The organism is Modestobacter sp. L9-4 (genome assembly GCF_019112525.1).
GTDB lineage: Bacteria > Actinomycetota > Actinomycetes > Mycobacteriales > Geodermatophilaceae > Modestobacter.
In genome coordinates this window covers 4051566-4108486 of the sequence record NZ_CP077800.1, presented here as the reverse complement: position 1 = coordinate 4108486, position 56921 = coordinate 4051566, and the positions used below count along the sequence as shown (strand labels likewise).

The 56921-nt window shown below is 74.6% G+C and carries 56 protein-coding genes and 1 pseudogene (2 of these 57 cut by a window edge); 9 read left to right on the top strand and 48 right to left on the bottom strand.

The annotated features are described in order from the left end of the window. The 7 genes from hisG to rpe form a co-directional block, all read right to left on the bottom strand. Positions 1–230 carry the 5' portion of an ATP phosphoribosyltransferase gene (gene hisG / locus KUM42_RS19500; RefSeq protein WP_237494168.1) on the bottom strand. The gene continues 637 nt to the left of window position 1, outside the view, so 230 of the gene's 867 nt are visible here — the first part of the coding sequence; the start codon lies at positions 228–230; its stop codon lies off the left edge, out of view. An 87-nt stretch (positions 231–317) separates the two neighbouring features. Then, entirely contained in the window at positions 318–581 is a 264-nt protein-coding gene (locus tag KUM42_RS19495) for a phosphoribosyl-ATP diphosphatase (protein ID WP_237494167.1), read from the bottom strand. Next, a complete protein-coding gene (gene ribH / locus KUM42_RS19490) occupies positions 578–1087 on the bottom strand; it encodes a 6,7-dimethyl-8-ribityllumazine synthase (protein ID WP_237494166.1) in 510 nt (169 codons plus the stop codon). The genes KUM42_RS19495 and ribH overlap by 4 nt, the downstream gene beginning before the upstream one ends. Before the next feature lie 67 nt (positions 1088–1154). Beyond that, entirely contained in the window at positions 1155–2444 is a 1290-nt protein-coding gene (locus KUM42_RS19485; protein WP_237494165.1) for a bifunctional 3,4-dihydroxy-2-butanone-4-phosphate synthase/GTP cyclohydrolase II, read from the bottom strand. Then, a complete protein-coding gene (locus KUM42_RS19480) occupies positions 2441–3058 on the bottom strand; it encodes a riboflavin synthase (RefSeq protein WP_237494164.1) in 618 nt (205 codons plus the stop codon). The genes KUM42_RS19485 and KUM42_RS19480 overlap by 4 nt, the downstream gene beginning before the upstream one ends. A 1-nt stretch (position 3059) precedes the next feature. After that, a complete protein-coding gene (gene ribD, locus KUM42_RS19475) occupies positions 3060–4112 on the bottom strand; it encodes a bifunctional diaminohydroxyphosphoribosylaminopyrimidine deaminase/5-amino-6-(5-phosphoribosylamino)uracil reductase RibD (protein ID WP_237494163.1) in 1053 nt (350 codons plus the stop codon). Then, entirely contained in the window at positions 4109–4774 is a 666-nt protein-coding gene (rpe, locus tag KUM42_RS19470) for a ribulose-phosphate 3-epimerase (protein ID WP_255557522.1), read from the bottom strand. The genes ribD and rpe overlap by 4 nt, the downstream gene beginning before the upstream one ends. Before the next feature lie 126 nt (positions 4775–4900). On the opposite strand from rpe, the gene KUM42_RS19465 reads away from it, so the two are divergent. From KUM42_RS19465 to KUM42_RS20470, 3 genes and pseudogenes are all read left to right on the top strand, one after another. Next, positions 4901–5380 (top strand): hypothetical protein, encoded by a 480-nt coding sequence (locus tag KUM42_RS19465; protein WP_237494162.1) that lies wholly within the window; start codon positions 4901–4903, stop codon positions 5378–5380. 1267 nt (positions 5381–6647) lie between these two features. After that, the gene (locus KUM42_RS19460; protein ID WP_237494161.1) at positions 6648–6848 is read left to right on the top strand and encodes a hypothetical protein; all 201 of its coding nucleotides are present in this window, start codon (positions 6648–6650) and stop codon (positions 6846–6848) included. A 68-nt stretch (positions 6849–6916) separates the two neighbouring features. Continuing rightward, positions 6917–7777: pseudogene (locus KUM42_RS20470) on the top strand (S8 family serine peptidase); the annotation flags it as partial. A 164-nt stretch (positions 7778–7941) separates the two neighbouring features. Here the strand turns inward: KUM42_RS20470 and KUM42_RS19455 are convergent. The 4 genes from KUM42_RS19455 to def form a co-directional block, all read right to left on the bottom strand. Further along, positions 7942–8331 (bottom strand): VOC family protein, encoded by a 390-nt coding sequence (locus tag KUM42_RS19455; protein ID WP_237494160.1) that lies wholly within the window; start codon positions 8329–8331, stop codon positions 7942–7944. Positions 8332–8485: 154 nt separating this feature from the next. After that, complete coding sequence (locus KUM42_RS19450) at positions 8486–9901, bottom strand: RsmB/NOP family class I SAM-dependent RNA methyltransferase (protein ID WP_237494159.1); 1416 nt, start codon at positions 9899–9901, stop codon at positions 8486–8488. Continuing rightward, positions 9898–10911 (bottom strand): methionyl-tRNA formyltransferase, encoded by a 1014-nt coding sequence (gene fmt, locus KUM42_RS19445; protein WP_237494158.1) that lies wholly within the window; start codon positions 10909–10911, stop codon positions 9898–9900. Before fmt ends, KUM42_RS19450 begins: the two co-directional genes overlap by 4 nt. After that, complete coding sequence (gene def, locus KUM42_RS19440) at positions 10836–11393, bottom strand: peptide deformylase (RefSeq protein ID WP_237494157.1); 558 nt, start codon at positions 11391–11393, stop codon at positions 10836–10838. The genes fmt and def overlap by 76 nt, the downstream gene beginning before the upstream one ends. Positions 11394–11455: 62 nt before the next feature. Between def and KUM42_RS19435 the strand changes: the two genes are divergently transcribed. Then, complete coding sequence (locus tag KUM42_RS19435; protein WP_237494156.1) at positions 11456–11950, top strand: hypothetical protein; 495 nt, start codon at positions 11456–11458, stop codon at positions 11948–11950. A 10-nt stretch (positions 11951–11960) separates the two neighbouring features. Here KUM42_RS19435 and KUM42_RS19430 read toward each other — a convergent pair whose 3' ends face one another. The 15 genes from KUM42_RS19430 to pyrR form a co-directional block, all read right to left on the bottom strand. Further along, a complete protein-coding gene (locus tag KUM42_RS19430; RefSeq protein WP_237494155.1) occupies positions 11961–12680 on the bottom strand; it encodes a hypothetical protein in 720 nt (239 codons plus the stop codon). 138 nt (positions 12681–12818) lie between these two features. Further along, a complete protein-coding gene (locus KUM42_RS19425; RefSeq protein WP_237494154.1) occupies positions 12819–14765 on the bottom strand; it encodes a primosomal protein N' in 1947 nt (648 codons plus the stop codon). Positions 14766–14812: 47 nt separating this feature from the next. Continuing rightward, a complete protein-coding gene (gene metK, locus KUM42_RS19420; RefSeq protein ID WP_237494153.1) occupies positions 14813–16036 on the bottom strand; it encodes a methionine adenosyltransferase in 1224 nt (407 codons plus the stop codon). A gap of 140 nt (positions 16037–16176) precedes the next feature. Next, positions 16177–17397 carry a bifunctional phosphopantothenoylcysteine decarboxylase/phosphopantothenate--cysteine ligase CoaBC gene (gene coaBC / locus KUM42_RS19415; protein WP_237494152.1) on the bottom strand — a complete coding sequence of 407 codons (1221 nt, stop codon included), beginning with the start codon at positions 17395–17397 and terminating at the stop codon, positions 16177–16179. Between the two features lie 90 nt (positions 17398–17487). Next, positions 17488–17751 (bottom strand): DNA-directed RNA polymerase subunit omega, encoded by a 264-nt coding sequence (gene rpoZ, locus KUM42_RS19410; protein ID WP_014741310.1) that lies wholly within the window; start codon positions 17749–17751, stop codon positions 17488–17490. A gap of 83 nt (positions 17752–17834) precedes the next feature. After that, the gene (gene gmk, locus KUM42_RS19405) at positions 17835–18413 is read right to left on the bottom strand and encodes a guanylate kinase (RefSeq protein ID WP_237494151.1); all 579 of its coding nucleotides are present in this window, start codon (positions 18411–18413) and stop codon (positions 17835–17837) included. Positions 18414–18461: 48 nt separating this feature from the next. Then, the gene (gene mihF / locus KUM42_RS19400; protein ID WP_237494150.1) at positions 18462–18818 is read right to left on the bottom strand and encodes an integration host factor, actinobacterial type; all 357 of its coding nucleotides are present in this window, start codon (positions 18816–18818) and stop codon (positions 18462–18464) included. Positions 18819–19034: 216 nt separating this feature from the next. Next, the gene (locus tag KUM42_RS19395) at positions 19035–20075 is read right to left on the bottom strand and encodes a hypothetical protein (protein ID WP_237494149.1); all 1041 of its coding nucleotides are present in this window, start codon (positions 20073–20075) and stop codon (positions 19035–19037) included. Further along, positions 20072–20926, bottom strand: coding sequence for an orotidine-5'-phosphate decarboxylase (pyrF, locus tag KUM42_RS19390; protein ID WP_237494148.1), 855 nt, complete (start codon positions 20924–20926; stop codon positions 20072–20074). Before pyrF ends, KUM42_RS19395 begins: the two co-directional genes overlap by 4 nt. Further along, positions 20923–22275, bottom strand: coding sequence for a dihydroorotate oxidase (locus tag KUM42_RS19385; protein WP_237494147.1), 1353 nt, complete (start codon positions 22273–22275; stop codon positions 20923–20925). The genes pyrF and KUM42_RS19385 overlap by 4 nt, the downstream gene beginning before the upstream one ends. After that, positions 22272–25583: a carbamoyl-phosphate synthase large subunit gene (gene carB, locus KUM42_RS19380; RefSeq protein ID WP_237494146.1), complete on the bottom strand. Its 3312-nt coding sequence runs from the start codon at positions 25581–25583 to the stop codon at positions 22272–22274. The genes KUM42_RS19385 and carB overlap by 4 nt, the downstream gene beginning before the upstream one ends. Then, positions 25583–26743: a glutamine-hydrolyzing carbamoyl-phosphate synthase small subunit gene (gene carA, locus KUM42_RS19375; RefSeq protein WP_237494145.1), complete on the bottom strand. Its 1161-nt coding sequence runs from the start codon at positions 26741–26743 to the stop codon at positions 25583–25585. The genes carB and carA overlap by 1 nt, the downstream gene beginning before the upstream one ends. A 76-nt stretch (positions 26744–26819) precedes the next feature. After that, complete coding sequence (locus KUM42_RS19370; protein ID WP_237494144.1) at positions 26820–28100, bottom strand: dihydroorotase; 1281 nt, start codon at positions 28098–28100, stop codon at positions 26820–26822. Then, positions 28097–29017: an aspartate carbamoyltransferase catalytic subunit gene (locus KUM42_RS19365; RefSeq protein WP_237494143.1), complete on the bottom strand. Its 921-nt coding sequence runs from the start codon at positions 29015–29017 to the stop codon at positions 28097–28099. Before KUM42_RS19365 ends, KUM42_RS19370 begins: the two co-directional genes overlap by 4 nt. Beyond that, a complete protein-coding gene (gene pyrR, locus KUM42_RS19360) occupies positions 29014–29583 on the bottom strand; it encodes a bifunctional pyr operon transcriptional regulator/uracil phosphoribosyltransferase PyrR (RefSeq protein ID WP_304610719.1) in 570 nt (189 codons plus the stop codon). The genes KUM42_RS19365 and pyrR overlap by 4 nt, the downstream gene beginning before the upstream one ends. Positions 29584–29833: 250 nt before the next feature. Here pyrR and KUM42_RS19355 point away from each other — a divergent pair, with 250 nt between their 5' ends. Further along, positions 29834–30373 (top strand): transcriptional regulator, encoded by a 540-nt coding sequence (locus KUM42_RS19355; protein WP_237494142.1) that lies wholly within the window; start codon positions 29834–29836, stop codon positions 30371–30373. Between the two features lie 733 nt (positions 30374–31106). Here the strand turns inward: KUM42_RS19355 and nusB are convergent. From nusB to KUM42_RS19275, 16 genes are all read right to left on the bottom strand, one after another. After that, the gene (nusB, locus tag KUM42_RS19350) at positions 31107–31511 is read right to left on the bottom strand and encodes a transcription antitermination factor NusB (RefSeq protein WP_237494141.1); all 405 of its coding nucleotides are present in this window, start codon (positions 31509–31511) and stop codon (positions 31107–31109) included. Positions 31512–31515: 4 nt separating this feature from the next. Beyond that, a complete protein-coding gene (gene efp / locus KUM42_RS19345; protein WP_237494140.1) occupies positions 31516–32076 on the bottom strand; it encodes an elongation factor P in 561 nt (186 codons plus the stop codon). Continuing rightward, positions 32077–33174, bottom strand: coding sequence for a Xaa-Pro peptidase family protein (locus tag KUM42_RS19340; protein ID WP_237494139.1), 1098 nt, complete (start codon positions 33172–33174; stop codon positions 32077–32079). It lies immediately after the preceding gene. Further along, complete coding sequence (aroQ, locus tag KUM42_RS19335; protein ID WP_237494138.1) at positions 33171–33605, bottom strand: type II 3-dehydroquinate dehydratase; 435 nt, start codon at positions 33603–33605, stop codon at positions 33171–33173. Before aroQ ends, KUM42_RS19340 begins: the two co-directional genes overlap by 4 nt. Then, positions 33602–34660, bottom strand: a complete 1059-nt coding sequence (gene aroB / locus KUM42_RS19330) for a 3-dehydroquinate synthase (protein ID WP_237494137.1) — start codon at positions 34658–34660, stop codon at positions 33602–33604. Before aroB ends, aroQ begins: the two co-directional genes overlap by 4 nt. Next, a complete protein-coding gene (locus tag KUM42_RS19325; protein ID WP_237494136.1) occupies positions 34657–35175 on the bottom strand; it encodes a shikimate kinase in 519 nt (172 codons plus the stop codon). Before KUM42_RS19325 ends, aroB begins: the two co-directional genes overlap by 4 nt. Further along, positions 35172–36350, bottom strand: coding sequence for a chorismate synthase (gene aroC / locus KUM42_RS19320; protein WP_237494135.1), 1179 nt, complete (start codon positions 36348–36350; stop codon positions 35172–35174). The genes KUM42_RS19325 and aroC overlap by 4 nt, the downstream gene beginning before the upstream one ends. A gap of 15 nt (positions 36351–36365) precedes the next feature. Continuing rightward, positions 36366–36995, bottom strand: coding sequence for an A24 family peptidase (locus tag KUM42_RS19315; RefSeq protein ID WP_237494134.1), 630 nt, complete (start codon positions 36993–36995; stop codon positions 36366–36368). Between the two features lie 7 nt (positions 36996–37002). Beyond that, entirely contained in the window at positions 37003–37794 is a 792-nt protein-coding gene (locus tag KUM42_RS19310) for a shikimate dehydrogenase (protein WP_237494133.1), read from the bottom strand. A 39-nt stretch (positions 37795–37833) separates the two neighbouring features. Further along, entirely contained in the window at positions 37834–39927 is a 2094-nt protein-coding gene (mltG, locus tag KUM42_RS19305) for an endolytic transglycosylase MltG (RefSeq protein WP_237494132.1), read from the bottom strand. Beyond that, positions 39924–40421: a Holliday junction resolvase RuvX gene (gene ruvX / locus KUM42_RS19300; protein WP_237494131.1), complete on the bottom strand. Its 498-nt coding sequence runs from the start codon at positions 40419–40421 to the stop codon at positions 39924–39926. The genes mltG and ruvX overlap by 4 nt, the downstream gene beginning before the upstream one ends. After that, positions 40411–40785, bottom strand: coding sequence for a hypothetical protein (locus tag KUM42_RS19295; protein ID WP_237494130.1), 375 nt, complete (start codon positions 40783–40785; stop codon positions 40411–40413). The genes ruvX and KUM42_RS19295 overlap by 11 nt, the downstream gene beginning before the upstream one ends. Beyond that, positions 40782–43460, bottom strand: a complete 2679-nt coding sequence (gene alaS / locus KUM42_RS19290) for an alanine--tRNA ligase (RefSeq protein ID WP_237494129.1) — start codon at positions 43458–43460, stop codon at positions 40782–40784. The genes KUM42_RS19295 and alaS overlap by 4 nt, the downstream gene beginning before the upstream one ends. A gap of 66 nt (positions 43461–43526) precedes the next feature. Then, positions 43527–43817 (bottom strand): hypothetical protein, encoded by a 291-nt coding sequence (locus KUM42_RS19285; RefSeq protein WP_237494128.1) that lies wholly within the window; start codon positions 43815–43817, stop codon positions 43527–43529. Then, positions 43817–44242: a DUF948 domain-containing protein gene (locus KUM42_RS19280; RefSeq protein WP_237494127.1), complete on the bottom strand. Its 426-nt coding sequence runs from the start codon at positions 44240–44242 to the stop codon at positions 43817–43819. Before KUM42_RS19280 ends, KUM42_RS19285 begins: the two co-directional genes overlap by 1 nt. A gap of 106 nt (positions 44243–44348) precedes the next feature. Beyond that, positions 44349–45710, bottom strand: a complete 1362-nt coding sequence (locus tag KUM42_RS19275) for a replication-associated recombination protein A (RefSeq protein ID WP_237494126.1) — start codon at positions 45708–45710, stop codon at positions 44349–44351. 64 nt (positions 45711–45774) lie between these two features. On the opposite strand from KUM42_RS19275, the gene KUM42_RS19270 reads away from it, so the two are divergent. Then, on the top strand, positions 45775–46650 hold the full coding sequence (locus tag KUM42_RS19270; RefSeq protein WP_237494125.1) for an aldo/keto reductase: 876 nt from the start codon (positions 45775–45777) through the stop codon (positions 46648–46650). 470 nt (positions 46651–47120) lie between these two features. Continuing rightward, positions 47121–47684: a DUF559 domain-containing protein gene (locus tag KUM42_RS19265; protein ID WP_237494124.1), complete on the top strand. Its 564-nt coding sequence runs from the start codon at positions 47121–47123 to the stop codon at positions 47682–47684. 86 nt (positions 47685–47770) lie between these two features. Here KUM42_RS19265 and aspS read toward each other — a convergent pair whose 3' ends face one another. Genes aspS through KUM42_RS19245 form a run of 4 tightly spaced genes read right to left on the bottom strand, consistent with a single transcriptional unit; the run spans position 47771 to position 52550 of the window. Then, positions 47771–49519: an aspartate--tRNA ligase gene (gene aspS / locus KUM42_RS19260; RefSeq protein ID WP_237494123.1), complete on the bottom strand. Its 1749-nt coding sequence runs from the start codon at positions 49517–49519 to the stop codon at positions 47771–47773. A gap of 25 nt (positions 49520–49544) precedes the next feature. Further along, the gene (locus tag KUM42_RS19255) at positions 49545–50570 is read right to left on the bottom strand and encodes an aldo/keto reductase (protein ID WP_237494122.1); all 1026 of its coding nucleotides are present in this window, start codon (positions 50568–50570) and stop codon (positions 49545–49547) included. Continuing rightward, entirely contained in the window at positions 50567–51829 is a 1263-nt protein-coding gene (gene hisS / locus KUM42_RS19250; protein ID WP_237494121.1) for a histidine--tRNA ligase, read from the bottom strand. Before hisS ends, KUM42_RS19255 begins: the two co-directional genes overlap by 4 nt. Positions 51830–51866: 37 nt before the next feature. Next, positions 51867–52550 (bottom strand): MBL fold metallo-hydrolase, encoded by a 684-nt coding sequence (locus tag KUM42_RS19245; protein ID WP_237494120.1) that lies wholly within the window; start codon positions 52548–52550, stop codon positions 51867–51869. 149 nt (positions 52551–52699) lie between these two features. On the opposite strand from KUM42_RS19245, the gene KUM42_RS19240 reads away from it, so the two are divergent. Together KUM42_RS19240 and KUM42_RS19235 are read left to right on the top strand one after the other, a co-directional pair. Continuing rightward, entirely contained in the window at positions 52700–53527 is an 828-nt protein-coding gene (locus KUM42_RS19240) for a peptidylprolyl isomerase (RefSeq protein WP_237494119.1), read from the top strand. Between the two features lie 72 nt (positions 53528–53599). Beyond that, the gene (locus KUM42_RS19235) at positions 53600–54241 is read left to right on the top strand and encodes a methyltransferase domain-containing protein (protein ID WP_237494118.1); all 642 of its coding nucleotides are present in this window, start codon (positions 53600–53602) and stop codon (positions 54239–54241) included. Positions 54242–54427: 186 nt separating this feature from the next. Here KUM42_RS19235 and KUM42_RS19230 read toward each other — a convergent pair whose 3' ends face one another. After that, a complete protein-coding gene (locus KUM42_RS19230; RefSeq protein ID WP_304610718.1) occupies positions 54428–56827 on the bottom strand; it encodes a bifunctional (p)ppGpp synthetase/guanosine-3',5'-bis(diphosphate) 3'-pyrophosphohydrolase in 2400 nt (799 codons plus the stop codon). A 92-nt stretch (positions 56828–56919) separates the two neighbouring features. After that, positions 56920–56921 carry a 2-nt sliver of an adenine phosphoribosyltransferase gene (locus KUM42_RS19225; protein ID WP_304610774.1) on the bottom strand. It continues 562 nt past the right edge of the window, so only 2 of the gene's 564 nt are visible here; the start codon falls outside the window, past its right edge — the gene reads right to left on this strand; only part of the stop codon is in view: it crosses the right edge, with 2 bases visible at positions 56920–56921.

Sequence of the window (56921 nt, the reverse complement as noted above, 5' to 3'; positions counted from 1 at the left end):
GGGGTGGTCTCCAGCAGCATGTCGCGGCCGGTGATGCCCACGTCGAGCGTGCCCGCGGCGACGTAGATCGCGATGTCGCGGGGCCGCAGGTAGAAGAACTCGGTGTCGTTCTCCGGGTCGTAGACCGCGAGGTCCTTGAGGCTGCGCCGCTGCCGGTACCCGCTCTCGCTGAGCATCGCCTGGGCGGGCTCGCTCAGGACCCCCTTGTTCGGGACGGCGACGCGCAGCACAGCAAGCTCCTTGAGGTCAGTCGGCCCTCCTGCAGGGGCCCGCCGCGAGCTTGCTCGTGGTGGGGGGCAGGAGGGTCCTTCCACAGTTCACAGGTGAGCGTAGACGTCGGCCAGGGACAGACCCCGGGCCAGCATCAGCACCTGCACCCGGTAGAGGAGCTGGCTGATCTCCTCCGCCGTGCGCTGCTCGTCCTCGAACTCGGCGGCCATCCAGGACTCGGCCGCCTCCTCGACGACCTTCTTGCCGGCCGCGTGCACGCCGTCGGTGACGGCGGTGACGGTGCCGGAGGCCGGGTCGCCGGTGGCGACCTTGTCGCTCAGCTCGGCGAAGAGCTCGTCGAAGGTCTTCACGCCGGGGTGACCCCGAAGCCGGTGCCCTGCTTGGGCGTGCGCAGGTCGCGCAGCACGAGCGCGGTCTGCAGTGCGGCCGCGGCGGCCTCCCAGCCCTTGTCCTCGCCGGAGTCGTCCATGCCGGCGCGGTCGCGGGCCTGGCGCTCGCCCTCGGTGGTGAGCACGCCGTTGCCGACGGGCTTGCCGGAGTCCAGCGCCACCCGGGTCAGCCCGGCGGTGAAGGAGTCGCAGACGTACTCGAAGTGCGGCGTCCCGCCGCGGACGACGACGCCCAGGGCGACGACGGCGTCGTGGGTGGCGGCCAGCGCCTGGGCGACCACGGGCAGCTCGAGCGCGCCCGGGACCCGGACGACGGTGGGCGAGACGACGCCGGAGGCCTCGGCGCACGCGAGCGCCCGGGCCAGCAGGGAGTCGGCGATCTCGCCGTGCCAGGTGCCGGCGACGATGCCGAGGGTCAGGCCCGCCGCGTCGATCGGCTCCTGCCCCGGTGCTCCGGACCCGCTCATCAGTGTTCCTCCGTGCTCGTGGTCGACAGTGCTGCCGGCACAGTCTGCCGACTGCGGCCGGGCGCGCTCACAGGGGCTGCTCCTCGGCGCGCCGCACGGGAACCGCGAGCTCCTCGGCGAGGTCGGGACCCTCGGGCTCGGCGATCTCCAGCAGGTGGCCCATCCGGTCGCGCTTGGTGCGCAGGTAGCCGATGTTGTCGGCCGTGACGTGCGTGGGCAGCCCGACCCGGCCGGTGATCTTCAGGCCGTAGCCCTCCAGCCCGGCGCGCTTGGTCGGGTTGTTGGTGAGCAGCCGCATGGTGCGGATGCCCAGGTCGACCAGGATCTGCGCGCCGGTGCCGTAGTCGCGGGCGTCGGCGGGCAGGCCCAGGCCGAGGTTGGCGTCGATGGTGTCCGCGCCGGCGTCCTGGAGCTGGTAGGCCTGCAGCTTGTGCAGCAGGCCGATGCCCCGGCCCTCGTGCCCGCGGATGTAGAGGACGACGCCACGGCCCTCGACCGCGACGGCGGACAGTGCGGCGTCCAGCTGGGGCCCGCAGTCGCAGCGCAGCGACCCGAAGACGTCGCCGGTGAGGCACTCGGAGTGCACCCGCACCAGCACGTCCTCGCCGTCGGCGATGTCGCCGTAGACGAAGGCCACGTGCTCGCGCTCGTCGTAGGAGCTGCGGTAGCCGACCGCGGTGAACTCCCCGGCGCGCAGCGGCACCCGCGCCTCGGCGACCCGCTCGATGAGCTTGTCGAAGCGCTTGCGGTAGGCGATGAGGTCGGCGATGGAGACCATCACCAGGTCGTGGGCGTCGGCGAACTCGCGCAGCTCGGCACCCCGGGCCATGCCGGTGGGGTCCTGCTCGCTGACGACCTCGCACAGCGCACCGGCCGGCCGGAGCCCCGCCAGCACGGCCAGGTCGACGGCGGCCTCGGTGTGGCCGGGGCGCCGCAGCACGCCGCCGTCCCGGGCGCGCAGCGGGACGACGTGGCCGGGCCGGGCCAGGTCGCCCGACGTGGTCTCGGCGGCGGCCAGGGTGCGGATGGTGTGCGCCCGGTCGACGGCGGAGATGCCGGTGGTGACGCCCTCACGGGCGTCGACGGTGACGGTGTAGGCGGTGCCGCGCCGGTCCTGGTTGACCCGGAACATCGGCGGGAGGTCGAGCCGGTCGGCGTCGGCCTCGCTGACGGCGACGCAGATGTAGCCCGAGGTGTAGCGCACGGTGAAGGCGACGACCTCGGGGGTGGCCAGCTCGGCGGCGAAGATGAGGTCGCCCTCGTTCTCGCGGTCCTCGTCGTCGATGACGACGACGGGCCGGCCGCCCTTGATCGCGGCGATGGCGTCCTCGATGGTGTCCAGCCGGACCTCGCTCATCGACGTGCCCCCAGCAGCCGCTCGACGTACTTGGCGATGACGTCCACCTCCAGGTTGACCGGGCTGCCCGGCGTGCGGGCGCCCAGGGTGGTCTCGCGCAGGGTGGTGGGGATCAGGCTCACCTCGAACCACGGCTCGGGCTCGTCGGCCAGCGCGCTGACCGTGAGGGAGACACCGTCGACGGTGATGGAGCCCTTCTCCACGACGTAGCGGGCCAGCTCGACCGGGACGGCGATGCGCACGACCTCCCACTGGTCGCCGGGCGTGCGCGACACGACGGTGCCGACGCCGTCCACGTGGCCCTGCACGATGTGCCCGCCGAGGCGGGTCTCGGCGGTGACGGCGCGCTCGAGGTTGACCGCGTCGCCGACGCCGGTGGCGCCCAGGCTGGACCGCCGCAGCGTCTCGGCCATGACGTCGGTGCTCCACACGCTGCTGCCGTCGGCGTCGCCCTGCACGCCGGTCACGGTCAGGCACACGCCGTTGACCGAGATCGAGTCGCCGAGGGCCACGCCCTCCAGGGTCCTGCGGGCCCGGATGCGCAGCACGGCGCTGTCCGCGCCGTCCTCCCGCACCTCCAGGGTGCCGAGCTCTTCCACGATGCCGGTGAACACGTCAGCTCCCTCCGCCGGTCGTCGGCCCACCAGTGTGCCGGGTGGGCCGCAACCGGATCTGCACGTCCCCGCCCAGCTGGGTGAGGTCGGTGATCGTCAGGTGCAGCGCGTCGGTGATCGTGGCGATTCCCAGTGACCCGACCATGGGAGCACCGTCACCGAGCAGCAGCGGCGCCTGGTGCAGCACCACCTCGTCGACGAGGCCGGCGGCCAGGAAGGCCGCGGCCAGGGTGGGGCCGCCCTCCAGCAGCAGCCGGCGCACGCCGAGGTCGAACAGCTCGGCCAGCAGCGTCCCCGGATCGGCCGCGGTGCTGACGTGCGTGGCGGCCGCGTCGTCGTGCACCCGGGCGGTGGCCGGCACGCGGCCGCGGCGGTCCAGGACCACCCGCAGCGGCTGCCGGTCGGCGTTGCGCCCCTCGACGTCCCGGACGGTGAGCTGCGGGTCGTCGGCCAGCACGGTGCCCGACCCGACCAGGACGGCGTCGCAGGTGGCGCGCAGCCGGTGCACCTCGGCGCGGGCGGCCGGCCCGGTGATCCAGCGGCTGGTGGTGTCTGCGGCGGCGACCCGGCCGTCGAGGGTGGTGGCGACCTTCCACACGACCTGCGGGCGGTGCTCACGGACGCCGGTCAACCAGCCGGCCAGCGCGCCGTCCTCGGCGGCCTGCTGCTCGGCGCCCAGCTCGACGTCGACCCCGGCCGCCCGCAGCCGCGTCGCGCCGCCGGTGGCCAGCTGCGTGGGCTCGGGGACGGCGACGACGACGCGGCGCACCCCCGCGGCGATCAGGGCGTCGGCACACGGGCCGGTGCGGCCGGTGTGCGCGCAGGGCTCGAGGGTGACCACCGCGGTGCCCCCGCGCGCCCGTTCTCCGGCCTGGAGGAGGGCGTGCACCTCGGCGTGCGGGCCGCCGACCGGCGAGGTGGCGCCCTCGCCGACGACCGCGCCGTCGGCGTCGAGCACGACGGCCCCGACCGGCGGGTTGGGGCTCGTGGTGCCCAGCACCCGCTCCCCCAGCTCGCGGGCGCGGGTCATCGCCGCCAGCTCGGCTGCGTTCACCGGGCCGCGGCCGCCTTCGCCCGCAGCGCCCGGATCGCCGCGGCGGGGTCGTCGGCGCCGTAGACCGCGGACCCGGCGACGAAGACGTCGGCCCCGGCGGCCGCGGCCTCCTCGATGGTGTCGGCGTTGATCCCGCCGTCGACCTCGACGAAGAGCTGCAGGTGGCCGGTGTCGACGAGGCGGCGGGCCTCCCGGACCTTGCTCATCGTCTCGGGCATGAACGACTGCCCGCCGAAGCCGGGCTCCACGGTCATCACCAGCAGGGTGTCGAAGTCCGGCAGCACGTCGAGGTAGGCCTCCAGCGGCGTCCCCGGCTTGATCGCCAGGCCGGCCAGGGCGCCGGCGGCCCGCAGGTCACGGGCGACGGCGCGGGGGTCGGTGCAGGCCTCGGCGTGCACCGTGACGTTGCGGGCGCCGGCCTCGGCGTACCCGGGGGCCCAGCGCTCGGGGTCGGTGATCATCAGGTGGCAGTCCAGCGGCACGGGGCTCACCGCCTGGATGGCCTGGACGACGGGCAGCCCGAGGGTCAGGTTGGGCACGAAGTGGGCGTCCATGACGTCGACGTGCACCCAGTCGGCGTCGGTGATCCGCTGCACCTCGTCGGCGAGCCGCGCGAAGTCGGCGGACAGCAGGCTGGGCGCGATCATCGGTTGCTGAGCCACGCGGTGATCGTAGGGTCCCGGTCCCGGCCACCTGATCGGGCGACCGGAGGGCGCCGCAGGTGACCGACGGTGACCGGTGCCCCACGATGACCCCGTGACCTGCGCCCGCGCCATCCGGTCCGACCGATGAGCCACTCGGCCCGGAGTCTCCTGACCCTGCTGGCCGCCGACGCGGTCGTCCTCTGGGCCATGAGCGAGCTCATGGGCAGCTCGGGGCTCATCGCAATGGGTGGGGTCCTCGGGACGACGCTCTTCCTGTGGCGGCAGGGTCACGGGACGCGGGCCCTGCGCCGGGAGACCGCCATGACGGCTCGCGCGCTGGCCGACCACCGGGACCCCGGCCCGCAGGACCGCGCCGCCGTGGACGCGCGCGCCCAGCAGCTGCTGGCCGCGCCCCGGTCCGACGAGTGGCTGCCGGCGGTGCTGCTGCTCGCCCTCGCGGCAGCCTGTGTCGTGGTGGCCGTGGTCCGCGGGGACGTGACCGTCGCGCTGCCCGCCGTCCTCCTGCTGCCCGCCGCCGTCACTGCCTGGGTGGTGGTGCACCGCCGCCTCCTCGCAGCGGCCTGGTGGAGCGAGGCCCCGCCCTACGAGCAGGAGCGGGCATGACCACCGCACCGGAGACCGACTGGGCCGTCGAGCACCGGGCCCGGCGGGCCGACCTGCTCAGCCTCATCGTCCTGAGCGCCTGGTTCGCGTCGGTGGCCGCGCTGACCGGCCGCTTCGTCGTCGCCGGCGCCGCTGGGTGGTGGGTGGTGGGCGGCGTACTGGTCCTCATGGCCGTCCTGCTGGTGCTGCAGCGACAGGTGCCGCGCCTGCACAGGAACGCCGAGCTCGGGCACCGCGTGCAGTTCGCGCTGCGACACCATGTCGACCCCGGCCCGGCGCCCGCGAGAAGGCCGACACCGGCGCCCGCCGGCTGGCCCGGCTGCGCTGGGTCGTCTGGCTCTCACCCGTGGTCGCGCTCGCCGTGCTGGCCGGCGGCCGGTGGGATGAGCCGGCCATCGCCGTCCCGGCGGCGCTGGTGTTCCTCGCCGTGGTCACCGCCGGTGTCGTCCACGTGCACCGTCAGGTCCGACAGGCCCGACGCTGGGTCGCCGACCCACCGGGGCCCGCACGCGAGGTCGCCCCGCCGTCGCGGCTCGAGTCGTGGACGACCGGACGACGCGCCTGGATCGTCGTGGGGTCTACCTGCTGCTCGCCGTGCTCGCCGGCCTGGTGGCCGGGATCCTGAGCTGACAGGACGTCGCCGCACGAGCAGTGGCCGCCCACCGCCACCCGGACCGGCGCACCGCGCGGTGTCCGACGAGCGCGCCCGACGACCCGCCGTACGCGCTGGGACCGGCGTGACCGGCGCTGTCTCGGCGTCCGTCATGTCCGGCAGCGTCACCGCTGCCGGCGTCCTGCGATTGCTCCACGTCGCCGTCCCGGGCTGATCGCCGACGCCGTCGACCCGGGACGGATGTGGGCCAGGTCACCCACCCGGCGTGGCGGACCGGTCCTGCTCTGCGTGGCGAGGCGCCGACCAGGTACTTCCTGTGACCGACTTGTGACGGTGCGTTGTGCGACCTAGCGTCCTCCGGCACCGGGACCCGCTCCTGCGAGCCCCGGCCCTGCCCCGCTGGACGAGGAGCCTCATGCCCCGCACCACTCGCCGGTCCACCACGCGCACGGTGGCCACCGGCCTGGCCCTGGCCACCGCTCTGGGCCTCGCCGCCCTCACCCCGTCCGCTGCCCTCGCCGCCCCGCCGGCGGCCGGTCCGGCCCCGGATACGTCCAGGGCGCGCTGCAGAACTACGCGGTCAACGTCAACGCCGCCAACCGCGGCCAGACGCTCAAGGTCGAGCGGGCCGTCGCGGCCGCCGGAGGCAGCGTCGTGGAGTCCTACGCCGAGATCGGCGTCGTCATCGCCCAGTCCGACAACGCCAACTTCGCCTCCGCCTTGCGCCGGGAGAAGACCGTGGAGTCCGTCGGCGCCACCCGCACCGCCGCCGTGGCCGTCACCGACCCGACCTACGGCGTCAGCGACCCGCTGGCAAAGGGCGAGTCCGGCAAGGGAAGCCCGGCGCCCGGGTGACCCGCACGCCGAGCGTCGAGGACATCACGACCGCCGCGGTCGACCCGCGCGAGACCGAGCAGTGGGACATGCAGGCCATCGGCGCCGACCGGGCCCACCTGGTCACCGACGGCAGCCGCGACGTGCTGGTCGCCGTCCTGGACTCCGGCATCCAGGGTGACCACCCCGACCTGGCCGCCAACATCGACACCGCCGCCTCGGCCAGCTGCCTGTCCGGCTCGCCGGACTCCAGCTACGCCTCCTGGCAGCCCACCACCAGCGACCACGGCACCCACGTGGCCGGCACGATCGCCGCGGCCCGCAACGGGATCGGCATCGTCGGGTGGCCCGGGCGTGCGGTTGTCCTCGGTCAAGGTCGTCGACGACGCCGGGTTCATCTACCCGAGTCGGCCATCTGCGGTTTCATGTACGCGGTGGCCACCGGCGCCGACGTCACCAACAACAGCTACTACATCGACCCGTGGCAGTTCTGGTGCGACGACGACGCCGACCAGCGTGCCGTCAAGACCGCCGTCGACCGGGCGGTGCAGTACTCGCAGGGCCACGGCGTGGTGAACGTGGCGGCGGCCGGCAACTCCAACGTCGACCTGGCTCACAAGACCACCGACGCCACCAGCCCGGACGACACCACCCCGGTCACCCGGCCGCTCAACGCAGGCTGCGAGGACATCCCGGCCGAGCTGGACGGCGTCGTCACCGTCTCCTCCACCACCCAGGCCGGCGCCCGGTCGTCGTTCTCCAACTACGGCGAGGGCGTCATCGACGTCGCCGCCCCGGGCTCACGGATCCTGTCCACCGTCCCCGGCGGCGGTTACGGCCTGAAGTCGGGCACCTCGATGGCCTCCCCGCACGTTGCCGGCGTGGTGGCGCTGCTGAAGTCCGCGCACCCGGAGCTGTCCGGCACCGCGCTGACCGACCTGCTGTACGCCCAGGCGGACGACGTCCCCTGCCCGACCGGGACGACGACCTGCACCGGCCCGTGGCGGACAACGGGTACTTCGGCGAGGGCCTGGTCGACGCGCTGGAGGCCGTGCGCTGACCTGACCAGCCCGCGACGGGGCGTGCCGCAGACCTGCGGCACGCCCGTCGTGCGTCAGCGCGGGGTCAGCTCGGCCTGGCTCCGCAGCAGGCAGAACTCGTTGCCCTCGGGGTCGGCGAGCAGGAACCAGCCGCTGCCGTCGGGACGGCGCCGGTCCTCCACCACGACCGCGCCCAGCTCGAGCAGCCGCAGCAGCTCCTGGTCACGCGGGACGTCCACCGGCCGGAGGTCCAGGTGCAGCCGGTTCTTCACCGACTTCGCCTCGGGCACGTCGATGAACAGCAGCCGCTGCGACCCGTCCGGGGAGGCGATCATGCACTCCTCGTCGCCGGGCTCGTTCGGGTCGTCGGGGTCCTCGGCCCACCCGAGCACGGCCGCCCAGAAGAGCGACTGCGCGTGGGCGTCCCGGCTGTCGACGGTGACGTGCGAGAGGAAGGCGGCCATGGCCAGGCAGCGTCCCCGCCCACCGTCCCGGCGTCCAGCCGATTGCACCGGCGTCGACGCAGCGAGATCTGCGTTCTCGTGGTCGTCCGGGCCAGGAGGCCACGAGAACGCAGATCTCACGCGGAGGACGGTCCCGGAGAACCGCCCGCAGGGCTCAGCGGGTGCGGCGGAGCAGGGCCAGGAACATCGCGTCGGTGCCGTGCCGGTGCGGCCACAGCTGCCCGTAGTCCCCGCGGGCGATGCCGGGCACCTCGGGGAACAGCGGCGCGACCGGCAGCACCTCGACGTCGTCGCGACCGGCCACCGCGTCGACGATGGCGACCGTCTCGGCGGTGTGCGGGGAGCAGGTCACGTAGGCGACCACTCCCCCGGGCCGCACCGAGGCCAAGGCGCTGTCCAGCAGCCGCGTCTGCAGCTCCGCCAGCGGCGCGACGTCCTCGGGCACCCGGCGCCAGCGCACCTCGGGACGGCGGCGCAGCGCACCCAGCCCGGTGCACGGTGCGTCGAGCAGCACCCGGTCGAAGGAACCGGCCGGCCAGTCGGGTGCGGTCGCGTCGGTGACCCGCACGTCGACGTCGTCCTCGCCGGCGAGCGCGCCGCGGACCAGCTCGGCCCGGTGCTCGGCGCGGTCGGCGGCGGTGAGGTGCACCCCGGCCGGGCGGACCGCGGCCAGCAGCCCGGCCTTGCCGCCGGGGCCCGCGCACATGTCCAGCCAGGCCGCGTCCGGGCCGTCGAGGGGGGCGCGGGTGAGCGCGAGGGCGGCCAGCTGGCTGCCCTCGTCCTGCACCGCGGCCGCGCCGGACCGCACGCTGCGCACCTTGCCGGGGTCGCCCCCGGGCAGCCGGACGGCGTAGGGCGACCAGGGACCCGCCTCGCCGCCGGACTCGGTGACGAGCTCGTCGCGGTCGACGTGCCGGGCCACCAGGTGCACCTCGGGCGCGAGGTCGTCGGCCAGCAGCGCGGCCTCGACCTCGGCGTCCTCGCCCAGGGCGTCGCGCCAGGCGTCGACGATCCAGCGCGGGTGGTCGGTGGCCAGCGCCAGCCGGTCGGTGTCGTCGGCGGGGGCGAGAGCGGCGACCCAGGCGTCCCGGTCACCGCCCGCGGCGACCTTGCGGAGCACGGCGTTGACCAGGCCGGAGGCGCCGGTGCCGACGATCGCCCGGGTGAGCGCCACGGTGGTGTCCACCGCGGCGTGCGCCGGGACCCGCAGGTCGACGATCTGGTAGGTGCCCAGCCGCAGCAGGTCGAGCACCTTGCGGTCCAGCTCGGGCAACGGCCGGGAGACCAGCGTGGTCAGGATCGCGTCGAGCGTGCCGGTGGCGCGCAGCGTGCCGTAGGCGAGCTGGGTGGCGAAGGCGGCGTCGCGCGGCTCGAGCTGGCGCTCGCGCAGCAGCTGCGGCAGCAGCAGGTTGGCGTAGGCGTCGCGGCTGGAGACGCCGTCGAGCACGTCGTAGGCGGTCAGCCGGGCGCCGTCCAGCACCGGGCGGTGCCGCCGCGACTGCGGGCGCTGGTTGCCGGTGCCGGGGTCGTTGCGGCGCTTGTGCCCGGCGCGGCGGTCGGGGCCGGTCACGCGCCCCCCTGCTCACCGAGGCGCTCGCCGGGCTCGAGCCGGGCGCCGCGCGCCCAGTCCGCCGCCGGGAGCATCTTCTTGCCCGCCGGCTGCACCTCGGTGAGCCGGACGGCGCCGTGCGCGGTGCCGACCAGCACGCCGGCGGGGCCGACCGACAGCTCGCCCGCCTCCAGGGCCGGCGGGGACTGCTGCGGCTCGACCGGGGCCAGCCGCAGCCGGTTGCCCCGGAAGGTGGTCCAGGCGCCCGGTGCGGGGGTGACCCCGCGGACCCGGCGGTCGACGACGTGCGCCGGCAGCGCCCAGTCGACCCGGGCGTCCTCGGTCTCGATCCGCGGCGCCAGGCTGATGCCCTCGGCCGGCTGGGGCTCCGCGCGCAGCGACCCGTCGGCGATCCCGTCGAGGGTGGCCACGAGCAGCCCGGCACCGCTGACGGCGAGCCGGCCGAGCAGGTCCCCGGACGTGTCGCGGGGGCCGATCGGCTCGGTCACCACCCCGAAGACCGGGCCGGTGTCCAGCCCCGCCTCCAGCTGGAAGGTGGCGGCGCCGGTGACCTCGTCACCGGCCATCAGCGCGTGCTGCACCGGTGCGGCGCCGCGCCAGGCGGGCAGCAGCGAGAAGTGCAGGTTCACCCAGCCGTGCACCGGGACGTCGAGCGCCGCCGGCGGCACGAGCGCGCCGTAGGCGACCACGGGAGCGCAGTCGACGGCCAGGTCGGCCAGCTGGGCGAGGAACTCGGGGTCCCGCGGCGAGCGGGGCTGCAGCACGGGGATGCCGGCGGCGTCGGCGCGCTCGGCGACCGGCGACCGGCTGGTGCGGCGCCCGCGGCCGGCGGGGGCGTCGGGCCGGGTGAGGACGGCGACGACCTCGTGCGCGGAGCCCAGCAGCGCCTCGAGGGAGACGACGGCCGGGGCCGGGGTGCCGGCGAACAGGAGCCTCAGTGGGGGCTCACCTTCACGACGGGGGCCGGCAGCGGCGAGCCGTCGGGCACGTAGGACTGGTGCCCCTGCCACTCGGCACCGGCCAGCACGTCCAGCGCGGCGGCTCGGGCCTCGGCGTCCAGGCGGTCGACGAACAGGACGCCGTCGAGGTGGTCGGTCTCGTGCTGGATGGCGCGGGCGAGCTTGTGCGAGCCCTCGACGCGCAGCGGCTCACCGTGCATGTCCCAACCGGTGGCCGCGACGGTGAGGTAGCGGTCGCAGTCGAACCGGTAGCCGGGGATCGACAGGCACCCCTCGGCGTCCCGCTCGACGTCCTCGCCCACGGGGACGACGTCGGGGTTGACGATGTGGCCCACCTCGCCGTCGACGTACCAGGTGAACACCCGCAGGCCCACGCCGATCTGGGGCGCGGCCAGGCCGGCGCCGCCGGCGGCGTGCATGGTGTCGGTCAGGTCGGCGACGAGCTGGTGCAGCTCCTTGTCGAAGTCGACGACGGGGGCGGCGGGGGTGCGCAGCACCGGGTCGCCCATGATCCGGATCGGGGTGACGCTCACCGGGTGAGTCTAGGTGGCGCTCAGGCGGGCGGCCGCACGGCGACCTCGCTACCGTGCTGGGGGTGATCCCGGTGACGTCCCACCACGTCCGTGCGGTCCTGCGCTGCGCCACCGACGGGGTGACCGTCGGGCTGGCCGAGGCCGCCCTCGACCACCCGGCCCGGTCCCGCGCCCGCCGGCGGCTGTACCTGGCCGTGGTGGGGGCCTTCGCCGCCGACGGCCTGGTGCAGGAGCTGCCCTGGGTGCGCCTGGCCCTGGAGGGCGCCACCCCCGACGCACCGGCCGCGGAGGACCTCGACGTCCTGGTCCGGCAGGGGGTGCTCGCCTGCGGGTGGGGTGTGCTGGTGACCGTCGTCGACGGACCGCTGGCCTCCACGCTGCGCCGGCGCGGGGTGCGCCGGCCGCACCTGGTGCTGGGCGTCGTCGCCGGGCTGTGCACCGCGGTCAGCACGCTGCCCGGCTGGTGGCGGCAGGCCGGGGAGCGCGCGGCGGTCGAGCAGGCCACCGCCCGGCTGGACGAGGAGCTCGCGGAGCTGCTCGACCAGCCGGCCGGCTGAGGCCCGCGGGTCAGCTGCTGAGCGTCACCGAGGCGCGGTCGGCCTCGACGTGCTGGCCCTGCGCGGCCAGCTGGGCCGCACCCTCGGCGTCGTCGACACCGACCGTGGCTGGGAAGCCGCCGTCGTGGGCGGTGACGGTGCCGGTGAAGTCGACCCGGTCACCCTGGCGCACCTGGTAGGGCGACTCACCGGCCTGGCCGGCGAGCTGGACCCACACCCGCTGGTCGTCGGAGCTGCCGACCCAGAAGCCCTCGTCGGCGGGCACGGAGAGCACCTGGACGGCGGTGCCGGTGACCTGCTGGCCGCTGACCTGCCCGAGGACGGGAGTGGGGTCGGCGGGCGCAGCCGGGTCCAGGACGGCGGTGCCGTCGGCGGCCACGAGGCTGCTCGGCTGCCCGGCGGCCGCGGCACCTGCCGCACCACCGGCCGCACCGCTCGCCGAGCTGCTGGCCGAGCTGGTGGCGGAGCTGCTGGCCGAGCTGCTCGCGCGCGGCGAGGAGCTGGACGCGGACGTGCCCGCCGCGGCCGACGTGCTGGTGGGGCTCGCCGAGGCGGCCGCGCCCGGCTGCGGGTCGTCGTCGCCGCCGCACTGGCTCAGCAGCAGCAGGAGGGCGATCAGCGCGGCCGCGACGACCAGCCCCAGCCACAGGCCCTTCCGGCTCTTCTTCTCCGGGCCGACGCTGGTGGCGCCGCGGGTGGTGCCGGCGGCGGGCTGTCGTGGGTCGCTCATGGGTGCTCCAGACGTGAGGACGCCGCCCGACAGAGGGCCGGACGGCGAGGGAGTGGCGCGGCGGCCCAGGAACCGGACCGCCGTCAGCCACTCCTCGCTACCCGGCCGTTTACAACGTAAACAGCGCTGGTCGGAGGCTCAGGCGAGCTCGAGCGGGTCCAGCTGCACGCGCACGTGCTCCAGCGCCTTGCGTGCGCTGCGCACCCCCTGGACGTCGTGCAGCGCGCGGGCCAGCGCGACGCCCTCGCCGCGCCGGATCCGCACCAGGTACCGCTCCCGCTCGCCCTCCTGACCCGGCCGCGGCGGCTCGGGGACCGGCCCGAGGACGTCGGCGCCCTCGGGCAGCCGCAGTGCGTCGAGGAACTCCGCGAGCGCGGCCGGGGACGCCGACAGCGAGGCCATCCGGGTGACGGGCGGGAAGCCCAGCTCGCGGCGGTCGGCGAGCTCGCGGGTGGCCAGCCCGGCGGGGTCCCAGCGCACCAGCGCCTGCACCACCGGGTGCGCGGCGTCGGCGGAGACGACGACCCGGCCACCGGCCCGCACGAGCGCCGCGGCGTTCATCCAGCGCCGCATCGTCTCCTCCCCCGCGCGCAGGTCGGCCCGGCCGAGCAGCGCCCAGGAGTCCAGCAGCAGCGCGGCGCCGTAGCCGCCCTCGGCGACCGGCTCGGCGCCCGGGGTGGCGACGACGATCGCCGGGTCACCGGACACGGTCGCCAGCACGCCGGAGCTGCGGCCGGACACCCGCACCGCCGCCCCCGGGAAGGCCCGGCCCAGCTCCTCGGCCGTGCGGGAGGCGCCGATGACGGCGGCGCGCAGCTTCGTGCCGTGGCAGTGCGGGCAGTCGAAGGTCGCCGCCGGCCGCGCACACCACCGGCAGGCGGCGATCCGGACGCCGTTGGCCCCGGGCTGCGGGGCGATGCCCAGCGGCCCGGCGCAGTGGGCGCACCGCGCGGGGGCGCGGCAGCGGTCGCAGACCAGCGAGGGCACGTAGCCCGACCGCGGCACCTGGATGAGCACCGGGGTGCCGGCCTGCAGGGCCTTCCGGGCGACGTCGAACCCCAGGGTGGGCAGCCGGGCCGAGCGGGCGGCGGGGTCGCGGGCCAGCTCGAAGTCGCTGCCCAGCGCCTCCACCCGCGGGGCGGCGGTGCGCAGGGTCGCCCGGTCGGCGACCAGCTCGTGCGCCCAGCCGGACTCGACCAGCAGCGCGGCCTCGGCGGTGCGCGCGGTGCCGGCGACGACGGCGGCGCAGGAGGCCAGGTGCGCGCGGTGCACCAGCACGTCGCGGGCGTGCGGGTACGGGGCGCGGGGCTCGGCGTGCAGGTCGTCGCCGTCGTCCCAGATGACCACCAGGCCGAGGTCCCGCACCGGGGCGAACACCGCGCCGCGGGTGCCCAGCACCACCTGCGCCGTCCCACGGGAGGCGGACAGGAACCGGCTGTAGCGGGTGTCGGGCGAGGAGTCCGCGCGCAGCACCGCCACCGAGCCCGCGGGCAGCAGCGCCTCGGCCGCGGCGGCGAGCCGGTCGAGGTCCTTGCCGTCGGGGACGACGACCAGTGCACCGCGACCACCCGACAGCGCGGCCTGGCACAGCTCGGCCAGCCGGGTGGGCCAGTCCTCGCCGGGCAGCGCCGTCCACACCGCGCGCGCCGGGTGGCCCTGGGCGACGGCCTCCAGCAGCAGCGCACCCGTCGGGTACCGGGCGAACCCGGCCGGGTCGGGGGCCGGCGGGGGCGGCGGCGGGTCCTGCCGCGGCCGCTTCTCCGGCGCACCCCGGCGGGGCGGCAGGGCCAGCCGCAGCACGTCGGTCATCGACCCGGCGTAGCGGTCGGCGACCGAGCGGGTCAGCTCGGCGACCTCGGGGGTGAGCACCGGCTCGGGCGAGACGACCTTGGCCAGCGGGGCGAGCTTGCCGGTGTGGTCGGTGCTCCCGGCCAGCTCGAGCACCACGCCGTCGACGAGCTTGCCGGCGAACCGCACCCGCACCCGGCAGCCGGCCACGACGTGGTCGGCCAGCTCCTCGGGCACGGCGTAGTCGAAGGGCCGGTCCAGGTGGGCCAGCGGCACATCGACGACGACCCGGGCCACCCGCTGTGCGCGGGTGCCCGGGTCGTCGAGGGTGGCGTCGCTCAGGTTCAGACCCCGGTGGCGGCGCGGAGGGCGTCGACGCGGTCCAGCCGCTCCCACGGCAGCTCGACGTCGGTGCGCCCGAAGTGGCCGTAGGCGGCGGTCGGGGCGTAGATCGGGCGCAGCAGGTCCAGGTCGCGGACGATCGCGCCGGGGCGCAGGTCGAACACCGCGGTGATGGCCTTCTCCAGCACGTCCTCGGGGACGGCGTTGGTGCCGAAGGTCTCCACGAACAGGCCGACCGGGTGCGCGGCGCCGATCGCGTAGGCGACCTGCACCTCGCAGCGGCGGGCCAGGCCCGCGGCCACGACGTTCTTGGCCACCCAGCGCATGGCGTAGGCGCCCGAGCGGTCGACCTTGGACGGGTCCTTGCCGGAGAAGGCGCCGCCGCCGTGCCGGGCCATGCCGCCGTAGGTGTCGACGATGATCTTGCGGCCGGTCAGGCCGGCGTCGCCCATCGGGCCGCCGATCACGAACTTGCCGGTGGGGTTCACCAGCAGCCGGTGGCCGGTGGTGGGCAGGCCCAGCTCGGCGAGCGCGGGGACGACCACCAGCTCCTCGATGTCGGGGGCCAGCAGGGTGTCGATCGAGATGTCCTCGGCGTGCTGGGAGGACACGACCACGGTGTCCACGGCGACCGGGCGGTCGTCCTCGTAGACGACGGTGACCTGTGTCTTGCCGTCGGGCCGCAGGTAGGGCACCGAGCCGTCCTTGCGCACCGCGGACAGCCGGCGGGACAGCCGGTGCGCCAGCGCGATGGGCAGCGGCATCAGCTCGGGGGTCTCGTCAGTGGCGTAGCCGAACATCAGGCCCTGGTCACCGGCACCCTGGCGCTCGATCATGTCGTCGGCCACCGCGGCCCGGTGCTCGGCACCGGTCAGCTCGGCCCGGCGGGCCTCGTAGGCGGTGTCGACGCCCTGGGCGATGTCCGGGGACTGCGCGCCGATGGAGACGCTGACGCCGCAGGAGGCGCCGTCGAAGCCCTTGCGCGAGGAGTCGTAGCCGATGCCCAGGATGGTCTTGCGGACGATGTCGGCGATGTCGACGTAGCCGGAGGTGGTCACCTCACCGGCGATGTGCACCTGGCCGGTGGTGATCATCGTCTCCACGGCCACCCGGCTGCGGGGGTCCTGGGCCAGCATCGCGTCCAGGATCGCGTCGCTGATCTGGTCGGCGATCTTGTCCGGGTGGCCCTCGGTCACCGACTCGGACGTGAAGAGACGGCGTGGCACTGGGTTCTCCCTGCAGTCGGCTGCCGAGCGCGTGCATCGCGGTCGGGAGGGCCTCCGGCGGTGGTCGGGAGCCCCGGCGGCCGAGGGTACCGGCGGGCGCCGACAGTGGTGGTCGGCGGCGGTCCGCAGCGGCGGTCGGGTCAGCCCCGCGGGGTGAGGCCGGTCACCACCCGGTCCCAGATGGCCGCGGCCACGACGTCCTTGCCCGCGGCCGGGACGGCGGTGGCCGTGCCGTCGGCGTCCAGCAGCGTCACCTCGTTGTCCGGGCGGCCGAAGACCCGGCCTGCGGACACGTCGTTGACCACCAGGAGGTCCACGCCCTTGCGGGCGAGCTTGGCGCGGGCGTGGGTGAGCACGTCGCCCTCGTCGTCCCCGGTCTCGGCGGCGAAGCCGACCACCCGCTGACCGGCCGGGCGGGCGGCGACCAGCTCGACCAGGACGTCGGGGTTGCGGACCAGCTGCAGCTCCGACGGCTCGGTGGCCCCGCCCTTCTTGAGCTTGGTGCCGGCGACGGTGACCGGCCGGAAGTCCGCGACGGCGGCGGCCATCACCACGACGTCGGCGCCGGCCGCCTCGGCGTGCACGGCCGTGCGCAGCTCCTCGGTCGACCCCACCCCGACGACCCGGACGCCGAAGGGCGCCGGGGCCTCGACGTTGGCCGCGACCAGCACGACGTCGGCGCCGCGGGCGGCGGCGACCCGGGCCAGCGCCCAGCCCTGCCGCCCGGAGGAGCGGTTGCCCAGGAAGCGCACCGGGTCCAGTGCCTCGCGGGTGCCCCCGGCGGTGATCACGACCCGTCGGCCGGTGAGGTCCTGGGCCAGGGCGCCCGGGCCGGTGGCGAGCACCAGCTCGGCCAGCGCGGCGACGTCGGCGGGCTCGGGCAGCCGGCCGGGACCGGAGTCCGGGCCGGTGAGCCGGCCCACGGCCGGGGGCAGCACGACCGCCCCGCGTCGGCGGAGGGTGGCGGCGTTGTCCTGGGTGGCCGGGTGCAGCCACATCTCGGTGTGCATGGCCGGCACGAACACCACGGGGCAGTGCGCGGTGAGCAGCGTGGCGGTGAGCAGGTCGTCGGCCCGGCCGGCAGCGGCGCGGGCGAGCAGGTCGGCGGTGGCGGGGTTGACCAGCACCAGGTCGGCGGCCTGGCCGATGCGCACGTGGGCGACCTCGGGGACGTCGTCCCACACCTCGGTGGAGACCGGGTTGCCGCTGAGCGCCTCGAAGGTGGCCGCACCGACGAAGCGCAGCGCCGAGGCGGTCGGGACGACCCGCACCTCGTGGCCGCGCTCGGTGAGGGCCCGGAGCAGCAGGGCGGACTTGTAGGCCGCGACGCCGCCGCCGACGCCGAGCACGATCTTGCTCATGCGGTCATCCTCCGCCAGACACGACGAGGTCCCCGGCACCAGGTGCCGGGGACCTCATCAGTACGGGTGGTGCTGTGCAGCTGTACCGGTTCAGTTCTCGCCGGCGGTGTGGGTCAGCAGGCCCTCGTTGATCTCCCGCAGCGCGATCGACAGCGGCTTCTCCTGGGGAGCGGTGTCGACCAGCGGGCCGACGTACTCCAGCAGGCCCTCGGAGAGCTGGCTGTAGTAGGCGTTGATCTGGCGCGCGCGCTTGGCGGCGTAGATGACCAGGCCGTACTTGCTGCTGGTGCGCTCGAGCAGCTCGTCGATCGGCGGGTTGGTGATGCCCTCAGGGGCGGGTGCGACTCCGGACACGGGCGGGCGTGCTCCTCAACTCGGTGTGCGGGCGGGCGGCGGATGTGCTCCGCACGGTCGCCTCGGGTGTGTCTCCGACGCGGTCAGGGACCAGCGGGCGGAGGCGCAGTCAGCAAGCCTACCAACTCGTCCGCCGCTCTGGCCACGTCGTCGTTGACGACCACCACGTCGAACTCGCCGGAGGCGTCCAGTTCGGCCTGCGCGAGGGCCAGCCGACGCTCCTGGACCTCGGGGTGCTCGGTGCCGCGGCCGGCCAGCCGGCTGACCAGCGCCGCCCACGACGGCGGGGCCAGAAAGACCAGCTGGGCCTCCGGCGCGCGCTCGCGCACCTGCCGGGCGCCCTGCAGCTCGATCTCCAGCAGCGCCGGCGAACCCGCCCGCAGCTGCTCCTCGACCGGACCCCGGGGCGTGCCGTAGCGGTTGCCCGCGTACGAGGCCCACTCCAGCAGGTTGTCCGTGGCCATCAGGTCGTCGAAGGACTCGTCGTCGACGAACCAGTAGTGCTCGCCGTCGACCTCGCCCGGACGCGGCTTGCGCGTGGTGACCGACACCGACACCCAGACCTCGGGGTGCCGGCGCCGGACCTCCGCGACGACCGTGCCCTTGCCCACCCCGGAGGGGCCGGAGAGCACGGTCAGCCGCGCACGGTTCCCGTCAGCCATGTGTCGTCGATCGGGTCCGGGGCGGCCGGAGGCCACCGCGGGGTCCGGTCAGAGTGCGCCCTCGGCCGGGATCTGGTCGGGCTGGACCTGCTCGCCGGCGAACTCGGACTCCAGCGCCTTGCGCTGGTTGGCGCCCAGGCCACGGACACGGCGGGTCGGGGAGATCTCCAGCCGCTCCATGATCTTGGCCGCGCGGGCCTTGCCGACGCCCGGGAGGGACTCCAGGACGGCGGAGACGCGCATCTTGCCGATGACCTCGTCGGTCTCGCCCTGCTTGAGGACGTCACCGACCGTGGTGCCCTTGGCCTTGAGCTTCTCGCGGAGCTCGGCGCGGGCCTTGCGGGCCGCGGCGGCCTTCTCCAGGGCAGCGGCGCGCTGTTCGGGGGACAACTCGGGAAGGGGCACGGTGCAACCCAATCGTGTTCGCGCCGGCCCTGCGGCCGGCGGGGTGTTCGAGGTCTGGGTCAACCTGCAGGCGGCCCTGCTGTTGAGCCTGGCCGCCAACCTAGTCACCCTGAACCGGCTGGTCACGCTGGACCCCGTGCGCATCCGGGCAGACCGGTGTGCTTAGCCGGACGCGCGGCGGACCGAACGGTCCCGTAACGGCCTCGTCACCCCTGGTCAGTGCGCTGGTCGCCGCCCCGTCACCTGCCGGACACCGGCCCCCAGCAGCGCTCCGGCGACGAGGACGACGACCAGGGCGACCCCCAGCCACGGCCCGGCCGGCGGGGTGGGCGCCGCGCCCTCGAGGGCCGGCCGGGCCGTGCGGGACGACCACAGCAGGACGCCCCCGAGGACGGCGAGGCCGACGGCCGCCCCGAGAGCCGTTCCCGGCGCCGTCCGGGACCGGACCGGTCCGTCCCCGCCCAGGAGCCACGCGACCGCTCCTGCCGCCAGCAGGACGCCGCCGGCGACGAGGGCACGACCGACGCCGGCCAGCCAGGCAGCGTCGACCAGCTGGTCGTACTGCTCCGGCGACAGGAACACGAGCTCGGGGTCGGCGGCCGGGGGCCTGCGGGCCAGCAGGAGGCCCGGCACGGCCAGGAGCACACCGGCTCCCACGGCCACCCAGCCCGCGGCACGACCCGGTCCCCGCACGCCCGGGCCGGCCGGGGCACCCGTCGCCGCTGCCGCCACGGCAGCCGCCAGCACCGCCCCGAGCACCGCGGTGCCGAGCCCGGCCAGCTGCACGCCGCTGACCCGGACCGGGGAGGTCACGGGCGGACAGCCGACGCCGACGCCGCAGGACAGCGGTTGGTACGTGCCCCCGTAGGTGACCACGGCGGGTGCCTCCCCGGTCAGCACGAGGACCGCCCCACCGACGACCAGCAGTCCGGCCAGCGCACCGAGGGCCACGACGGCGGGCCTGGTCCGGACGCCCCACCGGCGCCCCAGCAGACGCCCGGCCCAGCCGCCGAGCACCAGCAGGCCCACGACGAGCAGGCCCACCCCCAGTAGGTGCCCGCCGGTCCACAGCAGCGGCCAGTGGTCGTCGAGGGAGGCCAGCAGGTCGCTGTCGTAGGCGATGTCCACGCCGGCCGGGGCGTAGGCGAAGGAGCCGGCGTCGGGCGCGGTGGCCTGCGCCTGGGCGAAGACCACGGCCCCCGCGGCGCACAGCAGCGCGCCCAGTGCCGGCAACGACCAGGGCGGCGGGCGCCTCATGCGCTCAGCTCGGCCGTCCACCGGTCGGCGGCGGCGCGCAGGGCGGCGGCGTCCGCGCCGGCCCGCAGCACGTCGCGGGACACCGAGGGGACGACGGCCCGGTCGCCGAACAGCCGTCGCAGGTCGGCCACCGACCCGCCCTGGGCACCGAGCCCGGGGGCGAGCACCGGCCCGCGCAGTCCGGACAGGTCGACGTCCAGCTCGGCCAGCGTCGCGCCGACGACGACACCGTGCGAACCGGTGGACGGCCCCCAGCGGCCCTGCTGGTCGGCGTCCGCCGGGTCGCCCCCGGCCCGGTCCGGGCTGTTCCACCGGCCGACGGTGTCGACCACGGTCTGGGCCACGCTGCGCTCCCCCACCAGCGCCGACTGGAAGGTCGCGGCGTCGGGGTTGGAGGTGCGGGCGAGCACGAACAGCCCGCCGCCGAACTCGTCGGCGGTCCGGCGGGCCGGCTCCAGCGAGTCCGGCCCGAGGTAGGGGCTGACGGTCAGCGCGTCGACGGCCAGCGGGTGGTCCGGGCGCAGGTAGTCCGCGTACCCGGCCATGGTCGAGCCGATGTCGCCGCGCTTGGCGTCCAGCAGCACCAGCGCACCGGCCGCCCGCGCGGCTGGGACGGCGTCCTCGAGCACGGCCAGCCCGGCCGAGCCGTGCCGCTCGTAGAAGGCCAGCTGCGGCTTGAGGACGGCGACGTGCCCGGCCAGGGCGTCGACGACGAGGTCGGTGAACCGGCGCAGACCCTCGGCGTCGTCGGTGAGGCCCCACTCCAGCAGCAGCTCGCGGTGCGGGTCGATGCCGACGCACAGCGGCCCGCGGTCGGCGACGGCCGCGGCGAGCCGGGCACCGAACGTCATGCCAGCTCCTCGACGCAGGCCCGGGCCAGGAAGGGGTCGGCGAACGCCCCGGTGGCGGTCTGCACCCCGGCCGCGCCCAGCTCCAGCAGTGCGGCGGCACTGGCCGGGTCGGTGACCCCGCCCATGGCCAGCACGTCGAAGCGGTGGCCGCCGGTGGCGCGCAGCTGCAGCAGCCGGGCGGTGAACTCCAGGGCCAGGTCGCGCACCGCGACCCCGGACACCCCGGCCAGCGGGCGGCCCGGGAAGGTGGGCGACCCGTCGGCGCGCTGCACCGCGCACTGCACGGTGTTGATCGCCGCGATCCCGTCCAGGTGCGGCGCGATCCGCGGCACCAGCCCGGCCAGCGCGGGCCCGTCGAGCCAGGAGAGCTTGGCGACCAGCCCGGTGGTCGAGGACAGCGCGCGCCGGGTGGTCTCGACGATCGCGGTGGTCAGCTCGGGGTCCAGGCAGATCGGCGGCCGCACGCCGCCGCCGGAGCCCAGGGTGTTCGGGCAGGAGAGGTTGAGCTCCACCACGGGCGCGCCGGCGGCCTCGGCCAGCAGCGCGGTGCGGGCGAAGTCGTCGGCGATCGCCTGCAGCTGCGCGGTGCCGTCCCCGTCGTCCTCGCCCATCACGCTGACCAGCAGCAGCTGGTCCTCGGCCAGGCAGCGGACGGCGGCTGCGACGTCCTCGGTCCAGACCGCGGGGTCGGGTGAGGGGACGCCGAAGGAGTTGGTGCTGGTGACCGCGGGGTCGCCGGGGGTCACCCAGTCCGAGGGCTCGGCGTGCACCACCGGCGGCGCACCGGGCCCGAACGGCTCCCGCGCCCCGGGGACGAACGCCCAGTTCGGGAAGGCGTTGGCGGCGTGCTCACGGCTGCGGACGGTCTTGTAGGTGAGCAGGTTGAAGCCGTTGCCGGCCAGGTACTGCACCCACGCCGCGGTGCCGGTCATCGGGCAGGCCGGCACCCCGATCGGGAAGCCGACCCGCCGGCCCAGCACCTCAAAGCTGCCGGCCGCGCGCGGGCGCACCGGCAGCCGCGGCCCGGGCGGGCCGACCCGGGCACCGGCGACGTCGTCGGTCAGCGCGTAGGCGGGGTACCGGACGCCAGAGCGGGCCAGCAGCCGGTGCTGCCCGGTGGTGGCCAGCACGCGGACCAGCGCGGGCAGGTCGCCGTCCTCCAGCGCGCCCGCGTCCAGCCGGGTGGTCACCTCGGCCGCCCATGACGGCACGGCGAGGTCCGCCACGCCGTCCAGGCGGGCGACGGCGGCGGCGGCCAGGCCGCGGAGGACGGAGCCGGTCAGCCCGGTGGCGCGCAGCTCGCGCTGCAGCTCCGCCGTCCCCCCGGCCTGGACGCCGCCGCCGGTCACCCGAGCGCCTTGGCGGCCTGCGCGTCGGCCAGCACCTGGTGCAGCTCCTGCAGGCTGCGCACGCCGAGGTCGCCACGCTGCAGCGCCTCCACGCCCTGCACGGTGGCCGCCATGCCCTGCACGGTGGTGATGCACGGGATGCCCATGCCCACCGCGGCGGCGCGGATCTCGTAGCCGTCCAGCCGCGGCCCGCCGTTGCCCGGGGTGCCGAACGGGGTGTTGACCACCAGGTCGACCTCGCCGGCCTGGATGCGCTCCACGCAGTTGCCCGGCCCGTCGGAGAACTTGCCGACGACCTCGCAGGCCACGCCGTTGCGGCGCAGCACCTGGGCGGTGCCCTCGGTGGCCAGGACGCGGAAGCCGAGGTCGGCCAGCCGCTTGACCGGGAAGACCGCCGACCGCTTGTCGCGGTTGGCCAGCGAGACGAACACCGTCCCGGAGGTGGGCAGGTCGCCGTAGGCGGCGGCCTGGGACTTGGCGAACGCGGTGCCGAACTCCGCGTCGATGCCCATCACCTCACCGGTGGACTTCATCTCCGGACCGAGGATCGTGTCGACGCCCTGGCCCTCGACGGTGCGGAAGCGGTGGAAGGGCAGCACGGCCTCCTTCACCGAGATCGGCCCGTCGACGGGCAGGTCGGTGCCGTCACCGGTGGCCGGCAGCACCCCGGCGGTGCGCAGCGAGGCGATCGTCTCCCCCACCGCGATCCGGGCCGCGGCCTTGGCCAGCTGCACGGCGGTCGCCTTGGACACGAACGGCACCGTGCGGCTGGCGCGGGGGTTGGCCTCCAGCACGTACAGGACGTCGTCCTTGAGCGCGTACTGCACGTTCATCAGCCCGCGCACACCGATCCGGGCGGCGAGCGCCTCGGTGGCGGCCCGGATGCCGCGCAGGTCCGCACCGCCCAGGGTGATCGGGGGCAGCGCGCACGCCGAGTCACCGGAGTGGATGCCGGCCTCCTCGATGTGCTCCATGACCCCGCCCAGGTACAGGTCGGTGCCGTCGTAGAGCGCGTCGACGTCGATCTCGATGGCGTCCTCGAGGAACCGGTCGACCAGCACCGGGTGGTCGGTGCTGACGTCGGTGGCCTTGCGGATGTAGGACTCCAGCGTGGCGTCGTCGTAGACGATCTCCATGCCGCGCCCGCCGAGCACGTAGGACGGGCGCACCAGCACCGGGTAGCCGATGGTGGCGGCGATGTCCTGCGCCTGGGCGAACGTCGTGGCCATGCCGTGCTTGGGCGCGAGCAGCCCGGTGTCGGACAGCACCCGGGAGAACTCCCCGCGGTCCTCGGCGGCGTCGATGGCCTCCGGCGAGGTGCCCAGCACCGGGACGCCGGCGTCCTTGAGCCGCTGCGCCAGGGCCAGCGGGGTCTGCCCGCCGAGGGTGCAGATGACCCCGGCGACCGGGCCGGCGGCGCGCTCGGCCTCGACGACCTCCAGCACGTCCTCGAACGTGAGCGGCTCGAAGTAGAGGCGGTCGGCGGTGTCGTAGTCGGTGGAGACGGTCTCGGGGTTGCAGTTGACCATCACCGCCTCGTAGCCGGCGTCCTGCAGGGCCATCACGGCGTGCACGCAGGAGTAGTCGAACTCCACGCCCTGCCCGATCCGGTTGGGCCCGGAGCCCAGGATCAGCACTGCCGCCTTGGTGCGCGGCTCGACCTCGGTCTCCTCGTCGTAGGACGAGTAGTGGTACGGCGTCTTCGCGGCGAACTCCGCGGCGCAGGTGTCGACGGTCTTGTAGACCGGCCGGATGCCCAGCCGCCAGCGCAGCACCCGGACGCCGTCCTCACCGGCGAGCTCGGGCCGCAGCGCGGCGACCTGCCGGTCGGACAGGCCGTGCCGCTTGGCTCGGCGCAGCAGCTCCGGGGTGAGCGACGGGGACTCCCGGAGCTCCTCGCCGATCTCGTTGACCAGGGCGATCTGGTCGACGAACCACTCGTCGTAGCCGCTGGCCGCCGACACCTCGGCGACCGTCGCACCGGCGGCGAGCGCCCGCTGGGCGGTGTAGAGCCGCCCGTCGACCGGGGTGCGCAGCTTCTCCACCAGCGTGGCGGCGTCGGCGGGCTCGGCGGTGTCGGTCCAGAACCCGGCAGCGCTGGTCTCGGTGGACCGCATCGCCTTGCCCAGGGCCTCGGTGAAGTTGCGGCCCATGGCCATGACCTCACCGACGCTCTTCATGGTGGTGGTCAGCCGCGGGTCGGCACCGGGGAACTTCTCGAACGCGAACCGCGGGATCTTCACCACCACGTAGTCCAGCGACGGCTCGAACGAGGCCGGGGTGACGCCGGTGATGTCGTTGGTGATCTCGTCGAGGGTGTAGCCGATGGCCAGCTTGGCGGCGATCTTGGCGATCGGGAAGCCGGTGGCCTTCGACGCCAGCGCGCTGGAGCGGGACACCCGCGGGTTCATCTCGATGACGACGAGGCGCCCGGTCTCGGGCTGCACGGCGAACTGGATGTTGCAGCCGCCGGTCTCCACGCCGACCTCGCGCAGCACGGCGATGCCGACGTCGCGCATGGTCTGGTACTCGCGGTCGGTGAGCGTCATCGCCGGGGCGACGGTGACGGAGTCACCGGTGTGCACGCCCATCGCGTCGATGTTCTCGATCGAGCAGATGACCACCACGTTGTCGCTGCGGTCGCGCATCAGCTCGAGCTCGTACTCCTTCCAGCCCAGCACCGACTCCTCGATGAGGACGGTGTGGACCGGGGAGTCGGCCAGGCCGTGACCGGCCATCCGGCGCAGCATCGGCTCGTCGGTGGCGATGCCCGAGCCGAGCCCGCCCATGGTGAAGGAGGGCCGGATGACGACGGGGTAGCCGACCTCCTCGGCGGTGGCGATCGCCTCCTCGACGGTGCCGCACACCGTGGACCGCGGGGCGTCGGCGCCGATCGAGCGGACGATGTCCTTGAACCGCTGCCGGTCCTCACCGCGGTTGATCGCCTCGACGTCGGCGCCGATGAGCTGGACGCCGTACTTGTCCAGCACGCCGTTCTCGAACAGGCCGATGGCGATGTTCAGCGCGGTCTGCCCGCCGAGGGTCGCGAGGACCGCGTCCGGGCGCTCCTTGGCGATGACGCGCTCGACGAACTCCGGGGTCAGCGGCTCGATGTAGGTGGCGTCGGCGACCTCGGGGTCGGTCATGATCGTCGCCGGGTTGCTGTTGACCAGGCTGACCCGCAGCCCCTCGGCCTTGAGCACCCGGCACGCCTGGGTGCCGGAGTAGTCGAACTCGCTGGCCTGGCCGATGACGATCGGGCCGGAGCCGATGACCAGGACGTGCTCCAGGTCGGTGCGCTTGGGCATCAGGCCTTCTCCCCCGTGCTCGACTCGACGACGGGTGCAGGCGTCACCGCGCTGCCCTCCTTGTTGGCTTCCATCAGGTCGACGAAGCGACCGAACAGCGGGTTGGCGTCGTGCGGGCCGGCCGCGGCCTCGGGGTGGAACTGCACGCTGAACGCCGGGGTCTCCAGCAGCCGCAGCCCCTCGACGACCTGGTCGTTGAGACCCACGTGGCTGACCTCGACCGGGCCGAACGGGGTGTCGGTGGGCCGGTCCAGCGGGGCGTCGACGGCGAAGCCGTGGTTGTGGCTGGTGACCCGCACCGTGCCGCTGACCCGGTCGAGCACCGGCTGGTTGAGCCCGCGGTGGCCGAAGCGCAGCTTGTAGGTGCCCAGGCCCAGCGCACGGCCGAGGATCTGGTTGCCGAAGCAGATGCCGAACAGCGGACGGCGGGCCTCCAGCACCCCGCGCACCGCCTCGACCGCGTAGTCCGCGGCCGCCGGGTCGCCGGGGCCGTTGGAGACGAAGACGCCGTCGATGCCGGCCTCGAGCAGCTGCGCGGCAGTGGAGGTGGCCGGGAGCACGTGGGTCTCCACACCGAGCTCGGCCAGGTACCGCGGGGTGGCGGTCTTGATGCCGAGGTCGAGGGCGGCGATGGTGAACCGCTTCTCCCCCACCGCCGGGACGACGTAGGGCTCGCTGGCGCTGACGCCGGGGGCGAGGTCCGCGCCGGTCATCGAGTCGCTCGCCGTCACCCGGGCCAGCAGCTCCGCCTGGTCCAGCTCGGTGCTGATGCCCGCGCGCATGGCGCCGCGGTCGCGCAGGTGCCGGGTCAGCGCGCGGGTGTCGATGCCGCTGATGCCCACGACGCCCTGGGCCACGAGCTCGTCGTCCAGGCTGCCGGTGGCGCGCCAGTTCGCCGGGCGGCGGGCGGGGTCGCGGACGACGAAACCGGCCACCCACATGCGGCGGCTCTCGTCGTCCTCGCCGTTCACGCCGGTGTTGCCGACGTGCGGCGCCGTCATCGTGATGATCTGGCCGGCATAGCTGGGGTCGGTGAGCGTCTCCTGGTAGCCGGTCATCCCGGTGGAGAACACCGCCTCGCCGACCGTGGTGCCGGTCGCGCCGTAGGACTCGCCGCGGAACGTCCGTCCGTCCTCGAGCACGAGGATCGCCTGTGTCACTGCTCTGCTCCCGTTCCCGGCCACGCTCGCTCCGCTCCTCGCTCGTTCCTCGCTGCGATGCTCACTCGCTGCCGGTTCACTTCGTTGCCTTTCCGTCGAGCACGGTCGCGACGCCCCGGAGGAACGTGGCGACCACCCGGCCGGGGAGCTCCCGGCCGGCATAGGGGCTGTTGCGGCTGCGGCTGGCCAGCGCGGCCGGGTCCACGACCGAGGAGTGCGCGGGGTCCAGCAGCAGCAGGTTGGCCGGCTCGCCGACGGCGAGCGGGCGGCCGTGCGTCTCGAGCCGGCCGATCGCGGCGGGGCGGACCGACATCCGGTCGGCCACCCCGCGCCAGTCCAGGAGCCCGGGCTCGACCATGGTCTGCACCACGATCGACAGCGCCTGCTCCAGCCCGAGCATCCCCGGGCGGGCGGCGGCCCACTCGCTCTCCTTGTCCTCCACCGCGTGCGGCGCGTGGTCGGTGGCGACGGCGTCGATCGTGCCGTCGGCCAGCCCGGCCCGCAGCGCGGCCACGTCGGCGTCGGTGCGCAGCGGCGGGTTCACCTTGTAGACCGGGTCGTAGGTCTCGGCGAGGGAGTCGGTGAGCAGCAGGTGGTGCGGGGTGACCTCGGCGGTCACCTGCACGCCGCGGGCCTTCGCCCAGCGCAGGATGTCGACCGAGCCGGCGGTGGAGACGTGGCAGACGTGCAGCCGGGCCCCGACGTGCTGGGCCAGCAGGACGTCGCGGGCGATGACCGCCTCCTCGGCGGCGGCCGGCCAGCCGGTGAGCCCGAGCCGGGCGGAGCGCTCGCCCTCGTTCATCTGCGCGCCGACGGTGAGCCGCGGCTCCTCGGCGTGCTGGGCGACGACGCCGTCCAGGGCCTTGACGTACTCCAGCGCGCGGCGCATCAAGGCGGGGTCGGCGACGCAGTGCCCGTCGTCGGAGAACACCCGCACCCGGGCGGCGGAGTCGGCCATCGCGCCCAGCTCGGCCAGCTGGGTGCCACCCAGGCCTACGGTCACCGCGCCCACCGGGACGACGTCGACCAGCCCGGCCTCCTGGCCCAGCCGCCACACCTGCTCGACGACGCCCGCGGTGTCGGCGACCGGGTCGGTGTTGGCCATGGCGTGCACCGCGGTGAACCCGCCGAGCGCAGCGGCACGGGAGCCGGTCTCGACCGTCTCGGCGTCCTCGCGGCCCGGCTCGCGCAGGTGGGTGTGCAGGTCGACCAGGCCCGGCAGCGCGACGAGGCCCGCGCCGTCCACCACCTCGTCATCGCCGTCCAGCCCGGGGGCCATCTCGGTGATGCGGCCGTCGGTGATGCGGATGTCGACGGCGTCCTCGCCGTAGGGCTTCACGTTCTTGATGAGCGTCACTCGGGTGCGCCTCCCAGCAGCAGGTACAGGACGGCCATGCGCACGCTGACGCCGTTGCCGACCTGCGCGACGATCGTGGAGCGGGGCGAGTCGGCCACCTCGGCGGCGATCTCCATCCCGCGGTTCATCGGGCCCGGGTGCATGACGATCGCGTCGTCGGCCAGCACCGCCATCCGGCGTCCGTCCAGGCCGTAGCGGCGGCTGTACTCGCGGGCGCTGGGGAAGAACGAGGCGTTCATCCGCTCGGCCTGCACGCGCAGCATCATCACCACGTCGGCCTTGGGCAGGACGGCGTCCAGGTCGTAGCTGACCGACACCGGCCAGCTCTCCACGCCCACCGGCAGCAGCGTGGGCGGGGCGACCAGGGTGACCTCGGCGCCCAGGGTGGTGAGCAGGCCGACGTTGGAGCGGGCGACCCGGGAGTGCAGCACGTCGCCGACGATCGCCACCCGCACGCCGTCGAGCCGGCCCAGCCGCTGGCGGATCGTGTAGGCGTCGAGCAGCGCCTGGGTGGGGTGCTCGTGGGTGCCGTCGCCGGCGTTGACCACGCTGCCCTGCACCCACTGCGCCAGCCGGTGCGGGGCGCCGGAGGCGGAGTGCCGGACGACGATGCCGTCGGCGCCCATCGCCTCCAGGGTGAGCGCGGTGTCCTTGAGGCTCTCGCCCTTGGAGACGCTGCTGCCCTTGGCGGAGAAGTTGATGACGTCGGCGGAGAGGCGCTTGGCGGCCAGCTCGAAGCTGATCCGGGTGCGGGTGGAGTCCTCGAAGAAGAGGTTGACCACGGTGCGCCCGCGCAGCGTGGGCAGCTTCTTGACCTCGCGGCCGGCCAGCGCCTGCTCGATCTGGGCGGTGGTGTCCAGCACCAGGGTGGCGTCGGCGCGGTCGAGGTCGGCGACCTCGAGCAGGTGCCGCTTCACTGCTCGCCCCCGGTGAGCAGGACCTCGTCCAGCCCGTCGATCTCGGCCAGGTGGACCTCGACCTTCTGGCTGCGCGAGGTGGGCACGTTCTTGCCCACGTAGTCGGCCCGGATCGGCAGCTCGCGGTGGCCCCGATCGACGAGGACGGCGAGCTGCACCGCGCGCGGCCGGCCCAGGTCGCGCAGCGCGTCGAGGGCCGCGCGGACCGAGCGGCCGGAGAACAGCACGTCGTCGACGAGGACGACGAGCCGGCCGTCGATGCCGGACTCGGGCAGCCGGGTGTCCTCCAGCGCGCGCACGCCGCGCAGCCGCAGGTCGTCTCGGTAGAGCGTGATGTCGACGGTGCCGACGTCGATGCGGGTGCCGCTGAAGGCCTCGATGCGGGCGGCCAGCCGGCGGGCCAGCGGGGCGCCGCGGGTCGGGATGCCGACCAGGACCAGGTCGGCCAGGTGGCTCGCGGCCTTCTCGATCAGCTGGTGGGCCACGCGGTCGACGACGCGGGCGACGTCCTCGGCGCTCAGCAGCGGCGGGACGGGTGGTGCGGGCAGCTCTGATGACATGGTCATCAAGCCTCCTTCCCCGCCTCACGGGACGGGTCGTTAAAGGAGATCCCGCCTCCGGCCTGGGCCGGGGAGCGGGGTGGACCGGCGTCGACGGTACTGCACCCCCGGTCGTGACCCTGCATCACCGGTCTGAGGGGTCTGAGCAGCCCGCATCCCCCGTTCGGGTCTCCCTGACTGTCGCGCCACTCAGAAGACAAGTACTCTGCGTGACCAGAACAGTTCCGTTCCGACGACAGTCAGTGAGCAGAGGGTCATGAGCACCGACTACTCCAGGGCGCTGGGCGCCCGCCTGCGTGCCATCCGCAACCAGCAGGGGCTGTCGTTGCAGGGCGTGGAGGACAAGTCCCACGGCCGGTGGAAGGCCGTGGTGGTCGGCTCCTACGAGCGCGGCGACCGTGCGGTGACCGTGCAGCGCCTCTCCGAGCTGGCCGTCTTCTACGGCGTCCCGGTCTCCGAGCTGCTGCCCGACCCGCGTCCCAGCTCGGCGGTGACGAAGAGCACCAAGATCGTGCTCAACCTCGAGTCGCTGGGCTCGCTGCCCGCCGACGAGGCCGGCCCGCTGGCCCGCTACGCCTCCACCATCCAGGCGCAGCGCCACGACTACAACGGCAAGGTGCTGTCGATCCGCGCCGAGGACCTCAAGTCGCTGGCGATCATCTACGACATGAGCCCCGACGAGCTGACCACCCGGCTCATCGAGTGGGGCGTGCTCTCCCCTGGCGCCGACGGCAGCATCTACGCCGACGAGGACGAGGACGCCGACTACGGCGACCGCCGCCGCGCCCCGCGCTGACGCACGACCCCCTCTGCCCCCACGGCTCGCGCGCGGTGGGAGGCAGAGGGGCCACGAGAGGCCCCATCCGCTGAGCGGGTGGGGCCTCTCGTGCGTCGTCGGGGTCACCCCGTGGACGGCCGGCGCATGAGATCTGCGATCTCGTGGCGACCCGGCCCGTGAACCCACGAGATCGCAGATCCCGCGCTCATCGACCGCTCCGCACGAGTCGACGTCCCTGGGCTCGGCCAGGACGCCTGCCCGGCAGCGGGAACGACATCTGCGCTCTCGTGGTCTCCGGGTCCTGGAGGCCACGAGACCGCAGATCTCATGGGCCGCGGCAGTCGCTGACCGATGCGCCGTCGAGCAGGACCTCGACGTCGGTCCGCGGCGGTCGCTGACCGGTGTGCCGTCGAGCGAGACCTCGACGTCGGGCCCCGGCGGTCGCTGACCGGTGTGCCGTCGAGCGAGACCTCGACGTCGGGCCCCGGCCCGTGCTGGACGGCGTACGCGAGCGTCACCCGCTCCCGGTCACGCTCCCGCGACCGGGCTCCTCGGCTCCCCGTCGGCCGGTCGTGGCAGCTGCCCCGCGACGCGGGTCTCCGTCACGACCGCCTCTGCCGAGTGGGCAGTCGGGGTCGCCGGCGGCGGCGTGTCCGGCCGTGTCGGCGGCGGCAACTGCCCACTCGGCGTCCCGGGAACGCGAACGGCCCACTCCGGGAGCCGGAGTGGGCCGTGGGCGTTCAGCGGTGGTTCAGGTGGGGATCTCCGCGCGGACGATGCCGCCGAGGACGCCGTTGACGTAGGACGGCGAGTCGTCGGTCGACAGCGTCTTGGCCAGCTCCACCGCCTCGTCGATGACCACGGCGTCGGGGACGTCGTCGACCCAGAGCAGCTCGTAGACCGCCATCCGCAGGATCGCGCGGTCGACGTCGGGCAGCCGGTCCAGCGACCAGCCGGAGGCGTGGGCCTCGATCAGCTCGTCGATCTTGGCCTGCTGCTCGACGACGCCCTCGACGAGCCGGACGGCGTGGTCGGGCACCGGCGGGTTGCCGTCGGCGACCCGGTCGCGGAGGACCACGAGCGGGTCGCCACTGCGGAGGTCGGCCTCGTAGAGGACGTCGACGGCGCGCTTACGGGCCTTGGTGCGGGCTGCCACGAGGTCAGCTGACCCGGCCGAGGTAGCGGCCGTCGCGGGTGTCGATCTTCAGCTTCTCGCCGGTGGTGATGAACAGTGGGACCTGGACCTCGGCACCGGTCTCCAGCGTCGCCGGCTTGGTGCCACCGGTGGAGCGGTCGCCCTGCAGGCCCGGGTCGGTGTGCTGGACGACGAGCTCCATGGTGACCGGCAGCTCGACGTAGAGCGGGGTGTCGTTGTGCACCGCCACGGTGACCTCGGTGTTGTCCAGCAGGTAGTCCGCGCCGCTGCCGACGGTCACCTCGGGCACGTAGACCTGCTCGAACGTGTCGCCGTCCATGAAGACGAAGTCGGTGCCCTCCTTGTAGAGGAAGGTCATGTTCCGCTTGTCGACGTTCGCCGTCTCGATCTTCAGGCCGGCGTTGAACGTCCGGTCGACGACCTTGCCCGACAGCACGTTCTTCAGGGTGGTGCGCACGAAGGCGCCGCCCTTGCCCGGCTTGACGTGCTGGAAGTCGGTGACGGTCCAGAGCTGGCCGTCCAGGTTGAGGACGATGCCGTTCTTGAGGTCGTTGGTGGTAGCCATCTAGAGGACCAGGAGTTCCTTGCTCGTGAGGGTCAACAACTCGGGCTCGTCGTCCGTGACGATCAAGGTGTCCTCGATCCGGACACCGCCGTGGCCGGGCAGGTACACGCCTGGCTCCACGGTGACGGCCATGCCAGCGGCCAGACTACCTGCGCCGAGCGCGGAGATGCCCGGAGCCTCGTGGATCTCCAGCCCGACACCGTGCCCGAGGCCGTGCGTGAAGTGCTCGCCGTGCCCGGCGGCGACGATGACGTCGCGGGCGGCGGCGTCGACGGCGGACACGTCGGCGCCCACCGCCAGCGCGGCCCGGCCGGCGGCCTGGGAGGCCGCGACCAGCTCGTACACCTCACGCTGCCAGTCCGCGGCGTGGCCCAGCACGAGGGTGCGGGTCATGTCGGAGTGGTAGCCGTCGACGGTGGCGCCGAAGTCGAGCTTCAGGAAGTCGCCGTCCCGCAGCACGGTGGCGTCGGGCCGGTGGTGCGGGATGGCGGAGTTCGCGCCCGCGGCCACGATCGTCTCGAAGCTGGGCGCCTCGGCACCCAGGGCCAGCATGCGCGCGTCGAGCTCGCGGCCGACCTGCAGCTCCGTGCGGCCCGGGCGCAGCGCCCCCTCGGCGGCCAGCTCGGCCAGCGCCTGGTCGGCGACCGCGCACGCCCGGCGCAGCGCCTCGATCTCACCGTCGTCCTTGATCGCGCGCAGCGTCTCGACCGTGCGCCGGACGCTGACCAGCTCGACGGCGCGACCGGCCTCGCCGGCCAGCCCCTCGAGGCCGCGCAGCTCGTCGACGGTGACCACGTGGGACTCGTAGCCCAGCCGGGTCGTGCCCTCGGTCAGCGCGGCCCGGGCCAGGGCGGGCAGGGTGGCCCGGTCGATCAGCAGCTCCACGTCGGGCACCTGGGCGCCGGCCTGGGTGGTGTACCGGCCGTCGGTGCCGAGCAGGTCGGCGCCGTCGGTGCGCACCAGCAGCACGCCGTTGGAGCCGGTGAACCCGGTCAGGTACCGGACGTTGAGCAGATCGGTGACCAGGACGGCGTCCAGTCCGTTGGCCGCGGCGGTCTGCCGCAGCCGGTCGCGGCGTCCGGCCTCGCGCTCGCTCATCGGGCTGCCTTCCCGGCCAGGTAGCGCAGGGCGAGCTCGTAGCCCTGCACCCCCAGGCCGACGATCGTGCCGTCGGCGACGGCGGAGACGTAGGAGTGCTGGCGGAACGCCTCGCGGGCGTGCACGTTGCTGATGTGCACCTCCACGACCGGTGCGGGCACCGCGGCCAGGGCGTCGCGCAGCACCACCGAGGTGTGCGTCCACCCGCCGGGGTTGATGACCACGGGGTCACCGGCGTCGGTGGCGTCGTGCACCCAGCCGAGCAGCTCGGCCTCGGAGTCGGTCTGCCGGACGACGACGTCCAGGCCCAGCTCGGTGGCGGTCACGCCGATCAGCTCGACCAGCTCGGCGTGGGTGGTGGAGCCGTAGACCTCCGGCTCGCGGGTGCCGAGCCGGCCGAGGTTGGCGCCGTTGAGCACCTGGATGGTCATGCGTCCTCCACTGCGGCCCAGGCGGCGTCGAGCCAGGCCTGGTCGGGGTCGGTCAGGATGGTGGGGCTGCCCAGGCCGCCGAGGACGACGAAGCGCAGCGAGGCGCCCCGGGCCTTCTTGTCCAGCCGCATGACCGCCTGCAGCTGCGCCCAGTTCCCGGCGTAGCGGGTGGGCAGGCCCATCGCATCGACGAGCGAGCGGTGCCGGTCGGCGTCGGTGCGGGACAGCCGGCCGGCCCGGAACCCCAGCTCGGCGGCGAACACCAGGCCCACCGCGACCGCCTCGCCGTGCCGCCAGCGGAAGTCCTCGACCCGCTCGATGGCGTGGGCGAGGGTGTGTCCGTAGTTGAGGTACTCGCGGCGGCCGGTGTCGTAGAGGTCCTCGCCGACCGCGTCGGCCTTGACCTGGACGGCGCGGGCGATGAGCTCGGCGGTGTCGGCGCGGCCGGTCGGGTCGGCTGCCAGCAGCTCGAGCACGCGGCCGTCGGCGATGAACCCGCACTTGACGACCTCGGCCAGCCCGGAGCGGAACTCCGCCTCCGGCAGCCCGGCGAGGGCGTCGGTGTCGGCGAGGACGGCGGCCGGCGGGTGGAAGGCGCCGACGAGGTTCTTGCCGGCCGCGGTGTTGATGCCGGTCTTCCCGCCCACCGCGGCGTCGACCATGCCCAGCAGGCTCGTGGGCACCTGCACGACGCGGACGCCGCGCAGCCAGGTGGCGGCCAGGAAGCCGGCGAGGTCGGTGACCGCTCCCCCGCCGACGCCCACGACGGCGTCGGAGCGGGTGAGGCCGAGCCGGCCGAACTCCTCCCAGGTCCGGGCGGCGACCTCGGCGGTCTTGGCGGCCTCGCCGTCGGGGACGACGACCGCCTCGGCGGCGACGCCGGACTGCTGCAGCGTCTCGACCGCGGCACCGGCGGCCGCGGCCAGCGCCGGGCTGTGCACGACCGCGGCGCGCAGGGTGCCGTCGAGCACCAGGCCGAGCTGGGTCTGCACCCCGGGGCCGATCAGGACGTCGTAGGGACGGTCGCCGGCGACGGTGATCCGGTGCGCGGTCACGGGGCGACCTGCACGGCGGCGAGGACGTCGGCGACGACGTCGGCGATCGGGCGTCCGGCGGTCGGGACGGTCACGGTGGCCACCTCGGCGTAGAGCGGTGCGCGGGCCCCGAGCATGGTGCGCAGCATGGCGCGGGGGTTGACCGCCAGCAGCGGCCGGTCGCGGGACAGCCCCACCCGGTGCGCGGCGGACGCGACGTCGACGTCCAGCCAGACGACGGTGCACCCGGACTCGACGAGCAGCTCCCGGGTCGCCGGGCTGAGCACCGCTCCCCCGCCCAGGGCCAGGACGCCGTCGTGCTCGGCGAGGGCCCGGGCGACGGCCGCTGCCTCCAGCTCCCGGAAGTGCGGCTCGCCGTGCGTGACGAACAGGTCGGCGACCGTCGTCCCGGTGGTGGCCTCGACGTCGGCGTCGGTGTCCCGGAAGGGGACGCCGAGTGCGGCGGCGACGGCCGTGCCCACCGTCGTCTTGCCCGCCGCGGGCGGGCCGACGACCACGAGCACCGGGCGGGTCACCGGTAGGTCAGCGCGTCGAGGTAGCCCTGGACGTTGCGACGGGTCTCGGGGACCGAGTCGCCGCCGAACTTCTCCAGCACCGCGTCGGCGAGGACCAGGGCGACCATCGCCTCCATCACCACGCTGCCGCGCGGGACGGCGCAGGCGTCGCTGCGCTGGTTGATCGCGACCGCGGCCTCGCCCGTGGCGGTGTCGACGGTGGCCAGCGCGCGGGGCACGGTGCTGATCGGCTTCATGGCCGCGCGCACGCGGAGCACCTCGCCGTTGGTCATGCCGCCCTCGATGCCACCGGCGCGGTCGGTGCGCCGGGACAGCTGCCCGTCGGCGACGTCGATCTCGTCGTGGGCCACGGAGCCGCGACGGCGGGCGGTGCCCAGGCCGTCACCGACCTCGACGGCCTTCACCGACTGCACGCCCATCAGGGCACCGGCCAGCCGGGAGTCCAGCCGCCGGTCCCAGTGCACGTGGCTGCCCAGGCCCGGCGGCAGGCCGTGCACGACGACCTCGACCACGCCGCCCAGGGTGTCGCCGGACTTGCGGGCGTCGTCGATCTCGGCGGTCATCGCCGCGCTCGTGGCGGGGTCCGCGCAACGCACCGGGTCCTCGTCGAGGCGCGGGTTGTCGTCGGGGCCGGGCAGCACGCCGTCGGGGGCGGTGACCGGGCCGATGCCGACCACGTGGCTGACCACCTGGACGCCGAGGACCTGCTGCAGGAACGCCCGCGCGACCGTGCCGAGCGCGACCCGGGCTGCGGTCTCCCGGGCGCTGGCGCGCTCGAGCACCGGGCGGGCGTCGTCGAAGCCGTACTTCTGCATGCCGGGCAGGTCGGCGTGGCCCGGGCGCGGGCGGGTGAGCGGGGCGTTGCGCGCCTGGCCGGCCAGCACCTCGGCGTCCACCGGGTCCGCGGACATCACGCTGGACCACTTGGGCCACTCGGTGTTGCCGATCTGCACGGCGATCGGACCGCCCTGCGTGACCCCGTGCCGGACGCCGCCGGTGAGGGTGACGACGTCCTCCTCGAAGCTCATCCGCGCGCTCCGGCCGTGACCGAGCCGGCGACGGGTGAGCTGGGCGTCGACGTCGGAGGTCTGCACCTGCACCCCGGCCGGCAGGCCCTCCAGGATCGCGGTGAGCTGCTGCCCGTGCGACTCGCCTGCGGTCAGCCAACGCAACATGCGGGCGATTCTGCCCTAGCCCGCGTTGAGGACCAGCGCGACGTAGGCGCCGGCGAGCAGCGGCGGGCCGAAGGGGACCGCGGTGCGCCACCCCGCGCGGCCGACCGCCACCAGCACCAGCGACCCGGCCGCGCCGAGCAGCAGCCCGGCGAACACGCCGGTGACCAGCACGTCCCACCCGGCCCAGCCGAGGACGACGCCGATCAGGCCGAGCAGCTTCACGTCGCCGCCACCGAACCCGCGCGGCTGCACCAGCCGGGCAGCCGTGCCCAGCAGGTACGCGAGAGCCCCGGCCGCGATCGCCCGCAGCAGCGCGCTCCACGGGCCGGTGACCGCGGCGTCGACGGCCAGCGCGGCGGTGCAGACGGCCACGGCCGGGAAGGTGACCCGGTCCGGCAGCCGGTGGCTGGCCAGGTCGACCCCGGCCAGGACGACGGCCGCGGCACCGAACCAGGCGAGCGCTCCCACCGCGGGGCGGTCGCCGACCAGCGGTGCGGCCCCGACGGCGGCGGCAGCGGCCGCGCTGGTCACCGCGATCCGGACGGCGCCGGGCCGGGCGGCGGGGTCGCGGGTGGCCAGCCGCACGGTGACGGCGGCCAGCCACGGGCCCAGGACCAGCCCCGCAGCTGCGAACAGCCAGCTCACGTGCCGGTCAGGCGTCCAGCGCGGCGCGCATGGCCTCGATCGGGGCGGGCCGGCCGGTCATCAGCTCGACCTGCGCGGTGGCCTGCCAGAACAGCACCTCGAGCCCGCTGATCGTGGTCCCCCCGGCCTCGGTGACCCGCTGCGCCAGCGGGGTGGGCCAGCCGGCGTAGAGGACGTCGAGCACCGTCTGCCCGCGCCACCAGGCGAGCTCGGCCACCGCGGGCTGCCCGTCGGCCGGCACGGTGCTGACCACGACCGGGGCGGTGAGCGTGCCGGTGTGGTCCAGGCGTTGCACGTCGGCGGTCACCCCGAGGGTGTCCAGCACCCGCAGCAGGTCTGCGGCGCGGGCGGGCTCGCGGACGACGACGTCGACGTGCAGGGCCCCCAGCGAGGCCAGCGCGACGGCCGCGGCGGCCGCGGTCCCGCCGGCGCCGAGGACAGCGGCGTGCTCGACCCGCTCCACCCCGCCCAGCTGCAGGGCCATCCCGACGCCGGCGACGTCGGTGTTCTCGGCGTGCCAGCCGGTGTCGGTGCGCACCAGGGTGTTGGCCGCGCCCAGCAGCCGGGGCAGCACGTCGACGGTGTCCGCGACCGCCACGGCCGCCTGCTTGCACGGCATGGTGACGGAGAACCCGCGCCACTCCGGGCCCAGCCCGGCGAGGAGCACCGGCAGGTCCTCGGCCCCGACGTCGAGCGCGTCGTAGGTCCAGTCGTCGAGGCCGAGCGCTGCGTGGGCGGCCCGGTGCAGCAGCGGGGACAGGGAGTGCCCGACGGGCCGGCCGAGGACAGCTGCCCTCATGCCGGCCCGCCCACGGGGGTGCAGGTCACCTGGGAGACCTCAGTTGCCCGGGTTGTCCCGCAGCCACTGCTGGAACAGCAGCACGTTGGCGTCGTGCTCCTCCTTGGTGGCGGCGAACCGGGTCTCCCCGGTGTCGGGGTTGGTCACCACGAAGAACAGCCAGTCGCCCGGCGTCGGGTCCAGCGTCGCCTTGATGGCCTCCTCGCCGGGGTTGCTGATCGCACCCGGGGGCAGGCCGTCGTTGGCGTAGGTGTTGTACGGCGAGGGGTTGGCCCGGTCCTCCGCGGTCGTGGTGACGCCGCTCTTGCCGTTGGCGTAGTTGACCGTGGTGTCCAGCTGCAGGCGCATGCCCTGGGCGATGCGGTTGTCCAGGACCCGGGCGACCTTGCCCATGTCCTCGACCGACCCGGCCTCGGCCTGCACGATGCTGGCCTCGGTGAGCACCGACAGCCGCTGGTCCTCGGGGACGTCGAGGGAGGTGAGCACCTCGTCGGTGCGGGCCACCATCTGGCTGAGCACCTCGACCGCGGTGTCGCCGGGCTCGATGTCGTAGGTGGCCGGGAAGAGGAAGCCCTCGAGCAGGCCGTTGGCGTAGCCGGGCAGGCCCAGCGCCGCGGGGTCGGCGGCCGCGGCCTGGAAGTCCGCGAGCGGGATCTTGCTGCCGTCGGCCAGCCGCTGGAGGACGGCGGTCGCGGTCAGCCCCTCGGGGACGGTCACCCGGCTCACCATCCGGGACGCCGGGTCCAGCAGCAGGTCCAGCGCGGCCCGGCCGGACATCTGTGAGCGCAGGGTGTAGACGCCGGGCTGGATGCCGGCGGCGGCGGGGTTGGCGGCCGCGGCGTCCTCGAACGGGCCGACGGAGGCGATGACGTCGGCGGTGACCAGCGTGGAGCCGATCGCCCGCAGCGAGTCCCCGTCGTTGACCCGGACCTCGACGGTGCCGGTGCCGGTGCCGGGGTAGTCCTCGGCCATCGGGTTCAGCGAGTTGAACAGCGTGCGGCCACCGACGACGGCGCCGACCACGAGCCCGGCCAGCACGAGCAGCGCGAGCACGACGATCACCGGACCACGGCGACGGCGCCGCGGACGGCCCGAGCCGCCCCCGCCACGCCGGCCCCGGCCACCGCCGCGGCCCCCGGAGGAGCCGTCGTCGTGGTGGTCGTCGTCGTAGTGGTGGTCGTCGTGGTGGTCGTCCCCGGCGATGACCTCCAGGCCACCGGTCTCGTCGAAGACCCGCGACGGGGCCTCGTCGTGACCGTGGTCGTGCTCGTGCTCGTGCTCGTGCTCGTGGTCGTGGTCGTCGGCCGGGTGGTCGTCGTGCCCGCCTTCGGTGCCCTGCCGGCGGTACTCGACCGGCGACCAGTCGTCGTGCGGGTCGTGCTCGTCCACGTGGTCGGCGTACGGGTCGGCGGCGCGCAGGTCGCCGGCCACCGGGTGCGCCTGGGTGGCGAGGTCGTCGAACCGCTGGCGGGGGCGCGCGGCCTCCGGGTCGGGGTCGGCGAAGAGGGCGGCCAGCGAGGCCGCCCCCGCCACGGCCGGCTGCGCGGCGGGCGCGGCCGCGCCGCGGGCGGTGGTCCAGCCGGCGTCGGTGTCGCCCTGGACGGACCGGACCGCGGTGCTGCGGCCGGTGGCCGGCCGGGGGGCGGGCACGATCCGGCGACCACCGAGCGGCACGGCGCCGGTCGGGTCGCCGACGGAGGGCACGGCGGGCGCGGCGACCGACATCTCGGTGGTGCGGGGCGCACCGGACCGGAGGAAGCCGACGGAGGTGTGGGCCGGCTTCGGGGCCGGGGGCAGCGGGCGCCGCTCGGCACCGGGTCGCCCGATGCCGAAGGAGCTCACGTCCAGGCCGGCCGCGGCGAGGCCGATGTCGGCCATGCCCGTGGCGTCCAGCCCGGTGATCTCGACGTCGGCAACGTCGACGGCCGACCGACCGGCCAGCAGCTGCACGCCGGTGCCCTCGGTGTCCGGGGCGCGGCGCCGGCGGCGGTCACCGGTCGGCTCGTCGGTCAGCTGCGCGGTCGAGGCGCCGTTCCAGGTGGCCAGCAGCTCGGCTGCGGACCGGCCGCCGTCGAGCTCGGCGTCGCCGGAGGAGTGGCGACCGCGACTGCGCGGCCGGGTCGGGTCCGTCACGAGTGGCGCCCCCAAGCGTCGGGGCCAGTACGTCGTCGCCCGTCGAGATGGCTCTGCAGGATGACCACCGCTGCCGCCTGGTCGATCACCGAGCGCTGGTCGCGGGCACGGATGCCCCCGGCGCGCAGATGACTCGCAGCGGTCACGGTGGAGAGCCTCTCATCGACGAGGTGCACCGGGACGTTCCCGATGCGACTGGCCAGGTCTTCAGCGTAGGCACTGGCATCTCTTGCCGAGGCGCCCGACGCACCGGACAGGTGCTTCGGCAGTCCCACCACCACCTCGACCACCTCTTCTGTCACAACCAGCTCAGCGAGGCGGTCCAGGTCGCTCTGGTCCTTGGCACGCCGGAGCGTCACCAGCGGGCTGGCGAGCATGCCGGTGGCGTCGGAGACGGCCACTCCCACCCGCACGGTGCCCACGTCCACACCCAGCCGGCGGCCCGGCACCCAGGCGGGGGCGGCGTCCCCGTCGGGTCGTTGCTCAGCGGCCATCGCCGTCGTCCTCGACGGGTCCGTCGGGGGCCGGGTCGTCGGTGGCCGGTCGGGGGCGGGACGCGCCGGGCACCCGGGGCGGGTACCCGCCGAGCTGGAGCTGCCCGGTCTCCGGTGCCGCCGCGGGCTGCCGCCCGGGCGCACCGGGTGCGGGCTGGGCGGGCAGCTGCTCGGTGCGCGGCGCTGCGGGGCGTTCCCCGGGCTGCTGGTCGCCGTGCAGCGGGGGCAGCGGGAAGGGCACCCGCTCCGTGCGGTGCTGCCCGTCCGCCTGCTCCGACGGCACGGGCGCGGGCACCGGTGGCCGCCCGGACCTCCTGGTCCGCTCCTCCACCGGTCCGGTGTCCGTGCCGTCGGTGTCGCTCACGCCGTGGTCGCTCCGATCGTCTGCTCGACCGCCGCGAGGGCGGCGGGGATGCCCTCGGGCTGGGTGCCGCCGCCCTGGGCGACGTCCGCCTTGCCGCCGCCCCGTCCGCCGACCGCCGGGGAGGCGGCCTTCAGCAGGTCGTTGGCCGACAGGCCGCGCTGCTGCGCCGCGGGGTTGACCGTGGCGATGAGGGACACCTTGCCGTCGGCCTCCGACGCCAGCACCACCGCGGCGGGCTGCTCGCCGAGCCGGCCGCGGACGTCGAGCGCCAGGCCGCGCAGGTCGCCACCGGACAGCCCCGCCGGGGAGGCGGTGACGACCGAGACCCCGGCGATGTCCCTGGCCGAGGCGGCGAGGTCACCGGCCGCGGCCAGGGTCTGCTTGCCGCGCAGGTCGGCGAGCTCGCGGTCGGCGTCGCGGAGCCGGCCGAGCATGCCGCTGACCCGGTCCAGGACGCCGTCCTGCGGGGTCTTGAGCAGGTCGGCGAGCTGGCGGACCAGGTCGCGCTCGCGGGCCAGGTAGCGGAAGCCCTCCAGGCCCACGGCGGCCTCGACCCGTCGGGCGCCGGAGCCCACCGAGCTCTCCGCGGTCAGCGCGAGGGTGCCGATCTGGGAGCTGCCGCGCACGTGGGTGCCACCGCACAGCTCGCGGGACCACTCGCCGCCGATCTCCACCACGCGCACCTGCTCGCCGTAGGTCTCCCCGAACAGCGCGATCGCGCCGAACTCGCGGGCCTCGGGCAGCGTCATGTACAGCGCGCGGACACCGTGGTCGGCGCGGACGGCGGCGTTGGCGACGTCCTCGATGTCCAGCCGCTGCTGCGGCGAGAGCGCGCCCTGCCAGGCGAAGTCCAGCCGCAGGTACCCAGGGCGGTTGTAGGACCCGGACTGCAGGGCCTGCGGGCCGAGCACCTGGCGCAGCGCGGCGTGCAGCACGTGCGTGCCCGAGTGCGCCTGGCAGGCCGACAGCCGCCACTCCCGGTCGACCTGGGCGTGCAGCTCGGTGCCGGCGCGCAGCTCCCCCTCGAGCACCCGCACCTGGTGGGCGACGAGGCCCTTGACCGGGCGCTGGACGTCGATCACCTCGGCGCGGCCGCCGTCCCAGGTCAGCTCGCCGGCGTCGGCGACCTGGCCACCGGACTCGGCGTAGAACGGCGTGCGGTCCAGCACGACCCGGGTGACGCCGCCGGGGCCGACGACCGGCTGGCCCTCGTGCAGGGCGTCCTCGGACTCGGTGACCACACCCAGCACCCGCGACTGCGTGTGCAGGGTGTCGTAGGCCCGCCAGTCGGTGGGCCCGAACTCGGCCAGCAGCCGGCGGTAGGCCAGCACGTCGACCGAGCCGGTGCGCTTGGCCCGGGCGTCGGCGCGGGCGCGGTCGCGCTGCTCCTTCATGAGGGCCCGGAAGCCGGCCTCGTCGACGGTGACGCCCTGCTCGGCGGCCATCTCCAGGGTCACGTCGATCGGGAAGCCGTAGGTGTCGTGCAGCGAGAACGCCTGCTCGCCCGACAGCGCCGGGGTGCCCGCCTTCTTGGCCGTGCTCACCGCGGTGTCGAACAGCGTCGTCCCGGCGACGAGGGTGCGCCGGAACGCCTCCTCCTCGGCGTACGCGGTGCCCGAGATGCGGGCGAAGTCGGTGACGAGCTCGGGGTAGCTGCCGCCCATCGCGTCCCGGGACACCGGCAGCAGCTCGGGCAGGGTGGGCTCGTCGACGCCGAGCAGCTTCATCGACCGCACCGCGCGGCGCAGCAGCCGGCGCAGGATGTAGCCGCGGCCCTCGTTGCCGGGGGTGACGCCGTCGCCGATGAGCATCAGCCCGCTGCGCACGTGGTCGGCGACCACGCGCAGCCGGACGTCGGTCTCGTGGTCGGCGCCGTAGCGGACACCGGCGAGGTCCGCGGCCCTGTGCAGCACCGGGGCGACCTGGTCGATCTCGTACATGTTGTCGACGCCCTGCAGCAGGAAGGCGACCCGCTCCAGGCCCATGCCGGTGTCGATGTTCTTCTTCGGCAGCTCGCCGAGGATCGGGTACTCCTTGCCCTCCCCCGGTCCCCGCTCGTACTGCATGAAGACGAGGTTCCAGATCTCCAGGAACCGGTCGCCGGTGGGGTCGACCGCGGGACCGCCGTCCGGGCCGTAGGCCGGGCCGCGGTCGTAGTGGATCTCCGAGCAGGGGCCCGCCGGGCCGGCCGCGCCGGTGTCCCAGTAGTTGTCGTCCTTGCCGCGGCGCTGGATCCGCTCGGCCGGGACGTAGGCCCGCCAGGCGTCGAAGGCCTCGTCGTCGTCGAGGTAGACCGTCGGCCAGATCCGGTCGGCATCCAGCCCCAGCCCGCCGTCGGCGACGGGACCGGTGACCAGGTCCCAGGCGAAGGCGATCGCCTCGGCCTTGAAGTAGTCGCCGAAGGAGAAGTTGCCGTTCATCTGGAAGAACGTGCCGTGCCGGGTGGTCTTGCCCACCTCCTCGATGTCGAGGGTGCGCACGCACTTCTGCACGCTGGTGGCCCGCGGGTAGGGCGCGGGCTCCCGGCCGGTCAGGTACGGGATGAAGGGCACCATCCCGGCGACGGTGAACAGCAGCGAGGGGTCCGGGGACACCAGCGAGGCGCTGGGGACGACGGTGTGCCCGCGCTGCTCGAAGTGCGCCAGGAAGCGGCGGCGGATCTCAGCGGTCTGCATGGGGAGGTCTCCTGCGAGCGCGGCCCGGCCCGGTCGGGGCCGGGCCGCGGGGTGGGATGGAGGGGCTCAGCTGTCCGCGGCGTGCGCGCCGCGGCGGGGCAGCGCGTCGGGCAGCGCGCCGCGGTCGGGCAGCGGGGCGTCCAGGCCGGTGCCCGAGCGCAGCTCGTCCTCCCGCATCGCGGCAGCGGCCCGGACATCGGCGCCGAAGTCGCCGATCGCGTCGGCCAGCTCACGCAGGCCCTCAGCCAGCGAGGCGCCGATGCCGGCCGGGGTCAGCTTCTCCGCCGTCCGGGACAGCTTGCGGACGACGAGGGCGCCGATGGTGATGCCCATGGCGAGCCAGAACAGCCGGCGCATCAGGCGGCCCGCCGCGACTCACGACGGGCGCGGCGCTCGTCCTTGGCCGACCGCTGGGCGGTGGCCAGGGCGGCACCCTCGCGCTTCTTCTTCGCCGCGGTGCGCACGCCGTAGCTGAAGGCGGCGACCTTGATCAGCGGGCTGCCCAGGGTGGCGGCGAAGACCGACGTCAGCGCGGCCACGTTGGAGGACACGTTGGCGGCGTTGCCGGTGATGTCGTCCACGCGCTCGAGGTTGGCGTTGACGTGGGTGACCGTCGTCGACGCCTGGCTGAGGATGGGCTGGCTCTGCTCCCGGACCTGGCGGATGGTCAGCGTGGTCTCGTCCAGCGTGCGCCCGAGCTTGAGCAGCGGCACCGCCACCAGGACGACCAGCAGCACCAGGGCGATGGCTGCGATCAGCCCAGCGATCTCTCCTGCGGACACTCGAGGGTCCCCTTCGTCGTCTCGTGCACGGCCCCGGCGGGTGTCCACCGGTCGCGCAACACTAGCCGCCGACGTCCCGGCCGACCGCCGCTGCTGGGGACGGCGGTCAGCGGCGGCGGACGATCGCCCGCAGCTTGGCCAGCCGGGCGCCGATCTGGGCCTCCACGCCCCGGCCGGTGGGCCGGTAGTAGTCGCGCCCCACCAGGGCGTCCGGCGGGTACTGCTGGGGCACCACACCGTCGGGGTGGGAGTGCGGGTAGACGTAGGTCGCCCCGTGGCCCAGCTTCTTCGCCCCGGCGTAGTGGGCGTCGCGCAGCCCGGCCGGCACGGGCCCGGCGAGCCCGGCGCGGACGTCGGCGACGGACTCGCCGATGCCCACGGTGATCGCGTTGGACTTCGGCGCGGTGGCCAGGTGGACGACGGCCTGGGCGAGCGGGAAGTGGCCCTCGGGCATGCCGATGAAGGCGACCGCGTCGGCGGCGGCCACCGCGGTGACCAGGGCCGTGGGGTCGGCCATGCCGATGTCCTCGCTCGCCGAGATGACCAGCCGGCGGGCGATGAAGCGCGGGTCCTCCCCCGCCTCGACCATCCGGGCGAGGTAGTGCAGGGCGGCGTCGACGTCGCTGCCGCGGATGCTCTTGATCAGCGCGCTGGCGATGTCGTAGTGCTGGTCACCGGAGCGGTCGTAGCGCACCGCGGCCTGGGCGACCGCGGTCTCCAGGGTGGCCAGGTCCAGCACCGTGCTGCCGCTGGCCCGGGCCGCGCCGGCACCGGACTCCAGCGCGGTCAGCGCCTTGCGGGCATCGCCCCCGGCCACCCGGAGCAGGTGCTCCTCGGCCTCCTCGGTCAGGGTCACCGCACCGTCCAGGCCGCGGTCGCTGGTCAGCGCCCGGTGCAGCACGGCCCGGACGTCGTCGTCGGAGAGCGGCTGCAGGGCGAGCACCAGGCTGCGGGACAGCAGCGGGCTGACCACGGAGAAGAACGGGTTCTCCGTCGTCGCGGCGATCAGGCTGACGATCCGGTCCTCGACGGCGGAGAGCAGCGAGTCCTGCTGGGTCTTGGAGAACCGGTGGACCTCGTCGATGAACAGCACCGTGCGCCGGCCGGCGTGGGTCAGCTCGCGCTTGGCGGTGGCGATGACCGCGCGGACCTCCTTGACCCCGGCGTCCAGCGCCGAGAGCTGCACGAAGGAGCGCTTGGTGGCCAGCGAGATGACGTGCGCCAGCGTGGTCTTGCCGGTGCCGGGCGGGCCGTAGAGCACCAGCGACATCGGCTCGTCGGCCTCCACCAGCCGGCGCAGCGGGGCACGCGGACCGAGCAGGTGGGTCTGGCCGACCACCTCGTCCAGCGACCGGGGCCGCATCCGGACCGCCAGCGGGGCACCCCAGTCGACCGGTGCGGCGGCGGGGTCGTCCTCGGCGTCGGCGAAGAGCCCTTCGCCGAACAGCCCGGCGTCCCCTGCGGTCACGGTTGCGAAGCTACCCGCGGGGCACGACGGTCTCGACCACTCCGCGATCGGGAAGGCCCTCCCCATGCAGCAGCGCACGATCGGCAACGCCACCGTCGGCACCGTCTCCCTCGGCGCGGTCGGCCTCGGCGGCATGCCGCTGTCGATCTCCGGCGACCGCCCCTCCCCCACCGACGCCGAGGCCGTGGTGCACGCCGCCCTCGACGCCGGGGTGACCCTGATCGACACCGCGGACGCCTACGCCCTCGACGAGCGGGACTTCGGCCACAACGAGGAGCTCATCGCCCGGGCGCTGGCCTCCTACGGCTCGTCCACCGACGACGTCCTCGTGGCCACCAAGGGCGGGCACACCCGGCGTGGCAGCGACTGGGCCATCGACGGGTCGCCGGCCTACCTGCGCCGCGCCTGTGAGGCCTCGCTGGAGCGGCTCGGGGTCGAGCAGATCGGGCTCTACCAGTACCACCGCCCGGACCCCACCGTGCCGTGGGAGGACACGATGGGCGCACTGCGCGAGCTGGTGGACGCCGGGCTGGTGCGGATGGCCGGCATCTCCAACGCCGACATCGGCCAGATCGACTCCGCCCGGGCGATCGTGGGTGACGCGCTGGTGAGCGTGCAGAACCAGTTCTCGCCGGGGTGGCGGTCCTCGGCCGACGAGCTCGCGCACTGCGCCGCGGTCGGGCTGGCGTTCCTGCCGTGGAGCCCGTTCGGCGGCATCACCGCGGCCAAGACGCTGGGCTCGACCGCCGCCGAGTTCGGTGCCGTCGCCGACGAGCTGGGCGTCTCGGCGCACCAGGTGACCATCGCCTGGCACCTCGCCCAGGCCGACGTCGTCCTGCCCATCCCCGGCGCCAGCCGCCCCACGTCCATCCAGGACAGCGCTCAGGGAGCCGACATGCAGCTGTCGGCCGAGCACCTCGCCCGCCTGAACGCCGCCTGACCTCCCCGCCCGCCGAGTGGGCAGTTGCGGTCGCCGACACGCGCCGACACGCTCGTTACAGTGACTGCAACCGCCCACTCGGCCCGTGGCATGCACAGCGGGAACGCTCATCCACAGATCGAGGGCTGCGGTTCCGCTGCAGGTCAGCAGCGAGCGATCGTCGGCGGATGGTCGACGGGAGACTCACGCCCAGTTACACGGTCCACGCTGCGCGGGCAGCGGGACTCACGCGGGCACAGCTCCGGGACGACGGCGTGCGGGTCAGCCGGGGCGCGTACGTCTCCCGCGCCGTGCCGCTCTCACTCGACGCCGCCGCACGCTCACTCGCCCCGCTGCTCCCAGCGGGTGCCGCGTTCAGCCACGGCACGGCCGCCGCGCTGCTGGGGGCCCCACTCCCCCACGGCTGGCCGGTGCACGTGACCGTGCCACCGGACAGTCACCGCCCGCGGCGACAGCGGCTGCGCGGCCACGTGAGCGAGCTTGGACCCGGTGACGTGGTCGACCGGGGCGGGCTGCGGCTGACCAGCGGCCCGCGGACCTGGCTCGATCTGGCGGCCACGCTGCCCGAGGACGAGCTGGTCGCCGTCGGTGACGCCCTGTACCGGGCCGGCCACCTGGACGCCGAGCAGCTGGACGCCCAGCTCGCCGCCTCCTCGCCGCGTGGGATCGTGCGTGCCCGCCGGTGCGCACCGGCACTGGACCCACGAGCGGCGTCCCGGCCGGAGAGCCTCCTCCGCTGGTGGGTCATCGACAGCCCGATCCCCGATCCGGAGCCGCAGGTGCCCGTGCTCGACCGCCGGGGGCGCGAGGTGGCTCACGGCGACCTGGGGTACCGCCGCTGGAAGGTGCTGGTCGAGTACGAGGGCCGGCAGCACGCCGAGCGGGAGCAGTTCGGCCGGGACGTCGACCGGTACTCGCTGATGGCCGCGGACGGTTGGCTGGTGCTGCGCTTCGCCGATCGGCACCTGCGGCAGCGCGCCGTCGTCCTCGACCGCCTGGCCGGAGCGCTGTGGAGCCGGGGCGCCCGGTGGTGAGACGCCGAGTGGGCAGTTGCTGCAGCCGACACGGTCGGACACGCCGCGGACGGCGACAGCAACTGCCCACTCGGGCGACGCAGGGCTCAGACGGCGGGGTCGGACTCCGGCTCGGCCTCGGCGACGAAGTCGATGCCGGCCTCGGTGCGCTGGGCCTCCGAGATCGGCGTCGGGGCACCCGTGAGCGGGTCGTAGCCGGCACCGGTCTTCGGGAAGGCGATGACCTCGCGGATGGAGTCGACGCCGGCCAGCAGCGCGGTGAGCCGGTCCCAGCCGATGGCGGCACCGGCGTGCGGCGGCGGGCCGTAGTCGAAGGCCTCGAGGAAGAAGCCGAAGCGCTCGCGGGCCTCCTCCGTCGACATCCCGATCGCCTCGAACACCCGCTCCTGCAGCGTCGCGTCGGCGATGCGGACCGAACCGCTCATCAGCTCGTTGCCGTTGCAGACCAGGTCGTAGGCGTCGGACAGCGCCGCGCCCTTGTCGGCCTCGAACGAGTCGCGGAACTCCGGCGTGGGCGAGGTGAACGGGTGGTGCATGAACGTCCAGTCGCCGTCCTCGGTCTCCTCGAACATCGGGAAGTCGACGACGAACAGGAACGACCAGGAGCCCGGCTCGATGAGCTCGAGTCGCTTGGCCACCTCGTTGCGCGCGGCGCCCAGCAGCTCCTGCGCGCCGCGGCGGGCACCGGCGGCGAAGAAGACGCAGTCACCGGGCTTCGCGCCCACGGCCTCGACCAGCCCGGCGCGCTCGGCCTCGGAGATGTTCTTCGAGACCGGGCCACCGAGGGTGCCGTCCTCGGCGATGGTGACGTAGGCCAAGCCCTTGGCGCCGCGCGAACGGGCCCAGTCCTGCCAGGCGTCGAAGGCCCGCCGCGGCTGCGTGCCGCCGCCGGGCATCACGATCGCGCCGACGTAGGGCGCCTGGAACACCCGGAACGGGGTGTCGGCGAAGTAGGACGTCAGCTCGGTGAGCTCGATGCCGAAGCGCAGGTCGGGCTTGTCGGAGCCGAAGCGGTCCATCGCCTCGCGGTAGGTCATCCGCGGGATGGCGGGCAGCTCGTAGGAGGCCAGCTGGGCCCACAGCGCACGGATGACGTCCTCGGCGACGGCCAGGACGTCGTCCCGGTCGACGAAGCTCATCTCGAAGTCCAGCTGGGTGAACTCCGGCTGCCGGTCGGCGCGGAAGTCCTCGTCCCGGAAGGCGCGGGCGATCTGGTAGTACCGCTCCAGGCCACCGATCATCAGCAGCTGCTTGAACAACTGCGGCGACTGCGGCAGGGCGTACCAGTGCCCCGGCTGCAGCCGCACCGGGACGACGAAGTCGCGGGCGCCCTCGGGGGTGGAGCGGGTCAGCGACGGGGTCTCGACCTCGACGAAGCCCTTCTCGGCCATGACGGTGCGGGCGATCCGGTTGATCTCGCTGCGCAGCCGCAGCACCGACGCCGGGCCCTGACGGCGCAGGTCCAGGTAGCGGTACTTGTAGCGGACGTCGTCACCGGCGGCCTGCGCGGTCTCGATCGGGAAGGGCAGCGGCGCCGAGGCCGACAGCACCTCCAGGGTCGAGGCGACGACCTCGATCTCACCGGTGGGCAGCTCGGGGTTCTCGTTGCCGGCCGGGCGGGCCTGCACCTGACCCGTCACCAGCACGCAGTACTCGTTGCGCAGCGCGTGCGCCTCCTCCTCGCGGACGACGACCTGGGCGTAGCCCGAGGCATCGCGGAGGTCGAGGAAGACGACCCCGCCGTGGTCGCGCCGGCGGGCGACCCAGCCGGCGAGGGTGACCGTGGTGCCGGCGTCGGTCGCGCGGAGTGCGCCGGCGTCGTGGGTGCGGAGCAAGGGAGTGCCTTTCAGAGAGGGGGTGTCACCAGCGGTCGTGCACGGAGGCGCGGATGCGCTCGTCGTACACGCGCTCGAGGTCGGCGAGCTGGCTGTCGGTCAGCGAGGGCAGGTTGGCCGCGGCCACGTTGCCCAGTGCCTGCTTCACGTTGCGGGCACCGGGGATGACGGCGGTGACGCCGGGCTGGTCGATGACCCAGCGCAGCGCGAACGCGGCGGTCTCGACGTCCGGGCCGGCGATCTCGGCGACCTCACGGGCGGCGGCGACGCCGACGTCGAAGGGCACACCGGAGAAGGTCTCGCCGACGTCGAAGGCCTCGCCGTTGCGGTTGTAGTTCCGGTGGTCGTCGGCACCGAAGGTGGTGTCGACGGTGTACTTGCCGGTGAGCAGGCCACTGGCCAGCGGCACCCGGGCGAGGATGCCGACCTCGGCGCGCGCGGCGGCGGGCAGCAGCTGCTCCAGCGGCTTGCGCCGGAAGATGTTCAGGATGACCTGGATCGACTGCACGCCGGGGTGCTGCAGCGCGGTGAGCCCCTCCTCGACGGTCTCCACGGAGACGCCGTAGGCCGCGATCGCCTGCTCGGCGACCAGCGCGTCGAGGGCGTCGTAGACCCGCTCGTCGGAGTACACGGCCGGCGGCGGGCAGTGCAGCTGCACCAGGTCCAGCGTCTCGACGCCCAGGTTGCGGCGCGAGCGGTCGATCCAGGCGCGCAGGTTCTCGGCCGTGTACTGCTCGGCGGTGAACGGGTCGGCGCGGCGGCCGGCCTTGGTGGCCACGAAGGGGCGCTCGCCGCGGGCGGCCAGCGACTGGCGGATCCGCTCCTCGCTCCTGCCGTCGCCGTAGACGTCGGCGGTGTCGAGCAGGGTGACCCCGGCGTCGAGGGCGGCGTCCAGCACGGCGGCGGCGTCCTCGCTGGACACGTCGCCCCAGTCGCCGCCCAGCTGCCAGGTGCCCAGGCCGACGACGGAGACGTCGGCGCCGGTGCGGCCGAGCGGCCGGGTCTCCAGCGGGGTGTTCGAGGACTCGGCGATGCCGTCGGTGACTGTCACGCCTCCACCGTCGCACGCACGCGGTCGAACAGCTCACCCAGGGGGACGGCGACCTGCTCGTGGGTGCGCAGGTCGCGCAGCTGGGCCACGCCCTCGGCCAGGTCCCGGTCACCGACGACCACCGCGTGCGTGGCACCGGAGCGGTCGGCCGCCTTCATCGCGCCCTTGAGGCCGCGGTCGCCGTAGACGGTGTCGGCGGAGACCCCGGCCGCGCGCAGCTGCCCGACCAGCCGGACGGCGAAGCGCTTGGCCTCCGCACCCAGCGGCACGACGAACGCCTGCACGCCGGAGGAGGCGACGACGTCGAGCCCCTCGGCCTGGATGGCGAGCAGGGTGCGGTCGACGCCGACGGCGTAGCCGATGCCGGACAGGTCCGGGCCGCCGAGGGCTGCGGACAGCCCGTCGTAGCGCCCGCCGCCGCCGATCGCGGACTGCGCGCCGAGGCCGTCGTGGACGAACTCGAACGTCGTCTTCGTGTAGTAGTCCAGCCCGCGCACCAGCCGCGGCGCCTCGGTCCAGGTGACCCCGAGGTCGGTGAGGTGCTGCCGCACCGCGTCGTAGTGCGCCTTCGTGGAGTCCGAGAGGTGGTCGACCATCAGCGGGGCGTCGGTGAGCTGGGCCTGCACCTCGGGGCGCTTGTCGTCCAGCACCCGCAGCGGGTTGAGCTCGGCCCGCCGCCGGGTCTCCTCGTCCAGGTCGAGCTTCTCGAGGAAGGCCACCAGCAGGTCGCGGTACTGCGGCCGGCAGGTCTCGTCGCCCAGCGAGGTGAGCAGCAGCTCGAAGCCCGTGAGGCCCAGGTCGCGGTAGCCCTGCGCGGCCAGCGCCACCATCTCGGCGTCCAGCGCCGGGTCGTCGACGCCGAGCGCCTCGACGTCGACCTGGGTGAAGTGCCGGTAGCGGCCGGCCTGCGGGCGCTCGTAGCGGAAGACCGACCCGACGCTCCACAGCTTCACCGGCAGCGCCCCGGAGTACATCCGGTGCTCGATGAACGCGCGCATCAGCCCGGCGGTGAGCTCCGGGCGCAGGGTGAGCGAGCGGCCACCGCGGTCGGTGAACGTGTACATCTCCTTGGAGACGACGTCGGTCGACTCCCCCACACCGCGGGCGAAGACGGTGGTGTCCTCGAACGTCGGGGTCTCGATGTAGCCGTAGCCGGCCCGCCTCAGCGGGGCGACGAGGGTGTCGCGGACGGCGAGGAACTCCGCCGAGGCCGGCGGCAGGGTGTCGAACGTGCCCTTGGGCGCGCTGAACGTGCTCACTGTGTGGTCTCTCGCTTCGCTCGGGGGCGCGGCCCGGTCACAGGCCCCGGCCCCTCGGGGCCCCGGCGGCTTCCGCCAGGTACGGGTTGGTGGCGCGCTCGCGCCCGATCGTGGTGGCCGGCCCGTGCCCGGGGAGGACGACGGTCTCGTCCTCCAGCGGCAGGACCACGTCGCGCAGCGAGCCGAGCATGTCGCTCCAGGAGCCGCCGGGCAGGTCGACCCGGCCCACGGAGCCCGCGAACAGCACGTCGCCGGCCAGCAGCCCCGGGGTCTCGCCGAGGTCCAGGGAGAAGACCACCGAGCCCCGGGTGTGCCCGGGGGCGTGCCGCACGGTGAGCTCGACGCCGGCCAGGGACAGCACTGCGCCGTCCTCGAGCGGGAGGACGTCCTCGGGGTCGGGCAGGGCGAGCCCGCGCATCAGCGGTGCCAGCTGCGGGCCGTGCCAGGCGGCCGGGTCGGCGAGCATCCCCGAGTCGGCGGGGTGCAGGTAGGCGGGGATGTCGTAGCCGGAGCAGACGGGCAGCACGGAGAAGGTGTGGTCCAGGTGCCCGTGGGTGAGCACGACGGCGACCGGCTTCAGCCCGTCGGCGGCCAGCACCTCCTGCAGCGGCCCGACCGCGTCCATCCCCGGGTCGACCACGACGCACTCGGTCCCGACACCGGGGGCGATGGCGTAGCAGTTGGTGCCGAACGCGCCGGCGGGGAAGGAGCGGATGAGCACCCGTGCAGGTTACGCGGGCGCGATCCGTGCAGGTGGCGCTGCCAGGGAGCGGACAGGCGGCCCACCTACACTGCCCACTCGACACCGCTGGGCGGCGCCGTGGTCGCGGCCGCCCGACCGAGAGCGCCAGCCCGAGGAGCCCGACACACGTGCCGACGAACAAGCAGCGCCGCGAGGCCGCCCAGCGACGACTGCAGCGCCAGCTCGAGCGGCGGGCGCAGATCGCCCGCAAGCGTCACCGCAACCTGCTCATCGGGTTGTCGGTGATCGCGGTCCTCGCCGTCGTCGGCGCGATCTTCGCCATCACCAGCGTCGCCGGGGGCGACGACGACGTGACCGCCGCACCGGCGAGCACCTCGGCCGCCCCGTCGTCGGAGCCCGCGGCCACGAGCGCCGCCGCGCCGAGCACCAACGCCGACGGCACCGTCGCCTGCACCTACACGCCCGACGACTCGGGCACCGCCGCCGGCACCCCGCCGGCGAACGTCCCGGGCACCGGCACCGCGACGCTCACCATGGCCACCAGCGCCGGTGACATCGGGCTGTCGCTGGACCAGGCGAAGGCCCCGTGCGCCTCGGCGAGCTTCGTGCACCTGGCCTCGACCGGTTTCTTCAACGGCACCCCCTGCCACCGGGAGACCTCCTCGGAGGGCCTGAAGGTGCTGCAGTGCGGCGACCCGACCGGTCAGGGCACCGGCGGCCCCGGCTACTCCTACCCGACCCAGGTCACCGGCGACGAGACCTACGGCCGCGGCACGCTGGCCATGGCCAACGCCGGTGCGGGCACCGACGGCAGCCAGTTCTTCCTGGTCTACGCCGACAGCCAGCTGCCGCCGAACTACACGGTGGTCGGCACGATCGACGAGGCCGGGCTGGGCGTGCTCGACCAGATCGCGGCCAAGGGCATCGAGGGCGGCGCCACCGACGGTGCCCCGGCCGAGCCCGTCTCGATCACCACGATGACCGTCCAGCAGTAGCGCGACCCGTCCAGGGCCCGGTCTCCACACGGAGGCCGGGCCCTGCTGCGTCCGCGGCCGCACACTGGGGTCATGGACGCCGACCCGTACGCGGGCTTCCCCCCGGGCTTCTTCGACCGCACCGATGACTCCCCCGACGCCCGGTTCTACGACCGCCCCCGGCTGGTCACCCACATCGACGACGCGGCCATCGCCGCGGTCGGTGCGCTGTACGCCGACCTCGGCATCGACGGGTCCGCGCCCCGGCCCACCCGCGCGCTGGACCTGATGTCGTCGTGGGTGTCGCACTTCCGCACCCCGCCGGCCGAGCTGGTCGTGCTCGGGATGAACGCCGAGGAGCTCGACGCCAACCCGGCGGCCACCCAGCGGCTGGTCCACGACCTGAACGCCGACCCGACGGTCCCGCTGCCCGACGCCGACGTCGACGCCGCCGTGTGCTGTGTGTCGATCGACTACCTGACCCGCCCCATCGAGGTGCTCGCCGACGTGGGCCGCGTGCTGCGCCCCGGCGGGGTCCTGGCGATCACCTTCTCCAACCGCTGCTTCCCCACCAAGGCGGTCCGCGGCTGGCTGGCCACCGACGACGACCAGCACGGCGCCGTCATCTCCGAACTCGTCCGCCGCACCGGCGCCTTCACCGAGCCGACCGTCGAACTCCGCACCGAACCAGGCATCGGTGATCCGCTCTGGTCGGTGGTCGCCACCCGCCCCTGACGCCGCCACGGCGCGCAGCGCCGTCCTTCCGAGCGGGGGCCCGGAGGGTCCCCCGAGGGAGGACCCGTCCCCCTCCCGACGACGGGAGGGGGCGAGGCACGAGCCCCCTCCCCGAGGAGGGAACAGCACCGCTCAACGCAGCAGGGGCACGGCTCCTGGCCGCGGTGCGATCCGGAAGATCGCCGTCTACGCAGTGACGCGCTCCACGTCGAAGACGCCGTCGACGTTGCGGACCGTCTGCAGCACCGCACCCAGGTGCGCGGGGTCGGCCAGCTCGAAGGTGAAACGGCTGATCGCCACCCGGTCCCGGCTGGTCTGCACCGACGCGGACAGGATGTTGACCCGCTCGTCGGCGAGGGCCTTGGTGACGTCGGAGAGCAGCCGGTGCCGGTCGAGGGCCTCGACCTGGATGGCGACGAGGAAGACCGACCCCGGCGAGGACGCCCAGTCGACCTCGACGAGCCGCTCCGGGGAGCGCTGCAGGTCCGCGGCGTTGGTGCAGTCGGTGCGGTGCACGCTCACGCCGCCCCCGCGGGTGACGAACCCCAGGATCGCGTCGCCGGGCACCGGGGTGCAGCACTTGGCGAGCTTGGCCCACACGTCGTGCATGCCGTGGACGACGACGCCCGGGTCGCCGCTGGAGGTGCGGGCGACCGTGCGCTTGGTCGGGATCGCGGTCTCGGCGATGTCCTCGGTGGCGCCCTCGGTGCCGCCCAGGGCGGTGAGCAGCTTCTCCACCAGCGAGTGCGCCGAGACCTGGTTCTCCCCCACCGCGGCGTACAGCGCGCTGATGTCGGGGTAGTGCAGGTCGGCGGCCAGGGTGGCCAGCGACTCCCCGCCCATCAGCCGCTGCAGCGGCAGGCCGGCCTTGCGCATCGCCTTGGTGAGCGCGTCCTTGCCCGCCTCGACGGCGTCCTCGCGGCGCTCCTTGGTGAACCACTGGCGGATCTTGGTGCGCGCGCGGGAGCTGCCGACGAACTCCAGCCAGTCCCGGGACGGGGCGGCCGTGGGCGAGCGGGAGGTGAAGACCTCCACGACGTCGCCGTTGGACAGCGTGCTGTCCAGGGAGACCAGGTTGCCGTTGACCCGGGCACCGATGCACCGGTGCCCGACCTCGGTGTGCACCGCGTAGGCGAAGTCGACCGGGGTGGACTCCCCCGGCAGGCTGATCACGTCGCCCTTGGGCGTGAAGACGAAGACCTCCTGCGGACCGAGGTCGTAGCGCAGGGTCTCCAGGAACTCACCGGGCTCCTGGGCCTCGCGCTGCCAGTCCAGCAGCTGGCGCAGCCACAGCATGTCGTCGCCGGCGGACCCGGGGGTCGGCACGGGCTCGGTCTTGCCGCCGCGCGCGGTCTCCTTGTACTTCCAGTGCGCCGCGATGCCGTAGTCGGCGATGCGGTGCATCTCGAAGGTGCGGATCTGCAGCTCGACCGGCTTGCCCTGCGGGCCGATCACCGTGGTGTGCAGCGACTGGTACATGTTGAACTTCGGCATCGCCACGAAGTCCTTGAAGCGGCCGGGTACCGGCTGCCAGTGGGCGTGCATGATGCCGAGTGCCGCGTACACGTCGCGCACCGACTCGACCAGGATCCGGATGCCGACCAGGTCCCAGATGTCGGTGAAGTCGCGGCCGCGCACGATCATCTTCTGGTAGATCGAGTAGTAGTGCTTGGGCCGGCCGGTGACGGTCGCCTCGATCTTGGCGGCCTTGAGCTGCTCGGTGACGGCGGAGGTCACCTCGGACAGGTAGGTGTCCCGGGACGGCGCCCGCTCGGCGACCAGCCGCACGATCTCGTCGTAGCGCTTGGGGTACAGCGTCGCGAACGCGAGGTCCTCGAGCTCCCACTTGATCGTGTTCATGCCCAGCCGGTGGGCCAGCGGCGCGAGGATCTCCAGCGTCTCGCGGGCCTTCTTCTCCTGCTTCTCCGGCGGGAGGAAGCGCAGCGTGCGCATGTTGTGCAGCCGGTCGGCGAGCTTGATGACCAGCACCCGGGGGTCGCGGGACATCGCGACGATCATCTTGCGGATCGTCTCCGCCTGCGCGCCGTCGCCGAACTTGACCTTGTCGATCTTCGTGACGCCGTCGACGAGGTGGGCGACCTCGGGGCCGAAGTCGGCGGTGATCGACTCCAGCGTGGTCCCGGTGTCCTCGACGGTGTCGTGCAGCAGCGCCGCGACCAGCGTCGTGGTGTCCATGCCCAGCCCGGCCAGCACGGTGGCCACCGCGAGCGGGTGGGTGATGTAGGGGTCACCGCTCTTGCGCTTCTGCTCGGCGTGCGCCTCCTCGGCGACGTCGTAGGCGCGCTGCAGCAGGGCCAGGTCGGCCTTGGGGTGGCTGGCGCGGTGCAGGGCGGCGAGCGGCTCGAGCACCGGGCGGATGCCGGTGGAGCGCTGACCGGCGACGATCCGGCGGGCCAGCCGGTCACGGACGCGGCGGCGCGGGACGGTCTCGTTCTCCCCGCCCGGCTCCGGTGCGACGTCGTCGGGACGGCGGACGGCGGGCCGCTCGGGCAGCGTCACCCGGGGCGCGGCCGCCGGCGCGGGGGGCGCGTCCGACGTCTGCGGGACGACGACGTCTGAGGCCACGGGTGCTCCTGCACTGTTGAGGAGGATCGTTCCCACCATGCTAGCCGCGCCCGGCGGGCCCCTGCCGGGCGCTCACCCCACGGGGGTGCCGGTC

Bases quoted from the DNA above. Each gene is read 5' to 3' on its own strand.
- ribH (WP_237494166.1), bottom strand. From the start codon at position 1,087: ATGAGCGGGTCCGGAGCACCGGGGCAGGAGCCGATCGACGCGGCGGGC.
- KUM42_RS19485 (WP_237494165.1), bottom strand. From the start codon at position 2,444: ATGAGCGAGGTCCGGCTGGACACCATCGAGGACGCCATCGCCGCGATC.
- KUM42_RS19465 (WP_237494162.1), top strand. From the start codon at position 4,901: ATGAGCCACTCGGCCCGGAGTCTCCTGACCCTGCTGGCCGCCGACGCG.
- KUM42_RS19455 (WP_237494160.1), bottom strand. From the start codon at position 8,331: ATGGCCGCCTTCCTCTCGCACGTCACCGTCGACAGCCGGGACGCCCAC.
- KUM42_RS19430 (WP_237494155.1), bottom strand. From the start codon at position 12,680: ATGAGCGACCCACGACAGCCCGCCGCCGGCACCACCCGCGGCGCCACC.
- coaBC (WP_237494152.1), bottom strand. From the start codon at position 17,397: ATGAGCAAGATCGTGCTCGGCGTCGGCGGCGGCGTCGCGGCCTACAAG.
- gmk (WP_237494151.1), bottom strand. From the start codon at position 18,413: ATGGCTGACGGGAACCGTGCGCGGCTGACCGTGCTCTCCGGCCCCTCC.
- KUM42_RS19395 (WP_237494149.1), bottom strand. From the start codon at position 20,075: ATGAGGCGCCCGCCGCCCTGGTCGTTGCCGGCACTGGGCGCGCTGCTG.
- pyrF (WP_237494148.1), bottom strand. From the start codon at position 20,926: ATGACGTTCGGTGCCCGGCTCGCCGCGGCCGTCGCCGACCGCGGGCCG.
- carB (WP_237494146.1), bottom strand. From the start codon at position 25,583: ATGCCCAAGCGCACCGACCTGGAGCACGTCCTGGTCATCGGCTCCGGC.
- pyrR (WP_304610719.1), bottom strand. From the start codon at position 29,583: ATGACCATGTCATCAGAGCTGCCCGCACCACCCGTCCCGCCGCTGCTG.
- KUM42_RS19355 (WP_237494142.1), top strand. From the start codon at position 29,834: ATGAGCACCGACTACTCCAGGGCGCTGGGCGCCCGCCTGCGTGCCATC.
- efp (WP_237494140.1), bottom strand. From the start codon at position 32,076: ATGGCTACCACCAACGACCTCAAGAACGGCATCGTCCTCAACCTGGAC.
- KUM42_RS19340 (WP_237494139.1), bottom strand. From the start codon at position 33,174: ATGAGCGAGCGCGAGGCCGGACGCCGCGACCGGCTGCGGCAGACCGCC.
- aroQ (WP_237494138.1), bottom strand. From the start codon at position 33,605: ATGACCATCCAGGTGCTCAACGGCGCCAACCTCGGCCGGCTCGGCACC.
- aroC (WP_237494135.1), bottom strand. From the start codon at position 36,350: ATGTTGCGTTGGCTGACCGCAGGCGAGTCGCACGGGCAGCAGCTCACC.
- KUM42_RS19310 (WP_237494133.1), bottom strand. From the start codon at position 37,794: ATGAGGGCAGCTGTCCTCGGCCGGCCCGTCGGGCACTCCCTGTCCCCG.
- ruvX (WP_237494131.1), bottom strand. From the start codon at position 40,421: ATGGCCGCTGAGCAACGACCCGACGGGGACGCCGCCCCCGCCTGGGTG.
- alaS (WP_237494129.1), bottom strand. From the start codon at position 43,460: ATGCAGACCGCTGAGATCCGCCGCCGCTTCCTGGCGCACTTCGAGCAG.
- KUM42_RS19285 (WP_237494128.1), bottom strand. From the start codon at position 43,817: ATGCGCCGGCTGTTCTGGCTCGCCATGGGCATCACCATCGGCGCCCTC.
- KUM42_RS19270 (WP_237494125.1), top strand. From the start codon at position 45,775: ATGCAGCAGCGCACGATCGGCAACGCCACCGTCGGCACCGTCTCCCTC.
- KUM42_RS19235 (WP_237494118.1), top strand. From the start codon at position 53,600: ATGGACGCCGACCCGTACGCGGGCTTCCCCCCGGGCTTCTTCGACCGC.